We start from the raw sequence: 57,671 nt of genomic DNA, 5'->3' as shown, positions 1-57,671 counted from the left end.
GATTCAGGAGGAGTGGATCTCGGATTCTCCGGGGATTGTAACCTCACTCAGCCTGTCTGTGGAGCTGTTCAGCCAGCCGGGGGATCAGGTGATTCTGCAATCGCCGGTCTACTATCCTTTCTATGATGTGATCCGGATGAATGACCGCAAGGTGGCGGTGAATCCGCTGAAGCTGGAAGCAGGCCGTTATGTCATGGATTACGCCCAGCTGGAAGAGCTGATGGCGGGTGGCGCGAAGCTGCTGCTGCTGTGTAATCCGCATAATCCGGGCGGCAGAGTATGGGAACGGGAGGAATTGCTGCGTCTGGGCGAGCTATGCCTGCGGTACGGGGTTACGGTGATCTCGGATGAGATTCATTGCGATATGATCATGCCCGGACACAAGCATATTCCGTTTGCTTCCCTGTCCCCGGAGCTGTCTGACATTACGCTGACCACACTGGCGGCTACCAAGACCTTCAATCTGCCGGGTCTGCAGACCTCGTATATCGTCACCTCCAGCCCGGAGCTAAAACGGAAGTTCGACTATAAGATTAAGACGCTTAGCCTGCATATGTCGGCCTTCTTCTCGCCGGAGGCTGTGGAAGCGGCATATAACGAAGGGGGAGAATGGCTGGATGAGCTGATTCTGCACATTAACGGCAACGCGGACTACGCCATCTCCTATCTGGCCGGGCATCTTCCGCAGGTGAAGCCGATGCAGCCGGAAGCCACCTATCTGCTATGGATGGACTGCCGGGCCCTCGGGCTCGATGCGGACGGGCTCAAGCAGCTGATGTACCGTGAGGCTAAGGTGGCGTTCAATGAAGGCTCCGTCTTCGGACCGGAAGGCCAAGGCCATCTGCGGATCAATCTCGCCTGCCCACGCTCCGTGCTGGCTGAAGCGCTGGAGCGGTTCGTGAAGGCTGCGGCCGCTTATGTAACCTGATAATCTGTAATGAAGAATCCGTCGCCTGATGAGGCTGGCGGATTCTTTGTTTAAATATAAGAATTTATATGTTTCACACGATACATTATCCTTCTAATTCTCGCTGAAACGGATACCGTCCTCTTAAGGACGGCGTAGCCGTTTCTGCTTGTGTGCAAACCATATTGAGCAACAGGTAACCCCATGTTAAGATGAGCAGTGCGAATAAGCCGAGAGAGCAAAGTGAATATAGGGAGTGGAGAGATAGAGATGAGTAACAGCACAACTAGAATCATCATCGATTGTGACACAGGAATAGACGATGCACTGGCGATATTGTATGCGCTCCGGGCGCCGGGGGTAGTGGTTGAGGGGATTACGACGGTGTTCGGCAACATTGATGTGCAGCAGGCGGCGGATAACACGCTGCGGCTGCTTGAGCTTGCGGCTCCGGGCTATGAAATCCCGGTAGCGCTCGGGGCTTCCCGGGCGTTGGTTCGCGAGCTAACAGGCTTCTCCACTCATGTCCACGGGGAAAATGGCATTGGCGGCGTTCAGCTTCCCCCTTCCCGGCAGGTGCCGGTTCAGGAGACGGCCGCAGAGTTCATTGTGCGGATGGCGGATGAGCATCCGGGAGAGTTGGTGCTGGTGACGCTCGGACGGCTGACGAACCTGTCGCTGGCCCTGGATCTGGACCTGCAGCTGACCTCCAAGCTGAAGAAGGTGGTGGTTATGGGCGGCACGGTCTTTAAGCCGGGCAATGTCACGCCGGTGGCCGAAGCCAATCTGTGGGGCGACCCGGATGCGGCTGACCGTGTATTCACCTCAGGGCTGCCTGTAATGATGATCGGGCTGGATGTGACACTTCAGACGCGGATTACATCCGAGCATGTGGAGCTGCTGAAGCGGCATGGACGGGAAGAGAATAAGGCGGTTATCGACTTCATGGAAGAGTCGCTGGCGTATTATTTTAAATTTTACCGCGAGGCGAACTATCTGATTAACAGCGCTCCGCTGCATGATCCGCTGGCCCTGATGGCTGCCTTGGAGCCGGATCTCGTAACCTGCCGCCGGATGAAGGTCCGTGTAGAGCATCAGGGGGCGTTCACCTCCGGTATGGTCGTAGCAGATTTGCGGGCACAGCCCAAAGAAGGCGAATTCATCGAAGTGGCTGTAGAGGTGGATGCGGAACGGGCGGTTGGTGTCTTTTTGAGCGTATTTATGTAGGTGTAAGGGGAACCCCGGACGGGTGAATCTGCAATGGTTACAATACCTTCATTTGCTATATTTATCTAGTTTGCTAGAATAGTAGGGAATGTAAGGTTGAGAGATTCACAATCTATCTAAGAGAATGGGGAACTTATTCATATGAAGAAGCATTTGGCCAAAATAGTATTATGCGCAGCGATCTCACTAGGCAGCCTTACGGCACTCCCGGCAAGTGCGGTCCATGCGGCGCCTGCGGGTGTGAGTATTATGCTGGACGGTTATCCGCTGCCGTTCCCGGTAGAGCCGGTGATGATGAATGGAACGACTATGGTGCCTTTCCGCGCCATCTCAGAAGCCCTGGGAATTCAGGTGGAATGGAATCAGAAGGCCCGCAAAATCACGGCCACCCGGAAGGACGCAGCTGGCGCTGCTCCAACCGTAGTGGTCCTGACACTCGGCAGCAAAGATGCAGTCGTGAACGGGACAGTGGTGAAGCTTGCGGCAGCGCCGCAGGATATCCGCGGAACGACGATGCTGCCGCTCAAATTCTTCAGCCAGCAGTTCGGGGCGGCAGCCTCCTGGGATCAGGCGTCCAAGACCGTGTCCATCACCTCCCCGAAGCGGGACATGTACACCTTAGGCTTTTACGCACAGAAGGCGTACAGTGAGGTCTCGCTGATTCCGAGCTTTGATGCGGTTGCTTTTGGCTGGGCGCGGATTGACAGGGACGGCCAGTTCACCACCACGGGCAAGGATTTCTGGTGGCCGGAGGCGGCAGGCGAGGTTACGCCGGAATCGATTGTGCAGAATGCCGCAGCGGGTGGGACGGCACCCTACCTGATGGTCTATTCGAGTGACTCGTCGCTGGAGCTGAGCAAGAATCTGGAGGATACGCAGCTCCAGCAGCAGACGATCGCCAGTATTGTTGAACTTGCTTCCAGCAAGGGATTCAAGGGTATCGGACTGGATCTGGAAGGACTGGGACTGACCGGGGATAAGGCGCTGGTGCAGAGCCAATATAACGCTTTTGTCAAAAATCTCTCCACAGCCGCCCGTGCCGCCAGCCTCAAGCTGACCGTCATTCTGCATCCGCTGAACAGCTCCTACAAGGGGTATGACTACAAGACGCTGGGGACACTTGCGGACGATCTGGTTATCATGGCTTATGCCTATGAAGGGGAGACCGGGCCGGAGCCGATGAATAAGGTCGATGAGAGCATCCGGCTGGCGCTTGATCAGGTCAGCAAGGACAAGCTGATTCTCGGGATATCGGTCTACAGTGAGAACGAAGCCTCCGTCAATGCTAAGATCGGTCTGGCTAAGCGTTACGGCCTTAAGGGAATTGCGGTCTGGCGTCTGGGGATCATCGGCCAGCCGGTGCTGAACCGGATGGGCGAAGCTATCGAGCTGTAGCAGGTACATCTATCTTAATGAAGACTGCTGTATGGTGAGCCTATAACCGTGCAGCAGTCTTTTTGCAAAGAACAAATATCAAATGTCACATTAACCTCGCGGGCTAACCTGTATAATTCTATAGTTAACTTTATTGCGAATGTTTGCACATCCAAGGAGGACTATAGAAGATGAGTACGAAATATAAAGCACTGGAACTGGATAAGCCGATGACGTATGAGCTGGAAGGTCTGGAAGTCGGCGTGACCTCGAATTGCAATTTCCGCTGTGATTACTGCTGCGCTTACAATAGAAACGATGGTCAGACACTGGACGGTAAGGAGGTCATCCGCATTCTGGAGGAGCTGCCTAATCTGAAGCGTGTGCGTCTGTCGGGCGGAGAGGTTACACTGAAGTTTCAGGATTGTGTGGAGATCGTTGCCTATTGCACCTCCCGGGGCATTCAGACCCAGCTCAACTCGAACGGCAGCCTGCTGAATGAAGAGCGAATCGCACAGCTGGTCGAGGCAGGTCTGACAACGATACATATCTCTTTCAACTTCACCACCGCCGAGGGCTTCTCGCGTTATTACAACATTCATTCTAGTGTCTATCACAAAATCAGAGAGAACATCACCATGTTCGCCAAAACAAACGTGAATGTCGTCCTGGAGACGCTGCTGTTCAATGAAACGCAGGATCATATGCAGGAAATCAGCGAGCATGTCTATTCTATGGGCGTAAGAACGCATGAAATCCAGAATAGTATTATCATGGGACATACCGGCTGGAAGGCGATTGCCGCCCGGGAACAGCTGAAGAATGCCGTCAATGAGCTGATTGCGCGGAAGCCGGAGGATACCACCCTCTACTTCACCTGTATGGACCGGTTCATGGACGCAATGGGCTTCGAGGAGCAGCCGGGCGTCTATTTCCCGCATTGCATTGAAGGGATGAAGCAGCTTCATCTGCACGGCAACGGCGATATTCTGATCTCCGAGCTGTGCCACCCGGTCATTATCGGCAATATCTATAACGGAACGTCACTGAAGGACTTGTACAGCAACATGCCGGCACCGCTGTCGGACTATCTGGAGAAACGGCCTTGCCCGGCGCTGGACGCTTTGTTCCCGCAAGGAGTATAGCTCATTTACCGGATCTGGCAGCAGAGAGAGTCAGTGCAGCGGTGTATGATGGCATAGTTAACATGGAGGGATGAGAACCATGCTTGGTGCAGTAAGACGCGGATTAATATCATCCAACCGTGTGCTGGAGCGGATCATGCCGCTGCTAACACCCGCAGCCATCGTAGTTGGCGTGCTCAATGAGGTGTCCCTGCTTCCGTTAACGTGGCTGGTGCCTTGGATCTTCGCCGGTATGACGCTGATCGGCAGTTTGAAATCGAATTTCCGGGATCTGCTAGCCGTGCTGGTCAAGCCGCAGAAGCTGATTATTCTGCTGGTTATCCTGCACGTTGTAATGCCGCTGATCGGCTGGCTGGCCGCGATGCTGTTCTTCCCGGGCGATCCTTATACGGTTACAGGTTATGTGCTGCTGTTCGCGATTCCAACCGGGGTGGTCAGTGTAGTCTGGGTATCCATGCATGGCGGGAATATTGCGCTTACGCTGGCGCTGATCCTGATTGATACGCTGTTATCGCCATTGATTGTGCCAGCTACCTTATATGTCCTGATGGGGGCGAGCGTACAGATGGACGCCGGTGAGATGATGCGGGGCCTGCTCTGGATGGTGGTGCTCCCCTCCGTAGCGGGAATGCTGCTGAATCAATTCAGCAAAGGCAAGATCAGTGCTGCCTGCGGGCCGCCGCTGGCCCCGTTCGTCAAGGTGGGCTTGTTCACGGTGGTGTCAATCAACGGTGCCAGCATTGCCCGGTACCTGAAGCATCCGGACGGCAAACTCGTTCTAATTATTGCGGTTACCTTCGTTACGGTTGCGCTCGGCTATGTTATTGGAGCATTCGTCTCGCGCCGCCTCCATTATGACCATGAGAGCTCCGTGGCCGTGCAGTTCAACTCCGGCATGCGTAATCTCAGTGCAGGCGCAGTATTGGCTGTGAGCTACTTCCCGCCAGCCGTGGCGCTGCCTGTGATCTCCGGTATGCTGTTCCAGCAGATTCTGGCTGCCTGCTCCGGCTTGTTCATCCGCAGCAGGGTGAGACGGCGGCAGGTGGCTGATCAGCGGACAGATCGGCCGGGTGCCCCAGCCCCGGCAGACAGCCGCAGCCCGATGTAGAATAGCCCCCGTTATATGAACCCGTTTTTCCTGATCATGCCGCTGTCAGTGGCAGAAAGGAAGAGCGGGTTTTGTAGTGTGTGTGGGATAAAATGTATAATTAATGCCTTGTTTCGACAAAATTCGATGATATTTCTGAAAATACTACAAGAAATATTCATTATTTTCGAGGAAAATCCGATAATTATTGTAATAATGTAACCATTTTGGCGGTTTGGAAGCTATATAAGCAGCATTCAAGAAATAAACGAAAAGCAAAAAGAAGCGGAGGGGAAATTTGGAACTGTAGGAGCGATAGCGTCCGCCTTTGTCAACGGATTTCTACCACGAAGAGCGGATTAAATCTGAGAAATCCGTTGACAACAGCGGCCGAAAGTCCAAATGTTCACCGCAGTGACGACCTAGCTTCGAGTTCAAAACAAAGTGCGCTTTATTAGTGGATTAGAAAAGGGCGGAAGGAAGTAGAAAATCATGAAGATTCGTATGAAGCTATCGGTTATGATGATTGTCGTTACACTTATTTCTACAGCATTAATGGGGATTTTTACGTACACCAAATCTACAGGAACCATCATGAATCTTACTGAATCTTCTATGGAACAGATGAGCACCAATAAAGCGCAGACCATTGCCGCCATGATTGATAAAGAGAAGCGTAGTATGCAGCTGGTAGCCGGGGATAGCGAGATTGTACAGCTTTTGACGCAGGCAGGAAATAACGGACTCAGCGCCGGAAATCCCCTGCAGAATCAAGTGAATGTAAAGCTTCAGGGTCTGGTGAAGGATGCAGGCAACCTGGAGCATATGTTTGTGGTTGATCTGAAGGGAACGGCAGTGGCGGATAGCGATACCAAGCTGGTCGGCGCCAACTTCAGCGACAGAAATTATACGAAGAATGTCTTGAAGACCGGGTTGCCTGTAATCAGCGAGACGCTGAAATCCAAGTCCACAGGGGCTTATATTCTGGCTTTTGTCCATCCGGTGATGAGCGGTGAGAATATGATCGGGTTCGTCGCTTCGGCAGTCCGGGCGGACAGTCTGGTGACTTATCTGGCAGATGCCAAGGTGGCGGGTGCACCTTCCTCTTATGCTTACCTGGTGGATGAAACGGGGAATACGCTGTATCATCCCGACGGGAAGAAAATAGGTTCACTGGTGGAGAACGAATCTATCAAAGCCGTGGTTGAGCGGGTGAAGGCGGGGGAGAGCGTTGCGGATGGCATTGTGGAATATACCTTCAACGGGGCTAAGAAAAAAGCTGCCTACACCGTGCTCCCGGAGACGAAATGGACTCTGGTGCTGACCGGAGATGTGGACGAGGTGCTGCAGCCGGTGAGCGAGATGACGAATTTCATTATGCTGCTCGGCCTGGGAAGCCTGCTGCTCACTCTGCTGATCGGGACTACAGTGGCTACCCGGATCTCCTCACCGATTATCAAGCTCACGGAGCTGGTTAACCGCACGGCGGAGCTGGATCTCAAGTATGATAATCAATATGAATATTTGACTAAAAGTAAAGACGAGACAGGAACCATCGCCAAGGCAATGTTCCATACCCGCGCGGCGCTGCGTGAGATGGCCGGCAGTCTGATTGCCATCTCCTCCAAGGTGCTGGACAATGCCGAGACGCTGGAGAAGCTGTCGAACGAAGTCAGAGAGAATGCGCATGATAACTCAGCCACTACCGAGCAGTTGTCGGCAGGTATGGAGGAGACAGCGGCTTCTACTGAGGAGATGACGGCGGCCATTCACGAGGTTCAGAACTTTGTCAGCATGATCACCAGCAAGGTAAAAGAAGGCTCCGGCTTATCCAGCCAGATTACGGAGCGGGCCCTGGCCCTTCAGCATGATGCGGTGACCTCCACCGGGAACGCGAAGCAGATCTATAGCTCGGTCCGCAGTGAAATGCAGAAGGCTATCGAGCAATCGGGAGCGATCCACGAGATCAACGTGCTGGCAGATACGATTCTCTCGATTACCAGCCAGACCAATCTGCTGGCCCTGAACGCAGCAATTGAAGCTGCACGTGCGGGTGAGGCAGGCCGGGGCTTCGCCGTGGTCGCCGGTGAGATCCGCAAGCTGGCCGAGAAGTCCTCCGAGACGGCGGCCGGCATTCAGGAGGTGGTTAAGAATGTCTATTCCTCCGTAGAGCAGATGAAGGAGCATTCTGAAGCCGTGCTGACGTTCATTGACCGCAATGTGCTGGGCGATTATGAGCGCCTGACCGAGGTCGGCCATCAGTATAACAGTGATGCTTCCACGATTAACGAGCTTATGAGCCAGTTCGAGGAGTCAGCCGATCATCTGAACGAGACCGTCTCCAGCATCGCTATCGCTGTCAATGAAGTGGCGGCTACTGTGAACGAGGGAGCTGTCGGCGTGCAGGATATTGCGGAGAAGACGGCCGATATTGTGGAGAAGACCTTCCATGAAGCCACCATGGCGGATGAGAATACGCAGAGTGCCAAGGAGATGCAGCAACTGGTAGAGAGATTCAAAATCTAAGCCGGTTTCAGCAGATCTTTACCTGGGCTTCATCTGTTTTTAAGCTTGAGGGGGTATAGTACTCACATACCCCCCTTTAATATAACTTTTGGCCCCGCCGGACGCTGGCGGGGCCCCTTTTTTTATTTCTCGCTGAAACGAATGCCATCCTTTAAAAGGACGGCAAGGCCGTTTCCACTTGTGTACACTATTTGCACAGAAGCCGGGGCATCCGGTATGCTATATGTAAGTATAATACTGGAAGGAGGACGCTTCATGAGAAGATTAATGCTCAGCTCTGCGCAGAGTCTATGGACCCACACACAGCGGTTAATGTGCAGAGCGGATAGCTATACTCCGCTGTAACGATTCCCCAGTTCCTCTGTGAATACCTGTCTGATAGACTCTGCTGCCTTGATAAGTTGAACTAACTTAAAAGGAGCGGAGCAAGATGAAATATATTAATGCAGATGTGATATTGCCGCAGCAGCTGCTGCAGGAGATTCAGAAATATATGCAGGGCGGGATGCTCTATATCCCGAAGCCTGAGGGACAGCGCAAGCGGTGGGGGGAGAATTCAGGCGGCAGATCCTACTTAAGTGCCCGGAACCAGTCCATCCGTGAGCATTATGCCAGCGGACTAAGCGTAACCGAACTGGCGGAGCAATTCTGCCTGTCAGCCGACAGCATCAAGAAGATTGTGTATGGAAACAAGCAGAGAGGATAGAGGTCTTAAAGGCACATAAGGTAGCCATTTCTGCTTATGGGGTTCACCCCGGGCTGGCTTTGATTGCACTATGTACACTACATTCCTCTAAAACCCCTCGAAAAGTAGCATCTGCTGCACTCTGTACAGTAGAATTTTGCACAGGCGGCCTTTTGGATCATATATACAGAAATCTAGTGTATAAAATACAATTGCAGCGTCCACTCGCAAGTACTCAAGCTGATCCACCCTAAACAGTGAGGCTGTCCCAAGAAGTCGCGTTATGACTCTTGGAGCAGCCTCTTCTTTTTGTGCAAAAGTCAGGTTATACCTGTCTATTATCTATGTCCGCCGCCTCCGCCAACCCTATAATGAGTGCAGACATCCATATGAGGGGGCAGGAAGATGAAATTAGAAACAGCAGCAAGGGATATAGTACTGCGGGCGCTTAAGGCGTATGAATTAGATTGGACGAAGATCGAATATATTGGACAATCCGATAACGTTACCTTCAAGCTAGAGACGGAAACTGCGGGGAAGCTGCTGCTGCGGCTTCATGGCGCACGGTGCAGCCGGGCAGAAATTCTGTCGGAGCTGGAGTGGCTCAGGCATCTCAGCGGGGCAGCGGAGCTGGTTGTCCCTGTGGGGCTGCCCGATTCAAGCGGCAGTTATATCCTTGAGTCTGGCAATGAAGCTGGCGGTGAAGCGCAGCAGCTTAACTATGTTACCCTGATGCGCTGGATCGAAGGGGAGCATTCAGCGGGCAATCTGCAAGATGAGCAGCTCTACGCTGTAGGGGTGATGCTGGCCGGGATGCATGAAGCGGGCGAACAGTTTGTACCCTCCGCTGAGTTCACCCGGCCGGCTTGGGGAGCGGACAGCTTCCGCAAGGAATGGGATAAGCTGGAGAAGCATCATGAGGCTATGGTCCCGGAAGCTGGGTGGAAGCTCTATCAGGCTGCCGCCGCCAGAATCCCTAGTGAACTCAATGCTATGACGCCGGCCCCCGGAAGCTATGGCCTGATTCACGGTGATCTGCACTTTGGGAACGTGGTATTCGCTGAGGGTCAGCCCCGGGCAATTGATTTCGGCCGCTGCGGCTACGGCTATTACCTCTATGATCTGACCGCGGCTCTGCTGGAGCTGTCCACGGAGCAGCGCAGGAGCCTGATTCGGGGCTACAGCAGCGTCCGTGCGCTGGAACCTGATTATGAACGGAAGCTGGAATGCTTCTTTGTCATGATCATGATCAGTAATTACAGCCATCACATCTCTAATCCGGATGAGCTCCCCGGCTTGTGCGAAGAACAGCCGTATGCGCTGGCTTACCTTAGAGAATATGTGAACGGCGCGAGCTTTTTGTTCAGGAGAATTGAACCCTTCGTGATAGCGTGAGGGCCGTACTTCACTTGCTGTTCCCCGGAAGATGCCGGTGGAGCGGCTTTTTTGTGTGCGCCGGTGCCGCCGCCTAATTCCGCCTTATCCCTATTGAGCCATCCGTCAGACCCTTTGTCCTCTGCCCGGCAATCTGTAAATATGTCCATTGATCCTAGAAAGAGGACATTTTTTGCGCTCCCCCGTGGCGTTACCATAAAGATATCAAAGAGCAGCCAGCTTTGAATCACCGGTAAAAGGGGCGTATACAGATGAAACGATCCATGCAAAAATCAGCATCTATCCTAATGATGGTCATGATGTCGGCCATGGTTGTAACCGCTTGCGGCGGAAACAATGCGAACAGCGGCAGCGGCGGCAATACCGCAAGCGGCGGGAACAGCGGCACCGAAGCGCAGGGCAGCAACAGCAGTGGCAGCAGCGGCGGCAAGAAGACAGAGCTTCTGTTCTGGTCACCGTTCTCCGGCTCGGATGGCCCGTTCATGAAGAAAATCGTGGATAAATACAACAGCTCCCAGGATCAATACAAAGTGAATTTTGTGATCCAGCCGAATGGCGAGTATTACAAGCAGCTTGATGTTGCGCTCAGCACCGGCAAGGAACGGCCGGACCTGATGATCATGCACGTCGATCAGGTGCCGACCTATCAGAGCAAGGACCAGCTCCAGCCTGTCGATGAACTGGCGGCGGCAGCCGGAATCAATCCGGCTGATTTTGCCGAAGCCCCGGTTAAATATGCCACCATCGACAGCAAGCTGTACACGATTCCGCTCGATATTCATCCGGTCGTGATGTATTACAACAAGGATCTGTTTGAGAAAGCAGGGATCACCGCACCTCCGGCAAACCGTGCCGAATTCGACGCCGCCGCAGAGAAGCTGACGGACAAAGCCAAAGGCGTATACGGATATGTAGTCCCTACCCTCTGGCCGCAGCAGTTCATCTTCCCGTCGCTCGTCTGGCAGAACGGCGGAGAGCTGTGGAACGGAACGGATGTAGCCTACAATTCTCCTGAAGCGGTTGAGATGGTACAGTGGCTGCGCGATATGGTCGACAAGGGCATCTCCCCGGCCAACGTACAACAGGACGGCGAGAACACCCTGTTCTTACAGGGAAAGAACGCGATCCAGTTCAACGGCCCATGGATGAAATCACAGTTCGATGAAGCCGGACTGAATTATGGCGTAGCCGTAATGCCGCAGATCGGCAAAGCGAAGCAGGCTATATATGCAGGCTCTCACGGTTTTGTGGTTCCTAAGGCTGTCACTGACAGCAATACGCTGGCCGGCATCGGGGATTTCCTGAAATACGTCTCCGGCAACTCGCTGGACTGGGCTGAATCCGGTCAGGCGGTCGCCTCCAAGACCGTGATGGACAGTGCGGAATTCAAGGCGATGGAGTTCCAGAGCACCGTATCCCAGAGCTTCTCCTCCGTACAGTTTGCACCGAATGTGCTGAACTGGGGCACGATTGTCGAGCCGGTATGGAGCGAGCTGAGCAATGCCATTCTCGGCAAAAAATCACCCCAGCAGGCGATGGATGATGCTGTAGCCAAATCCCGTCAGGCGATGAAATAGCACCCGGAATGAATGGTTCATTTCGGTAAGCAAAGCGGGGAGCGCTGCACAGCTTCCCGCTTTTCCCTATACGAGGAAATGGAGGAATCCCTTTTGAAAAGCACATGGACGTCCCGCTTCACCTCATTTCTGTTCATCCTGCCCTATCTTGCAGCCTTCGGACTGTTTCTGCTGTTTCCGATTCTGTACGGCTTTGTGATCAGCCTGCAGGACTTCGAGCTGCTGTCTGACACGCATCCCTTTGTGGGGCTGCGCAATTATATTACGATTTTCACCCCCGGAACGTATGAGAACAGCATTTTCTTCCGCGGCCTGTGGACCACCTTCCAGTTTGTCCTGTATTCCGTTCCGTTGCTAATCCTTGCGGGGCTGGGGATGGCGATGCTGGTTAATGCGCTGCCGGCGAAGCTCCGGGGGCTGTTCCGGACGTTCTATTTCCTGCCTTACGCACTGTCGGCCTCCGTAATGGCCGTGATCTGGCTGATGATGTTCGATACCAATGCCGGATTCATTAACAGCCTGCTGCAAAAGCTGGGCCTGACCGCTATCCCGTGGCTGACGGACACGCCCTGGGTCTGGATTTCACTGGTGCTCACCACGCTCTGGTGGACGATCGGGTTCAATATGATTATTTTTGTGAATGCGCTCAATGAAGTGCCGGAGGAGTATTACGAGGCGGCTGCCATTGATGGAGCAGGCGCCTGGAACCGGTTCGTGTCGATTACACTGCCTACGATCCGGCCGGTCATGCTGTTCGTGATGATTACCTCGACAATCGCTTCCTTCAACATTTATGCCCAGCCGTTCCTGCTGACGCGCGGAGGGCCGGGAGACACCACCAAGGTGCTGCTGATCAATGTACTGGACCAGGCATTTGCGCGCAAGGACATTGGCTCGGCTTCCGCAATGGCGATTCTGATGGCGCTGCTGATCATGATGGTGTCAATCGTACAGTTCCGTCTTACGAACCGGAAGGAGAACGTCTAAATGGGTAAAGCAAAAAAAACGGGCCTGCTGGTGCTGGCCGTCCTGATTGCGCTGTTCGTGCTGCTGCCGCTGGTCTGGATGCTGTCCACGGCCTTCAAGAATGACTTCGAAGCCCTCTCCGGGCGGATGAACTTCTTCCCGCAGAAGCCCACGCTTGATAATTTCGCTCAGGGGCTGGGTGGGGAGCTGATGAACACCCCTATTCTCCGCTGGATCATCAATTCCTTGTCAGTCGGGATAGCCGGTACAGCCATCGTGCTACTGATTGACTCCATGGCGGCGTTCGCTCTGGCCCGGCTGCCGGATCTGCCGCTGCGCCGCACGCTGCTGTCCATGTTCATCGCCTCGCTGATGATTCCGGGCGTGCTGACCTTTCTGCCGATGTACATGGAGTTCAATGCACTGGGGTTGATCAACACTTATCAGGCGCTGATTCTGCCGGCTACTGCCGGGGCGTTCGGAGTGTTCCTGCTGTACCAGTTCTTTGTCTATTTTCCCAAAGAGATTGAAGAGGCTGCCCGGATCGACGGAGTGAACAAGTGGAAGCTGTATACCCGGATTCTGCTGCCCTCGGCAGTCTCAATTATGATGACGCTGGGTATTTTCACCTTCATGGGAATCTACAATGACTTTGTCTGGCCGCTGTATGCCACCACCTCGCCGGAGATGCGGACGATCACTGCGGGGATTGCTATGATGGCTACAGGAAGCTACACCCAGAGTTACGGCAAGCTGATGGCCATGACTACCATCGCCGCACTCCCGGTGCTGATTATCTTCATCGCCGGACAGAAGTCATTCGTGAAGGCGATTACGAGTTCGGGAGTGAAGTAGAGTCACTGCGGTGAACATTTGGATTTCCGGTGACTGCTGATGCTGTAGAAAAGGTTCGATAACCCTTGGAGGAGTAGAAAATGCTAATAAAGCCAGAAAAACCGCAGAAGGCATGGGCAGGCAGGAAATCACGTAAAATAACCTACACCCTTGCGGCTTTTCTCTTAGTGATACTCGCAGGAGGTGCATATTTGTTGCTGCAGCAAGGGAATAGCGGAACAGATGAGGTCTACAAAGGGCATGGCGGAACGTTCAAGAACACGCTGGCCGAGATGGATACGCCTGATCCGAGCGTGATTTACAGGGAGGGGTATTATTACATGACCTTCACCCATAACGGAACGGATATTATGGTGATGAAGTCACGAACCCTGGATTTCCGCCAGGCAGAGCGGAAGGTGGTGTGGTACCCGCCGGCCGAGACGGCCTACTCGGCGAATCTCTGGGCACCCGAGCTGCAGTATATCCGGGGCAGCTGGTATATCTATTTTGCCGCAGATGACGGAAAGAACGAGAATCACCGGATGTATGTACTGCAGGGGGACAGCGTTGATCCGCTGGGCGATTATACCTTCAAGGGTCAAATAACTGACGATACCAATAAGTGGGCGATCGACGGGCTGGCGATGGAGGTGAATGAGGAGCTGTATTTCGTCTGGTCCGGCTGGGAAGGCGGGGTGAACGCTGCGCAGAATACCTATATCGCGCCGATGAGTGATCCGTTGACAATCAGCGGGCCGAGGGTACTGATTAGTGAACCGCTGCTTCCCTGGGAGCAGGCCGGAGGTCCGCCTTATATCAACGAAGGCCAATCTGTCCTTCATCATGACAACCGTGTCTTCATTGTCTACTCCGGGGCGGGCAGCTGGACCCCATATTATAGTCTGGGCCTGCTGGCGCTGAAGCCCGGCGGCAATCCGCTGGAAGCCGCAGACTGGACTAAGTCGGAGGAGCCGCTGATGGCGATGGATGAAGCCGCCAGAGTGTACGGGCCGGGGCATAATTCATTCACGGTCTCGCCGGATGGCAGCGAGCAGTGGATTGTATATCATGCTACGGCCGGAGCGCAGGACGGCTGGAACAACCGCAAGGCGCGGGCCCAGCCGGTCCGCTGGGACGATGCGGGGCTGCCGGTCTTCGGCAAGCCGCTGCCGTTAAGCGCAGCGCTTGAAGTTCCAGCGGGGACGGGAGTATTCCTGGCGGAGAATGCCATCCGCAGCGGAACCCGGCTGCAGTTCCCGTCCCTGCCGTCCACAGTGGATAGCGCTACCCCGCTGCTGGTGCATTATGTCAATCCGGGGCAAGAGCCGGTTGAGGCGGCTGTAACAGTGAATGGTGGAACACCGTCAATGCTTCAGCTGACGCCGTCCGGGGAAGGGCAGACCGGATATGCCTATGTTCGCTTGCCGTTCGCAGCCGGGATGAATAAGGTAGCTCTGGAGCTGCCGCAGGGGGTAAAGGCTGAACTGCGGGCGGTAGAAATACCGCGTTACGAAGGTGAAGCCCAGACGCTGGAGGAGGCTGCCGAAGCAGAGGATAATCCGTATGCCTCGGGCGGGGCAGCGGCAACCCTCAGCGGTAGGGCTGCGGGGCTGCGCTTCGGCCATATTCATGTTCCATACAGCGGAACCTACACGCTCTCGGTGGCGGTTCTCAATGCTTCACCGGACGCGAAGCTGGAGGCGGAGGTGAACGGAGCCGCGAGGACTGCGCCGCTCCCGGAGACGCAGGAGCGGAACCGGGCGGCAATCATTGAACTGGAGGTACAATTACAGGGCGGGGTTAATGAGATCATTCTTTTTGACAGACAAGGCAGCTTCGGTATAGATTATATGGATATATGGCAGAAACGTGAATGAGCCTGACAGATTCATAGACGGCAAGCAAGGCGGGGGCTTACTTATATGAGAGATACCAGATGCAATACCGGATATAGACGAAATAAACTGATTACGCTTTCAATCCCGCTGCTGGTTCTGCTGCTGGTGCTGGGCGGCTGCGGTGCTGAGGATGCGGCAGAACCTCCGCAGGCTGTTGCCGAGCCGGTAACGCTGGAGTACTGGACCCCGTTCAGCGGAGGAGACAACATCTTCATGACCGAACTGGTAGAGCAGTTCAACAAGGAACACCAGGATATCCGGATCGATCAGATCAACTCCCGGTTGGATGATTATTATTCCCGGCTGCGTACAGCCATTCTGTCCGGTAATGCGCCGGATCTGGCCATTATCCACGCCACCAATCTGCCGCAGTTCGTGCAGAACAGTTATATCGAGCCGCTTGACGGACTGGCTGCGGATACGAGCCTTGACTGGGGCCAGTTCAATGCCAAGATTGCTGAATCCACGGTCTACGGCGGCACGCATTATGCCGTACCTCTGGATACGCATACGCTGGTGCTCTACTACAACAAGAAATATTTAAGAGAGGCCGGGCTGCTGGACGCAGAGGATAAACCGGTGATCAGCCGGGGAGAGCAGGGATTTACCGCATTTCTGCAAAAGCTGAAGCAGTCCGTTCCGTCCGGTGTCGCACCGCTGGCTCTGCCGAGCACCCGGATTGATTCGGTGTGGTTATGGTGGAGCCTGTACAATCAGATGCCGGGCGGCGGTGTCTTCTACAATCCAGAAGGTACGCGGGCGGTCTTTAATAACGAGGCTTCTCTTGCGGCGCTGGAATTCGTGAACAGCCTGTATCAGCAGGAGCTGATCCCTCCGAATATCAATGATGCCTTCAAGCTGTTCTATGACGGTGAGGCGGCTACGCTGATTACCGGGGTGTGGGGGACCGGCGCTTTTGAGAAGGATGAGCAGCTGGAGCTGGGAGTAGTGCCGGTACCGGTCATTTATGACCATCCGGCGGTCTGGGGAGATTCCCATACCCTGGCAATTCCGGCCAAAAGTGAGATGAGCGCGGAGAAGCGCCGGGCAGCGATGATCTTTGCCCGCTGGGCGGTGGAGCATGGGGTGATGTGGGCGGAAGCAGGGCATGTGCCGAGTTCCCGGAAGGTCGTGGAGAGCGGGGCGTATGCTGCGCTGAAATTCCGCAGTGATTATGCCAACACCGCCAATTCCGTAGCCTATTGGCCGAGAAATGTGAAGCAGTGGAGTATTAATGAAGAGATTATCCGGCAGTTTGAGCGGATGATCTATAAGGAGCAAAGTCCGCAGCAGGCTCTGCAGAGAGCGGTGGACAGCATTAATCTTCAGCTGAAGAAATGACGGTAAGGGGATCGAAGGAGAGAATGCGGTTGAAATCATTTCGCGGCTGGTTCAGGAACCTCGCGCTTGCGCGCAAGCTTATTCTTATCAATGTCGTGTTCATCGTATTGCCGCTGGGGCTGATGGGCTATTTCGCCTTTGCCCGCTTTACCGAAACGACGGAGCGCAAGGTGGGCGATTATCAGCTTCAGACGCTGAAGCAGCTTACCCTGAATATCGATACCTATATGAATGAGCTGAACCGGCTGACCGTGATGCCGTACCAATATCCCAAGGTTACCGATTATCTGGCCACGAAGCGCTCCCCCGGAGAACCCTTAACGCTGGATGAGATCAGCGGCTTGAACAGCTTCGTTACCCAGGTGTTCCTGAACGGCCGGGTGGATATTCTGGGCGTCTCGCTATACGGCACCGGAGGTGCCTCTTATGTGGTCATGCCGGAGAGCCAATATGTGACAACCTACAAGCTGGATGAGAATGTAAGCTGGCTGAACAAGTTCAAAGGACATTACGGACAGCCGGTCTATGTTGCCACGCATGACATAAGCGCTAGCGGTGGTAAGGTGTACCAGGCCTTCTCCATTGTGCGGGAGCTGCGCAGCTTCGATGACGGGGTGACCCTCGGCTACATCGTCATAGATGTGGACCCCAAGTTCATCCGCGAGATTCTGTCCAAAGTAAAGCTGGATGCCAGGGAGCAACTGTACATTACGGATGATTCGGGCAATCTGGTGATCGGCAAGGATCACGGAGTGCCGCAGGCTGCGCCTTCCCGCTCACCGGATAAACCCGCCGAAGGGGTAAGCCATGTGAAGTCGGAGGGAGAGGGCCAGCTGATGGCCCGCGTAACTTCCGAAGTGACAGGCTGGACAACGGTAGGTGTCGTTCCTGTATCCAGCCTGATGAAAGATACCGAGGTGCTGCGCACCTACATTATTCTGATTGGTATCCTCTGTGTGGGCCTGGCCCTGCTGCTGTACGTGTTCATCGCCTACCGCATTACCCAGCCGCTGCGCAAGCTGAGCCGGTTGATGCGCAGTGTTGAGCGCGGGGACCTCAGTATGGCTTTTCCGGTAAGCGGCACGGATGAGGTAGGGATGCTGGGCCATTCCTTCAACGGCATGCTGGCCAAGCTCAGCGAGCTGGGGTATCTGCTCTATGAGACGGAGATCCGGGAGAAGGATGCGCAGATTGCCGCGCTGCAGAGCAAGATTAATCCGCATTTTCTGTACAATACACTGGGTTCGATCAGCATGTACGCCGAGCTCGAAGGCAGTCCGGAGATTATTGCCATGTCCAACAATCTCAGCAAGCTGCTGCGGTATAGTCTGAGCGGACGCAAGGAGCATGTGACGCTTCAGGATGAACTGGATCATGTCGGCGGGTATATGACCATCCAGCAGATGCGTTATGAAGAGCGGATTCAGTTCAGCATGAGTATCGAACCTTCGCTGCTGGGCTGCGAGGTCATCCCGCTGATGATCCAGCCGCTGGTGGAGAACGCCATCAACCATGCGCTGGACCAGGGGGTGGGGCGGGGCGTGATTTCACTGACCGCAGGCAGCAGCAATCAGGTGCTTACAATTACGGTTGAGGATGACGGAATCGGTATGAATGCGGAGGCGCTGGAGGCGCTCCGGCAGCATCTGCGGAATACGCAGGAGCTTGGCGGACGCTCGGGTAACGGGCTGCTGAATGTTCACCGCCGGATTGTGCTGCATTACGGGGAGGATTATGGTCTTTCCCTGGAGAGCATGCCGTATCAGGGCTTCAAGGCGGTGCTTAAGCTACCGGTCATTCACCAGCAGGGCAGAGCAGAGGAGGATGACGGAGTTGCCTAGAATACTGATTGTTGACGATGAATCGGTCTTCCGCAAAGGTCTGCGCAAAATGATCACCAGCCTGGACGGTAACTGGGAGGTGGTCGGTGAAGCCGCTGACGGCTATGATGCGCTCGACAAGCTGGCCGAGCTGTCGCCCGAAGTACTGCTCACCGATATCCGCATGCCGCGGATGGACGGCATTCAACTGCAGCAGGTGGCCGGGGGGCGCTTCAAGGATCTGATGACCGTCGTGGTCAGCGGGTATGACGAGTTCGCCTATGTGCAGCAGTCGATGCGCCAGGGAGCGAAGGATTATCTGATGAAGCCGGTCGAACGCCAGGAGCTAAGCCGTGTGCTGGAGAGGCTGGGCCGCGAGCTGGCCGAGCGTAAGGTAACGCCGGTGCTGAAGAATGAGCCGTGGCAGGTGCAGCCTGTGCTGAAGCGGCATGTGGCCGGCCATCTGATCGAGAGTCTGCTGAAAGGCAAGACAGAAGAGAGCGACCTCCAGCTGCTGCGGGAGATGGGTTTTGCCTTCGGGCATCCCTATTTCATCTGTATGGTGATCAAGCTGGATAAGCACTCCGTGGAGAAGGAACGTTACCAGCGGGGCGATGCCTCCCTGTTCCTTCTGTATATCCAGCAGGTTGTGCAGGAAATGTTGAACCGTCATGCCACAGGATTAAGCTTTGTGCTGTCGGATACTGAAGTGGTGGCCTTGCTCAATACGGCGGACCCGCAGCATTCCTTATCGGCACCGGGCAATCTGGGCGACCAGATCCGCAGGCAGATTCGCTCATTGTCCAACCTGACGGTGACAATCGGGGTCAGTAATCCGGCGGAAGGACTGCCGGGAATTCCCAGGGCGTACAATGAGGCCGGAATCGCGCTCCTGTACCGGTTGATTGAGGGCGGTGACAAGCTGCTCGATTATGCCAAAATGAAGAGGCGTCCCCACACAGGAAACGGACCCCTGAAGTGGTCTTGGGAGCTGCTGGAGAAGTCGATTACCGGCGGCAGAGTGACGGGAATTGGCCCAATTGTTGAGCGTATGATTGATGAGCTGTGCAGTACGGCCGAATCACCGGAGAGCATCCACCAGCAGATCTGCAAGCTGCTGCTGTACTACTACGAGCTGGCCGAGGAGCTTAATGTTACCGAATCCTGGCTGGGCTCCAAGGATATCCGCAAAGTTCTGTTCGATGTGTGCAGCCTGTCCTCACGGGAGGAACTGGCTGAGAAATGCCGGGGGCTGCTGCTGGGCCTGACGGGAAGTATTGCGAAATCCAGGGAGACAAAGGATATCGATCCGGTAAGCGCTGCCCAGCGCTATATTTCGCAGCATTATGACCATCCGCTGAGCCTTAAGGAAGTGGCGGATGCGGTTTATTTGAACCCGGCGTATTTCAGCAACCTGTTCAAGCAGAGAACTGGCGTCACCTTTATCGAATTCCTGACGCAGATCCGGATGGAAGAAGCCCGCAAGAAACTGGCCTTCACCGATGAGAAAATCAGCAGAATCGCAGAGGAAACAGGCTTTGGCAACGTGCGCCACTTCAACCGCGTGTTCAAGAACTGCAGCGGTGTTTCTCCTAAAGCATACAGGGACGGCACTCGCAGAGCGCAGGCGGCATCTATGAATAGCCAGGACAGATAACCCGGACCGAAATCCGGACTGAAGTCCGGTTCAGTAGAATAGTACCTTACCATGAGCAGCCCCAGCGTGACGGAAATCCTGCACAAATTGCAACAATCGGAGCTCAACAGGCCCCAGCGTGACGGAAATCCTGCACAACGTGCAACATTCGGCATTGAGCAGCCCCAGCGTGACCGAAATCCTGCACAAGTTGCAACCTTCGGAGCTCAACAGCCCCAGCGTGACCGAAATCCTGCATAAGTTGCAACAATTTGCTGTTGGTAGCTACAATCCGAGACTGGCAAGGTGGTGTGAACTCACTCGTCTGTCTGGCGGAGAATATGTGTCTGGAATTCACAGTGCAGTCGCCCGAATCGCCTCCTCTACTGTAACCAGCTGTTCGCTCCCCAGCTCCATATCCTTCAGCCGCAGCTTCTGCTCCGCGGCTTCGCTCTCTCCGACCATAATCACGTAGCGGACGCCCTTGGCTGAAGCTGCGGCCAGCGTTTTTTTGAGCCTGCGCGTGCCGGTGTCCACGCTCGTGCGGATACCGGCGGACCGCAGCGCAGCGGCAGCAACCAGAGCCTGCGGCAGGTATCCGCCGCCGATCGGAATGATCAACACGCCGGAACGGTCCGCCGTATCTGCCGGGCGCTCGCCCAGCAGCGCCATGATCGACTCCATCCCGAAGGAGATGCCGACGGTAGGATATTCTATATCCTCACGCCCGACAAGCTTGCCGATGATGGCATCATACCGCCCGCCGCCACCCAGACTGGACGAGTAGCCGCCTGTGGCATCGAAGATTTCGTATACAGTCCCCGTGTAGAATGACAACCCGCGTGACAGAAAAGGATCAAAGACGCACACCTCCGCAAGGCCAATCGCGTCAATCAGCTGCTGCAAGGCAAGCACTTCGAGCTCCCCGGACTGCCCGTCGAGCGAATATTTCTCCACCAGTTGTCCGAACTCAAGGTTCCCCAGCTCCAGCAGCTCGGCAATCCGCTGAATCGTATCTGCCGTCAGCGCTTTGTCCGTAAGCTCAGCCAGCACCCCGGCGCTGCCGATCTTGGCCAGCTTGTCGAGGGTCAGCATCACGGAGAGCTGCTCCTGCTGCGGAACACCGACCGCACCCAGAATCTCGCCGAGGAAACGGCGGTTGTTCCACTTCAATACCACCGGGATCTCCAGGCTGCGGAAGACTTCAGCGGCCAACTGCATCAGCTCAGCCTCCGCCTGCGGACCGGCAATGCCGACGACATCGGCGTCACATTGCAGGAATTCGCGCAGGCGGCCTTTTTTGACCGGACCATCCCGGAACACCTTGCCGATCTCATACCGCCGGAAGGGGAATTCAATCCCCGGATTTAAGGCAATCACCTTGGCAAAAGGAATCGTCAAATCGTACCGCAGCCCCACCCTGCGCCCGCCCTGATCTGTAAGCTGGTACATCTCGCGCAGAATCTCATCGCCTCCGGCGTATTTGGAGGTCAGCAGCTCCAGCTCATTGAGCATAGTGGTATCCATCGATTCGAAGCCGTACAGCTCGAAGAGCTTTTGCAGTGTAGTCCGCACCTTCTGGCGGATGGCCTGTTCCCGGCCGAAGTAATCATAGGTTCCTTTAATATTTTGCATAATTAGCAGCTCCCTTGAATGTGAATTCGGTGAAAATAAAAAACGCGCCGGACCCCGTGGTCCCGCGCGCTTATCTATGCCGCAGGGAGGTCAAACGCGAAATGCGTTAGCCCTCCCTGAATGAATTCAGGTGTGCTAACGCTGCTTGTGATGATGAAGCTGATTCGTTATGATGGACAAGCGGTTCATAGGAATCAATTCCCTTCCGGCTGGATTACAGCACATTATAGCGGATGGGGAGCAGCGGCGCAAGAGTAACATTTTTTATCGTGAAGGAGCAATCATAATGAATGACAAAGAGCTGATCACAGCAGCGGAGCATTTTGCGCAGGAGCAATTGGGCCAGGATACCACCGGCCATGACTGGTTCCATGTGAGCCGGGTGCGGAATACGGCCGCCCTGATTGCCGGAATGGAAGGGGCCAATGTGGTGATCTGTACCATAGCCGCCCTGCTGCATGATGTAGCAGACGAGAAGCTGAATCCCTCCAAGGAAGCGGGCCTGCTCAAGGTGAGTGACTGGCTGGACGGACATCTGCCGGATGAAGCGGCGCGTAAGCATATTATGGAGATTATTGCCACGATGTCCTTCAGCGGCGGCGGGGGCGAGCCCATGTCAACGCTGGAAGGGCAGGTGGTCCAGGATGCGGACCGTCTGGATGCGCTTGGAGCTATCGGGATAACGCGGACCATGGTCTTTTCGGGAGCCAAGGGCCGTCCGGTCTATGATCCGCAGCTCCCGCCGCGTGACGAATCGCTGCAGAAGGAATACCGGGACTATTCCAAGGGGACGGCGGTCAATCATTTTTATGAGAAGCTGCTGAAGCTGAAGGATCTGATGAACACCCCGTACGGCAAGCAGCTTGCGGAGGAGCGGCATCAGTTCATGCTCAGTTTTTTGGAGCAATTCTATAAGGAATGGAATCAAGGGGCAGAGTAGCTGTTATAATGAAGGTATGCGCAAGATGGATGGAACGCGGGAGATCCCGCCTGAACCGGAACAATCGGCATAGAAGAGGTAGAATATAATATGAGTGAAGTACAAGTACAGTTTAGTGATTATGGTCTGAATGAGGAGATTCTCCGCGCGCTGGAGGTTCTGAAGTACACGGACCCTACAGAGGTGCAGCGGAAGGTCATTCCTGTAGCGTTGAAGGGACAGGATCTGATCGTCAAGTCCCAGACCGGCAGCGGCAAAACCGCAGCCTTCGCCATCCCGCTCTGCGAGCTGGCCGATTGGGCGGAGAACAAACCCCAGGCGCTGGTGCTGACCCCTACCCGGGAGCTTGCCCAGCAGGTGAGAGAGGATATTACGAACATCGGGCGATTCAAGCGGATCAAGGCGGTAGCGCTGTTCGGCAAGCAGCCGTTCGCCCCGCAGAAGCTGGAGCTGACCCAGAAGACGCATGTCGTTGTAGGCACGCCGGGCCGTGTATTCGACCATATTGAGCGCGGTACGCTGAACCTGAGCCGCATACAATATCTGGTGATCGACGAAGCGGACGAGATGCTCAGTATGGGCTTCATCGAGCAGATCGAGAAGATCATTAAGCAGCTGCCCAAGGAACGGGTAACGATGCTGTTCTCGGCGACACTGCCGGAAGTAATCAAGAATCTGTGCCGGAAGTATATGAAGGACCCGGCGGATATTGAGATTGAAGCCAGCGGAATGACGACAGCATCGATTGAGCATGCACTGATTGAGGTTGTACAAGCTGCCAAGTTCGGGCTGCTCAGCGATCTGCTGACGGTGGAGAACCCGGATAGCTGCATTATTTTTTGCCGGACCCAGGAGCAGGTGAATGCCCTCTTCCGCGGGATGGCTGACCTCGAATATCCGGTGGACAAAATCCACGGCGGCATGGAGCAGGACGAGCGGTTCGAGGTAATGAATGCCTTCAAGCGCGGCCAGTTCCGTTATCTGATCGCCACCGACGTTGCAGCCAGAGGCATTGATATCGAGAACATCACCCATGTCATCAACTACGATATCCCGCTGGAAAAAGAGAGCTACGTCCACCGCACCGGCCGCACCGCGCGCGCAGGCAAAAGCGGCAAAGCAATCACCTTCGTGACGCCGAACGAGCACAAATGGGTCAGGGAAATTGAGGGCTATATCGGCTTCAGCCTGCCCGTCATGAAGGCTCCTTCAGACGATGCTGTGGCCTATGCCAAACCGGCCTTCGACCAGAAGCTGGGCAAACAGCAGGTCCGCAAAGCGGGCAAAACCGAGGTCATGAACCAGGATATCATGAAGCTGTATTTCAATGGCGGCAAGAAAAAGAAGCTCCGCGCGGTGGACTTTGTCGGCACCATTGCAAAGCTTGAGGGTATCACCGCTGAGGACATCGGGATCATCACGATTCAGGATAACGTGACCTACGTCGATATTCTGAACGGTAAGGGACCGCTTGTACTCCAGACAATGAAGGAGACCACGGTCAAGGGCAAGCTGCTGAAATGTCATATTGCCAAGAAATAAGCCGGAGCTGCTGCTATTGCAGCCGGGTATCGAATGCTGTCACACTGGGCAACAAGGCCGGGGTGACAGCGTTTTTTTGAAATAGTGATGTATGATACAATAATATGAACTCTTTTTAAAGGATGGGCTTCTAATGAAGAAAGCAGACAAGTCAGCCTCCTAAATTCAGTTTACACAAACATTTAGGAGGCATAGCCAATGATTTTTAATCTGATTGATAGGGATAACTGGAAGAGACAAGAGATCTTTAATCATTATCTGAACCAGGGTACGACCTTTAGCCTGACAGCAGAAATCGAGATTAGCGTTTTATACCGAATAATAAAACAACAAGAATATAAGCTGTATCCTGCCCTTCTATTCTTGTTGACCCGTGTGGTTAACTCCAATATTGCGTTCAGAATGGGATACAATTGTACGGGGGAATTAGGATATTGGGACAAGGTAGACCCGCTGTATACCATTGCCGACAGTGTCTCGGAATCCTTTTCGGCGATTTGGACGGCGGGCACGAATGATTTCAAAGCGTTCCATGATGCTTATGTTTCTGATGTGGAGAATTATAAGGATTCCGGGAGATTGTTCCCTAAGACGCCTATCCCTGAGCATACCTTTTCTGTATCTATGATTCCGTGGACTTCCTTTACTGGCTTTAACCTGAATATCAGCAATAACGGGAATTACCTTCTGCCCATTATTACCGCAGGTAAATTCACGACCACTGGCGATTCAATATACCTGCCACTGTCGTTGCAAGTCCATCATGCAGTCTGTGACGGCTATCATGCAGGATGGTTCATGAACGAGGTCCAGGCCATGGCAGATCGTGCTGAGGAATGGATTGACGGAGGTTATTCATTTGGCTAAATAACAAGACCATTCTTGAGGAAATTAATTATGCACCACATTTTGATTCAAAATAAAGAAACCTTCCGGTATACGGCTTAAGCCGTATACCGGAAGGTTTTTAATTTGAGTCCGCATCACTAGAAATGTCTACGCATTATACTGCGCCTGATATAACCGGCTATAAGTGCCTCCGGCATTCACCAGCTCCTCGTGGCGGCCTTCCTCGGAGATGCCGTCCTCATTCACCACAATAATGCGGTCGGCATTCTTGATCGTCGTCAGGCGGTGGGCAATAACCAGTGTGGTGCGGCCCACCGACAGGTCGGCCAGCGACTGCTGGATCGCTGCTTCGGTCTCAGTATCGAGTGCCGAGGTAGCCTCATCCAGAATCAGAATCGGCGGATTCTTCAGGAACATCCGGGCGATGGCCAGCCGCTGCTTCTGTCCGCCGGACAGCTTCACGCCGCGTTCGCCGATTACAGTCTCCATCCCATTCGGGAGGCTGTTAATCAGCTCCTCCAGGTGAGCCTGGCGGGCCGCCTGCCAGATGTCCTCCAGCCCCGCATCCAGCCGGCCGTAGGCAATATTCTCGCGGATGGTGCCGGAGAAGAGGAAGACATCCTGCTGCACGATTCCGATCTGCTTGCGCAGCGAGTTCAGCTTCATATCACGGATGTCGATCCCGTCAATGGAGATTGCGCCGCCGGTTACATCGTAGAAGCGGGGGAGCAGGCTGCAGATCGTGGTTTTCCCGGCACCGGAAGGGCCAACGAATGCGATGGTCTCCCCGGCATTTACCTTCAGACTGATCTCCTTCAGCACGGTCCGGTCTGCTTCATACCCGAAGCTGACATTGCTGAAGGAGATATCCCCGCGAAGCGAATCCACCTCTACCGCATCCGGCTTGTCAGCGATATCCGGTTCAGTGTCGATGACTTCAAGATACCGTTTGAATCCGGCAATCCCCTTCGGATAACTCTCAATAACCGCATTGATCTTCTCAATCGGCCGGAAGAAGACATTGGCCAGCAGAATGAAGGCGACGAATTCGCCGATCTCAAGTTGGCCCTGAATGAAGAACCACGCCCCGCAGACCATCACCACAACAGTAATCAGACGGGTCATCATATAGCTGACCGAGAAGCTTTTGGCCATCAGCTTGTACGCCATCAGCTTGGTCTCGCGGAACTTCTGGTTGTCCACAGCAAACAGCTCTTTCTCGAATTCTTCATTGGCAAAAGACTGGACCACGCGGATTCCGCCGACATTATCCTCAATCCGGGCGTTGAAATTCCCGACGTTGCCGAATAAGCGGTGATAAGTGTCCGTCATGTTGCGTCCGAAATAAATAATGACCCAGGCCATAATCGGCACGATGATGAACGTGATTACGGCCAGCTGGAGATTGATATCGGCCATCAGTATAAATGCGCCGACCAGCGTCATGACCGCAATGAACACATCCTCCGGCCCGTGATGCGCGACTTCGCCGATATCGTTGAGATCATTGGTTATTCTGCCGAGCAGATGACCGGTTTTGTTGTTGTCGAAGAAGCGGAAGCTGAGCTTTTGAATATGGTTGAACATTTTTTTGCGCATATCGGTCTCAATATTGATCCCCAGCATATGGCCCCAATAGGTGACAATATAGTTCATTGCCGTGTTCAAGGCGTAGATGGCGAGCAGGGCGACACAGGCAATCAGAATCAGCGACCAGTTCTGGCCCGGCAGCAGGTCATCAATGAATTTATTGACAGCCACCGGAAAAGCAAGCTCCAGCAGTCCCGCACCCACCGCACAGGTGAAGTCAAGGACAAACAGCTTCTTATACGGACGGTAGTAGGAGAAAAAACGACGCAGCATCTCTTGTTCACTCTTTTCTGTAATATGTTATGTATCTGGTTACTGAGAGTGATTCTCAATTAAACCTTCTGCTTAGGATACTAAAGATGGTTACATGTTTTGTCAACGGTGAGAATCGTAATAATTGAAATATACTGCGGAATTGATTGCCGTTTAACCCATACCAAGGACATGATTTATACATATTTTAACAGTATTCAGGCGTAAAGGAGGAGTTAACATGGGCGAAAATGTTGGAGGATACGGCGGAGCATTCACTTCCACTGGCGCAATCCTGGTTCTGTTCATCCTGCTCGTAATTATCTCTAAATCCCTCTGGGTGTAATCCGGGTTCACCTGCTCTGCTGGCCGCTGGTCGTTTGACCGGCGGTTTTTTTAACAATTGGGGCCCCAGCAAAGTACCTGAGCTAAAGCCCTACTTTGCAGGATCATTTTTTGGCCCCGTGAGGCTGCTCCGGCAAGTGATATGATATAATGAAATAATGCGCCTGGGTTGAAGGGCGTAATACATATAGCGGCTATTCCCTGACAAGCTCCGGGCTTGACGGGTGTTTTGCTGCGACCCTGGAGGTACAACATGAAGCCTGGCCGTGAAAATAACATGAGGACAAGCCCGGCCTTGTCCGCATCTGCTGCGGATATCCGCAGCCGCTGGATGCTCGTCACCGGAATCATCTGTGTGGCCGCTGCTCTGCGTGCCCCGTTCACTTCCGTCGGACCTCTGCTGGAGATGATCCGGGATGACTTGGGATTGTCTAATACGCTGGCGGGGGCGATTACGACTTTGCCTTTACTGGCTTTTGCCCTGCTGTCACCGTTCGCGCCCCGGCTTGCCCGCAAGCTGGGACTGCCCAATATCCTGGTGCTGGCCATGCTCACGCTGTCCATGGGAATTCTGGTCCGTTCGGCTTCCGGCACGGTAACCTTCTTCGCAGGTACGGCGATGATCGGTCTGTCGATTGCCGTCTGTAACGTGCTGCTGCCTGGACTGATCAAGGGAAAATTCCCGCACCGCATCGGTCTGATGACCGGAATCTATACCGTGTCCATGAACATCTGTGCAGCGGCTGCTTCGGGGCTGAGTGTTCCCTTGGCCACCCGTGCGGGGCTGGGGTGGAGAGGGACCCTGGCGCTCTGGTTCATGATTGCTGCACTGGCTACGATCTTCTGGATTCCGCAGCTGAAGAGTCTAGGCGCGGGACAGGCAGGCACTGCATCCTCTTCAGCGGCACGGGTCTGGCGCTCCCCGCTCGCCTGGCAGGTTACGCTGTTCATGGGACTGCAATCTCTGCTCTATTATGTGCTGATCGCCTGGTTCTCGGTGATCCTCGGGGAGCGGGGGATGTCTGCCAGCCATGCCGGCTGGATTCTCTCGCTGATGCAGCTGGCCCAGCTGCCGTTCACGTTCTTCGTGCCGCTCTGGGCCGGAAGGATGAAGAGCCAGCGGCTGCCGGTGGTGATTACTTCAGTTCTGTTTATCACTGGCATCCTTGGCGTCTGGCTGGGCAGTACTGCGCTGATGGCGTTATGGGCTATCTGCATAGGGATTGCCGGGGGCTTCGCCTTCGGTCTGGCGATGATGTTCTTCAGCCTGCGCACCCGGACCACACAGGAGGCCAGCGAGCTGTCCGGCATGGCCCAATCGGCGGGCTATCTGCTGGCCGCGATGGGTCCCGCACTGTTCGGCCTGCTGCATGATGCTGCGGGAAGCTGGAATGTACCGCTTGCGCTGCTTGTCTTAGCAAGTGTGCTGCTGTTCGCTGCCGGTATGGGGGCGGGACGCGACAAGTTTGTATAAGATTTTCGCTGAGAAAGTGCATTGTAAGCTGATCTCGGCGTGCTACTATTGTGTTTAAGATCATCTGAGAATGATTATCAATGAAATTAGACACAGGAGTGAAGAGAGAAATGAAGAATTGGGGCCGAAAATTCATTTGGACCGCTGTACTTATCCTGGCAATGTCCGCTATCGCGGCTTGCGGAACGAATAATAAAGCTGCGGACAGCAAGGATGTCCAGACAGGGAATGCGGCTGCTGCCAGCGCAGCTCCTGCGGAGACTGGCGGAGCGGCCGCTTCAGAAGGGGCAACACGGACGGTAACCGGAGAATTCGGGGAGGTAGAGATTCCGGCGAACCCTAAGCGGGTAGCGGGAATCTATGTGGAGGATTACCTGAAGGCGCTCGGCGTCACCCCGGTGGTGCAGTGGTACCATCCCAGCTGGGGCAAGCAGGATTATCTGAATCTGGATGTGCCGGAATTTGATATCAGCGGCAGCATAGAAGCGCTGCTCGATAAGAATCCCGATCTGATTATTACCGATGGCGGTGTAGATGCCGCTAAGTATGAACAGTATTCCCAGATAGCCCCAACCTACCGCCTGCCGGAGAGCGTATTGCAGGATTCAAGACTAATCCTTACAGCAGTCGCAGACGCGCTGGGTATTCCTGAGAAGGGGAAGGCTGTGCTGGCCGAATATGACCAGAAGGTGGCAGAGGGCAAAGCCGCGTTGCAGCAGGCCCTGGGACAGGAGAAGGTGGCTGTGATCCGGCTTAATGTGGCAGACAAAACGGTTGCTCTTTTTGGAATCAAAAACCGCTTTACCGGTGTGCTCTATAATCAATTCGGTTTGACACCTGTTCCTTTGGCCGCTGAGATGACGGAATTCCAGTCGATCATCTCAGAAGAAGTGATCCCGGAGCTTGAGGCGGATCATATCATTGTATTTCCTGACAACGGGGGTTGGGATACTGCAGCTAATCAAGAGGCGATTAAAATACTTGATGGCCCCCTCTGGAAGAACCTGCCTGCGGTAAAGAACGGCAATATCTACCGGATGGAGCGTTCCCACTGGCAATCCGGGGGAATTACCGCCAACCAGATGAAGCTGGATGACCTGCTTAAAGCGATGGTGAAGTAATCCGGCGTGAAGTGATAGTTAGTCTATAAGCAAAAAGAAGGTCTATCCGCAAGGTTGATAGATCTTCTTTTTTGTTTTACACTTGAGTATATGATAATGATTCTCAGTCAGGAGGGGCGGCAGTGACAGAACAGTTGCAGGAACACAGCAAGAGAAGGCTGCTCCACAGCCTGCTGAATATAGAAGTAGTTACACGCTCCCCATCCGGGAAGGATCAGACCGCAGTCTATCAGGAACATACTCTTATCATTGTGTCCGATGGTCAGGGATGGCTCAAGGCAGAGGACAGGCAGTATTCCTTGGAAAAAGGGGCCGGGTTCCTGATCGAAGCCGGATCGCTGAACCGGATTCAGGCCGGGGAGCAGGGGATCAGCTGGTACCAGCTGGAGTTCGCGCTGATTCGGGCAGGGCACGTTAAGCTTGGCACCGGGGATAAGAGCCAGGAGGGACAAGGCGAATACATGCTCCGCCAGGGATATCTGGACTGCCGGCCGTTCTCACAGTGTGCACTGCTGCTGGACTCCATCTATTATAGCTTCCGGCGCCCGGAGGATATCGAATGGTTCGCGGCCCAGACCCGGTTCCAGGAGCTGCTGCTCTTGCTGATGCGGGCGAATGCTCCTGTACAGAAGGCTAAAAATGAGCGTGAGGCCGTGGAGGATTCAATCCGCTATATGGAAGAGCATTGCAGTGAACCGTTATCGGTCGATCAGCTGGCTGAGATTGCCGGGATCGGACGGGCGCGGTATACACAGATCTTCAAAGAGATTACCGGACGGATGCCCCTGGAGCACCTGAACGGGCTGCGTATTGAGCGGGCCCAGCAGCAGCTTCTGCTGACCAGGGACCGGCTGCACGAGGTTGCCCTGGCTGCGGGATACAGCAATGAGTACTATTTCAACCGGCGCTTTAAAAGAACGGTAGGGGTGACTCCCGGACAATATAGAAACCTCCATCAGGAGGGCGTCCGGGTATTTGCCCCTTTTCTGGAGGATTATCTGCTGGCGCTCGGCATTACTCCGGTCGTACAGTATTGCCATGCCAAGTGGGGCAAGCAGGAATACCTCGGGCTGGATCAGGTTCCGGCGTTCGATATCTCAAGCGGAGACTGGCACGGGCTCAGCCGTTACTCGCCGGAGCTGATCATGCTGGATGACGGCTTCCAGCGCTGGCAGCTCGGGGAATGCAGCCGGGTCGCCCCGCTGTTCCGGCTTCCGTTCCACCAGGAAGACTGGCGTGCCACACTCCGCAGCGCAGCGGCCGTCTTCGGGAGAACGGGGCTGGTGCAGGAGGTAATCAGCGGATATGAACAGCAGGCCGGCCAGGCCAGACGGCTGCTCAGCCGCAGCGTCCAGGGGCAGACAGTAGCTTTGCTGCGGATTTCCGCCTGCGGGATTACCCTGTATGGGAGCGAGCATCTGGGCTATGCAGCGGGGGTACTATACGATGATCTGGGACTAGAGCGGCATCCCCTGGTCCGGCAGCTAACCCGCGGACAGAAACGTGTAATTCTCAGCAGTGAAGAGCTGTCCCGCCTGACGGCAGATCACCTGTTCATTACCTTTGACCTCCAGGAGGGCGGAGGCAGGGAACTGCTCGATACCCCGCTCTGGAGAAGCCTGCCTGCGGTGCGCAACCGCTGTGTGTACGAGGTGGATTTCATGGCCTGGATGAATTACGGTGTGTTGTCGCATCAGCGGAAGATCGCGGATGTGCTCAAGGTATTGGCTTGAAGATGATCATCCCTCAGAAATAATATAAAAAGAGCTTGCAATTCCCCGCCAAAGAGAGTATATTCTTAATTACGGTGATTGGATCACTGAATTACATAATATGCGGTCATGGCGGAATTGGCAGACGCGCTGGCTTCAGGTGCCAGTGATAGCAATATCGTGGAGGTTCGAGTCCTCTTGACCGCATCCGCATTACTCAATAGCCCTTCTTCGGAAGGGTTATTTTTTGCGTTTCTGATGTACAATTAATTTTCGACAAGAAAAAGACATATTCCCCTCCCTGACAAGTAAAAATATGTCGTTTTATTGGGAAAATTAGTGAATCATACAAAATACCGTGTTACTATAGTCGTAGATGAAGGATAATATGTAATTATCTGATGCTCAAGTGTGTTATGCAAGAAGAATTGAGGAGGCAGGCGGGTTGGAAGAAGATATACGGGGACTTTTTAAAGAAAGTGATGAAGCATTTACTATTTATCTTGCTGAACAGCGTTTTGCTGTTAACCGTGGTGTGGACTTTTTCAAATCTTATCGTGGTAAAGTTAATTTCATTGATTCAAATGACATGGCTCACGAGAAAATATCAAAAATACAAAAGTGGATTGCCAAACATGTCCCCAACATAGGAGATTTGATAAAAAAATGCTTCCAGTACAAAAATCCCCTTGACATTATTGAAGTAGTTACATCGTTGCACCAGCTGTTTTCTGTTCATGAGCATCAAGCAGCAGGGCCTGACGTTGTTGATCCAATCATCATTCAGGAGGGAAAAGTTCTACCCAAATATCTAAACCAACTTATCGCCTTACATAAAGAAAGTATTTTAAAACCGACGATAATTATATTGTTGAAAGATAATGATTTTGAACGTGCCAAATCATTGCTCGCGAATTGCCCTCACGGGATGAATCTCAAGATGATTCGTAACGAGGGGGATTCCGAGCTGTATAAAGTTATCAATGAAGGTGCGAATTCACTTGAAGAATTTCTAAATGCATTTGCCCAACAATGCTTCAGCACCTGTTCACACACTAAAAGAGGTGTTCTGCTTAATGAGGAATGGGCAGAGAAGTCAATTATCAAACGTTATAGTCCATCCATTCTCAAGATACGTACTAATTTGCTGTTTGACGAAAAAAATGAAATTCAAGCGGAGCTAACAGATATTGTTAATCAAATCACCTCTGCTCAAGGCATCACGACAGAAGAGCGAACGTTGTTGCAGAGCTTCGAGTGCATGACAAAGCTATTCCGGGTATACTGTAATGACTTTGGAGGACAGGATATTAAGGATGCATATGAGCTAGCCAAGGAGCTTCAGAACGAAATTCTTCTAGGCCATGTCTATAGGTACGCCTATTTTTTCCCGGGAATTTCACGAACTCACCAACTAGATCTATTAAGCAAGGCTGGTCAGATATTCTCAGATCACAATATGGAAGATCATTCGATTTATTGCAGGAATAACGCTCTTGTGAAACAATTTGATATGGAACATTTAAATATTCGTGATTTTGGCTATCTTCAAGAAAAAGCACTTCATAATGTGCCCGGCTTGGTTGGAATGTCGCATATTCTAAACAATACAGGGGTTGCCCATCTTGTGAATGGAGACCCGGAGGAAGCAATCCCTTTCTTTAATAAAGGGCTGGACTACGCCGGGAAACCAGGACGGGACGTACAAAAAATGGCTTTGAAGTGCAATATGTTTATTGCTAGAGCAAAATCATTTGAGCTCGTTGAAGAAAATGAGTTAAGAAAATTCTTGAATAAAATATTCGATAGTATGGGTTTTGAAAAGCTTCCGTTTATTTCGGCTAGGCTTGTCATGAATATTATTTCAGTGGCCTTCAAGCAGTCAAATTCAATGGGGAAAGATCTTCTGCATGATTACCATATTTCAGAATTAGCCTGTAAAGGATTTGAATCGAATCAATTAGGTTCAGGTCAGCTTGCTCAACAATTACATTGGCTTGAAGCCAAATATGATGATTTTGATATTTTGGATTATTGCAATATACCGAACACTGTCCTAGAAGTGACGGGTTTACGTAAAAAGCAAATCGAACAGTATGGCCTTAATCCCTTTATTTTCAATACTTGGCTCTGAGATAGGCAATCATCGAGTTGGCCAAAACGAAAGAATGCACATCCGCTGATCTGTTCAGTCGGGTGTGTTCTTCCATGCAGACAAAGAAGGAATCTCCTTCAGATAAAGCACCATAAGAGAAACCATACGCATTATCTTGCTTGACAGTAGGCATGGGATTGATTTCAACAAAATAGGTATTGTTTGGTGTTAATGTGGTGTGAAGCAGCTCTTCCTGAGAGGTTACATCCTGAATGGAGACGCGCGCATCAATACGGAAGAACGTATTAATAGAAAGGGCCTTAGCCATATCCATAAACTGTTGACCTAATTCGGGAGAGATTAGACGGTGGATATCCTGGGTGTACCCGCGTTTAACTTCTTTTTCGTTCTCACCAAAAAACCAGTTCGGATCGTCAGATTCCGGTAGATATACAACGGTAGGCAGCAACTCTATCTGACCGGAAAGCGGATTATATAGGCCGGGAGTTGTTATATCATACCCTGGAATAAACTCCTGGTAGAGTCCGTTATCATTTGTGCCTCTTTCGTAATGGCCGCGTATGACTCCAAAACTGCTGCCAAAGTTTAACGGCCGGTAAATTCCGTTGGGGCTGCTCTGCATTAATTCTTTGGGAACGTTCATTCCTATGCCTTCTGCAATCAGGTTCGATAAGCGCTTGTTTTCACCTGTTACAATGCTTACGGCATCACAAGGGATACAAGGCACAGCTAGAAAGCTGCACATTGCCGGAACAAGGGCCATAGAGGATAATTGACAACTTCCGCAATTAAGATTAAGTACAAAATCAATATGTGGTAACGTACGGCCAATAGCTTTTTCCACAAAGGTACGCACATCCAGAATTAAAGGCAGACAGTATAATCCTTGTACTGCATTCATCCACTTGGATATAACATCGCTTTGCCAGACATGATAATGTTGAAATCCTGGAGCATCCTCCCCTTCAAAGATATAGACGATTGCAATAGTTTTTCCTTTAATTCTGTTCAAATCTTCTTTATAAGTCTCATATTTGTCCATTTTCTGCTCCTGCATTCATTGATTATTATTTAGGTGGGCAGAGAAAGGATAATTACATATTATCCTTCATAAAAGGCAATAAGAGCAGGGTGAACCTGGCATAACCCTGTAGTTCCTATGAATTAATTGAAACACGATTCCGCGGATGTTTAAGACTGAGTATATCATTCTGTTTTTTGGTTGAGACATGTGTATAAATTTGGGTTGTTGTTATTGAACTATGCCCTAATATCTGCTGAATGTAGCGAATATCCACATCTTCCTCCAATAATAGCGTTGCAAAGGAATGCCGAAACATGTGTGGCGTTAGGTGCTGCTGCACCTTGGCCTTTAATGCGAGTTTTTTAATCATGAAGCGGACGGATTGCTCTGAAAGGCGATGGTTAAGTCTATTCACAAAGAGAAATCCGACATTTTCAATTTGCTCGCTAAAAGCCACTTTATATCTATGTAATGCTGAGAGTACGTCAGAATTGCTGATGGTAATCATCCGCTCTTTTGAGCCTTTGCCATAGATCCGGATTTGTTTGTCGGGCAGATTCAGGTTATCCGATTGTAATGAACAAAGCTCGGAAACCCGCATACCTGTTGCGAATAAAAGCTCTAAAACGGCAATATTACGCAAGCAGGTAGCCATCTTATTAGGAGATTTATAATTCATTTCATACTCTTGATACGCTGACTGAAGTATAGTTTTTATTACATCCAGTGGTATGGTTTTGGGCAGGATGTGTGGCTCATGAAATTTCAGATTCATTTTTGAAAAAGGATTGCTTGTAATGAATTCCTCATACTCCATCCAGTTGCAAAAAGCCTTGATACTGGCGATTTTCCGTTTTACGGTTTTGGGTTTGAAAATATTGTGAAGGCTAATCACGTAATTTGACAGATTTATTTTACTTAAACAGCCATCGCTCCCTTTGATATACTGTAATAACTGCGCAATATCAATTCTATATGCCTTCAGTGTTTTGGAATCTAATCTTTTCTGATATTGACAATAATCTAAATAACCTTCAGATAAGTGGACAAAATTCTGCATTGATGAATCCTCCATTTTGTATGTATTGAATCATTATGCCTTCAAATGAAGATATTTGTCGAATATTCTGCGAGTTTTATGAAACGGTATAGCCAGTAAGGATGGCTGAACCGTTTTTTATTATTTAGTAGATTATGATTTTCTTTTGCTGCAGATAAAGTGTGTATGGATTTGGGCTTAGTAGCCTTTGAATCATCTAAATGAGGAGCAGATAAAATGTATGCGAAAAATCGAATGTAGTTTTCTGGGCGAAGGTACATGGGCCTGATTGTATATGAAAAGCCGAATAAGATGTATAGCCGCGAAGAGGGATGGGGCCCCATGCTCCGCAGTCCGTAACACTGGAGAGAAATCCTGCAAGAAGTGCAGGATTCTCTCCAATAGAACCGACCGATGCTGAATCCTGCATGAAATGCAACAAAGCCAGCGTTAACTTGCTATAAACTCCGGAATTTCTTGCAAATAATGCAACAATGTACACTTAGCCCATAACATTTTTAGAAGAATTATGCAAAATGTGCAACAATTCGATCCATACAAGCGGTCCGTGAAAGAATACTCTCAGAATTGGCGAGAGATAGGCGGAGCACCGCCAGGAAAGGAAGAAACACTTCAGAACATATTCGAAAAACGGCTACAAGGTGTAGCCAAAAAGGCATATGGGCTGAATGTGTGTCACCAGAAAGCGATGAGCTACCGGCATCATTCACCCGTTGGGGTGATTTTTATTTTTTCACGGACAAACTGTAACCTTTTCCCTTACTTGAACGAATAAGCAGTAGATGGCTGGGCAGGAGAGGAGGCGTGTGAGACGAACGGGAGCGAAAGTGAGCGAGGAGAAGGCCTTGGGGCAGTGGACCAGGTGACGGCGGATGAGGCGGCGGCTTCTCGGCTGGATGAAGAGGCGGTGCTAATCAGGTTCACAGAAGGGAGCCGGGACGCGTTTGAATGGCTGGTCCGGCAATACCGTGAGCCTGCTGTGCGGTTTGCCTACCACTTGACCGGGGATTATCATAACGCCGAGGATCTGGCGCAGGACTGCTTCGCCTATCTGCTGGTGTACCCGGAGAAATATGATTACCGGGCGTCCTTCAAAACCTATCTGTTTACCATTCTCCGCAACAAGAGCATAGACTCGGTCCGTAAGCGTGCAAGGCAGCAGAGCTTGCCGTATACGGCGGAGAGCAGCAGCGTACATAACCCGGATGAGGGGAATCCTGAACAGCTGGCCATCATCCGGGAAGAGGATGTAGAATGGCGCAGGAGATTGCATCAGATGAAGCCCGATTACGGTCAGGCGGTCTATCTGGTGGATGTGGGACAGATGTCTTATGAACAGGCGGCCGCAGTGATGGGCCGGAATCAAATGAGCTTCAAGGTACTGCTGCACCGGGCGCGCAAGAAGCTGAGGCAGATCTATGAGAAGGAGGAGAGGGATTGTGAAGTCAACGGAACAGGAGCAGTTATTTCTGGATGAGGTCTACCGCAAGGCCCGGCTGCTGGAATACGACAAGCGTGAAGCGCAGAAAGTGCTGTATAACCGCAGAGTGCTGGCCAGACGCAAGATTCTGACAGTCTCATGCTTCACAATCGTTACAGCCGTATTCGCCCTGATGATTTGGATCGGCAAGGTGGACCGGGAGCTTTGTGTTGCGCTGTCGCTCCTTCTGATTACAGCAGGTCTGCTGATCGAGAAGCTTGAATTGCTGTGGAGTCTGGAGAACGACAGTTGAACGGGAGTTGCAGGAAAGGGAGAGAGATGAAATGGAGCTAATCATTAATCATTTGACCAAGACTTACGGAAGCAAGGCAGCCCTGCAGGATATCAGCTTTCGGGTAGGCGAGGGTATTCACGGCCTGCTGGGGCCGAACGGGGCCGGCAAAACTACGCTGATGCGGCTGCTAGCCACTCTGCTGACGCCCAGTTCAGGAACGGTAGAGATAGGCGGGGTACCCTTGCAGGATAAAGCCCGGGTGCGCGAGCTGGTCGGTTATCTGCCGCAGGAGTTCGCCTTCTATCCCGGAATGACCGTCTATGAGGCTATGGATTATCTTGCGCTGCTGTCCGGGATAGGCGGCCGTTCCGGGCGGAAGCGGAGAATAGATGATCTGCTGGAGCAAGTGAACCTTACGGAGCAGCGCCGGACGAAGGTCAAGGCGCTGTCCGGCGGGATGAAGCGGCGGCTGGGCGTGGCCCAGGCCATGGTGCATGAGCCGAAGCTGCTGATTGTCGATGAGCCGACAGCGGGGCTGGACCCCGAGGAGCGCATCCGCTTCCGGCGGCTGCTGGGACGGTTCGCGGAAGGGCGGATTGTCCTCCTGTCCACGCATGTCGTTGAAGATGTGGAGTCCACCTGCGAGCAAATGACTGTACTGCAGAAGGGGAGTCTGCGGTATCACGGCAGAATAGGCGATCTTACCGCCGCTGCGGCCGGACGTGTCTGGATCGCTGAGCTGGACCGGGCGCAGTGGGAGCGGGACCGCGACCGCTTCCCGGTACTGTCGGCCGTGCCGGAGGGCGCAGGCATGCGGGTCCGGGTGCTGGCCGGGGAGCAGCCCTTTGCCGGGGCGCAGCAGACTGCACCGTCCATCGAAGATGCATACCTGCACCTGATGCGCAGGGAGGAATCCTACGTATGATGGCATTGATTGGCAAGGAGATGCGCATGACCCTGCGCAGTCTGGTATTCTATCTGTTTGTAATTGCCAGCGTATTCTTCTATTTCACTTCTTATGCTACGGAGGAGACCTGGGGAGAGCTCGGTCCTCCTGTAATAAATACTCCGCAGAATATGGGGACTGCGGAACAGCCTTATTACGGCTGGGCTACTCCGGGGGATACCCGCAGCTTGGCTGAACAGATGAAAATTCATATGCAGCGGGATCTGAATGCGGGAGCCGGTGAGAAGCTCAGGCTGGGCTTCCCGATGGAAGTAGAGCTGGATGCCGGAGAGAAGGTGGCCTTGACCGCTGCCATCTCACAGCTGGATAAGATCCTGAAGGACCCCGGCCAATATACGATGGATGAGGCTTACCAGATCGCTGAGGCATTGAACAGTAAATTGGGCGGAAACAGCATGTACCAACAAGGACTGGGTGGTTACAGCTATGCTATAACGTCTGTAGACGAAGCAATGAAGGTACAGGATGCACAGCTTGCGGACTACCATGCCAAGGTAGACGCAGGGGAGCTGCTGCCTGGAGCCGCACGCTATTTCAGTGACTATCTGTCGTTGCCGGCAGGGATCTTCCCGGTTTTTCTGTCCGCGTTCCTGCTGCTGCGGGACCGCTCCAGCCGGATGAATGAATTGATCTACAGCCGCAGGGTCTCTCCTTGGGTGTATGTCGGGTCAAAGTTTATCGCCCAAGGAATCATGCTCTCTGTGGTCTACCTCATTCTGGCTGTCATCGGGGGCTGGCAGACGGTGGATACGCTTGGGCTTACAGGTCAGACGGGGCAGGCCATTAGGATCTTTCTCAGCTATACTGCCTGGTGGCTGCTGCCCACCTTGTGGATCTCGGTCGCCTTCGGGATGTTCGGCTCCATGCTGTTCCGCCGGGGCATTGTGCCTATCGCCTTGCAGATCATCTGGTGGTTCGTATCCGTACTGCCGCTTATGGGCTCCTATGGGCTGAATCGGCTGTTCATCCGCTTCAATTCGCCTAATGACTATAATCTGTACCGAGGCTGGGCAGATGAGATTGCCCTTAACCGCAGCTTTTACCTGCTGCTGGCAATTCTTCTGACCGCCGGGGCAGCCTGGCTCTGGGAGCGAAACCGCAGCCGTCTGGATTCTGCCCAGTCACTTGGCAGGAAGAAGACGAAGCGGACTCCGGCGGTGCCCGCACCGGGGGCGCTGAGATGAGCAGGCAGATCATCGCTCCGCTCGCCCGTTACAACCTCAAGCTGACAGTGCATTATTCCTGGTTGCTGTCAGCGGTACTTTTGGCAGCCGTACCGGTATTCATAGACCCTGTATTAATGGACAGGCTCCAGGTTGCGAAGCTGGGTGAACTGCTCGTCAGCCTGCTGGGACTGATAGTCTATCCGCATCTAGGTCTGTTGGAGGATGGCGGCATCCAGGAGGTGCTTTATGCCAAGCGGGTGCGTCATCTTCCGTTATTTCTGTTCCGATGGGTGCTTACCGCCCTCTATATCTTCCTTGCTGTTGCTGCTTTGTTCAGCTGGGTACATGGAAGCGGCGCAGATTTCGAGCTATGGCCGATGGTGGGAGGGACGGCAATTACCGCCATTGTGATGGGGTCAGCCGGTCTGACGGCAACTCTTCTGGCCGGTAATCTCTCGGCTGGATATATTGCCGGATTCTCCTGGTATCTGCTGGATTTCACCACCAAGGGAAGACTGACCGGGCCCTTTTACCTGTTCGGCCTGCTTAAGGAACCATGGGATAACGGCAAGTGGCTGCTTGCCGGTCTATCGCTGACACTGGTAATCTTCTGTGCCTTCTGGCTGCCGCGCAGGAGACTGGACTAACCTATAACCACCGCCTTGACGTCATGCAAGTGACCAGGGCGGTTTTTTTGAAAATATAAGACTTTATAAGTTGCACACGATAAAGTATCCTTCTATTTCTCGCTGAAACGATACCGTCCTTAAAAGGACGGCAAAGCCGTTTCCACTTGTAGAATTTATATGTTTTGGGGTCCCCGCTCTTAACTAACTTATTTGCTCTTGTTTTCGGCTCCTCCAGACCCAATAACGGCCGCTCAGTCCGCAATCAGCAGAATAGGTGTCTTTTTGGCAATATAAGAGACTCCCAGTCCGGCAATCACCCAAATTATTTATTTCATGTACCAAAATACTGCGAAGCCTACCCTGGAAATAACTTTACTTCCCCATTTCCATTTTCTGTGGTGCCGCGCCAGCGGCATGGATGGCTTGTGGGGTTATTTTGTGTGTGAATATGCACCTTTTCCAGCGGCAAGCTTGCCCGGAGTATCTTCATTAGCGGGACTTTAGGTCTGGAGCATAAATTCCGAAAAAAAGGTATAATGTTACTAAATTATGTCCCCCATTTTCTCAGAGGAGGCTCCAGCTTTGTCCGACACACTATTTAAGCACTTGTACATGCGGTCCTCAATAGGATATGCGGCAGTATCCATTACGGATGGAACTATGCTCATGGCCAACCCTGCGCTTTGCGGGATGTTTGGATACACCGAGACCGAACTCAAGGAGCTGCGTTACCAGGATATCGTCTATCCGGGTGAAGGGGATACCCTGGATCACGGGCAGATTATGAATGACTTAATAAGCAGACCCGATATGGCTGTAGATACCGAAAAGCGGTTCGTACATAAGAATGGTGAGATGCTCTGGGTTGCCCTGCATCTTTTTCTGATCATTGATGAACAGAGCGGAAGTCCCTCCCATCTGGTTGCAGAGATGACTGATATCACCGCGCGTAAGCTGGCGGAGAAGAAGATAGAGGAGGACCACCAGCTCTACGAGCTGGTTACGGAACACACCCCGGATATGATTTCATTCGCCGATCCCGACGGGACGCTGCGCTATGTCTCCCCGTCGGTCGAAGCGCTGCTGGGTTATCCGCCCAGCGACATGATCGGCCGCAACAAAACGGATTTTTACCATGAAGCGGATGCGCTGGAAATGACCGGGCCGGGTAAGCTCTACTCTGACAGTGATACCTTCACACGCAGAGTCAGGCATAAGGACGGCCATTATCTTTGGATCCAAAGCTCCTTTCAGGTGGTGCGGAACCGTGAAGGTGAAGTACGGCAGATCCTGACGATTGCCCGTGACATCACCGAGCGGAAGAAGGTTGAAGATATGCTGGCTGCCGCGCAGGAGCTTGGACAAATGGGCTCCTGGGAGTGGAATTCCGTATATGAGCAGCTGATCGTCTCCGGCCAGCTGATGGCCATCTTTGAATTAGGCGGGAATTGCGGAAATCATACCGTGGTCCATTATACTCAGTTGCTTGACTGTGTAGTGCCGGAGGACCTGGATAGATTGCGCGAAGAGCTGCATTATACGCTGAAGTCCGGGGCTAAGGGTGAGGCGATTTTCAGAGTGAAGGGTAGTGAGGATCGTAAATCTCTCTACGCACACTGGGAAGTGATCCTGGATGCCTCCGGCAAGGTTCAGCAGATCCGTGGTATGGTGCAGGATGTGACCGAGCGCGAACGGATGGAGGAGCAGCTGCGTGAGAGCGAGAACCGCTACAAATCACTTTTCGAATACAATCCGTCTGCCATCAGTGCCATGGATCTGCAGGGATACATTCAGTCAATGAATGCCAGTCTGGAGCAGCTGACCGGATACAGCAGAGAGACCCTGATGCATTCCAGTTACAGTGAGATTATTGAAGAGGATGAGCTGGAGCATGTGAATATGCGGTTTCTGGCGGCAGCCGGAGGCAGGGCCCAGACCTTCGATACCCGGGTGATCCGTCACGACGGCGAGCGGGTGGAGGTGGGGATGATTTATGTCCCTATGCTGATTGATCATGAGGTGGTCGGCGTATTTGCCATTACCAGTGATATTACAGAGCCTAAGCGGTATTTGGAGCAGATTGAGAAGCTTAGCTATGAGCATGCGCTGATCCTGAACTCTGTGTCTGAGGGGATTTTTGGCATGAATCTGGAGGGGGAGACCGTATTTATCAATCCCGCTGCCTCTGTCATGCTCGGGTATAATCCGGGGGAGCTGGCCGGCAATATCAAGCTGCATACGATCGCGCAGACCTGGATGGACGGTGAGCTGTATCCCGGGGGACACCGGACGCTGGCGGAGCTGCTCAAGACCAAGCTCTCTTATGAGCAGGAGCAGGAAGGGATTTTCTGGCGTCAGGACGGCTCCAGCTTCCTGGTCAAATACCGGATGACGGCACTATATGATAACGGAGAGCATAAAGGGGCGGTGGTGGTCTTCAGGGATATCACCGAGGAGAAGGCTGTGGAGCGTGCCAAGGAATCTGCGGAGAAGGCTGACCGGGCCAAGTCGGAGTTCCTGGCGATTATGAGCCACGAGCTGCGTACACCGATGAATGGAATTATCGGGATGGCTGATCTTCTGTCTGGAACGGAGCTTACGGAGGAACAGCAGTATTACACCCAGATTATCAATAAAAGCGGCGCCGCGCTCGTACATATTCTTAACGAGGTGCTGGATTTCAGTAAAATTGAATCCGGCATGATGACGCTGGATCTCCAGCCGGTCGATATCCGGCAGGTTGTTCAGAATGTCTGTGAGCTATTCTATCCGCGTATCCAGGAGAAAGGGCTCATTCTGCGCAGCCATATTGAGCCGGATATTCCGGCAGTTGTCATTACCGACGAAACCAGGCTGAGGCAGGTGCTGGTAAATCTCGTCGGCAATGCGGTTAAGTTCACGGAAGAAGGCGAGGTCGGCGTCTCAGTGAAGCTGGAGGCTGCCGGGGAGCCGGGCTCGCTGATTCTGCGGTTCACGGTAACTGATACCGGTATAGGCATTCCGCAGGGCAGCCAGAACCTGTTATTCCAGTCCTTTTCCCAGCTCGACCCTTCGATCAACCGTAAGTACGGCGGGACGGGACTGGGTCTGGCGATCAGCAAGAAGCTGGTCGAGCTGCTGGACGGAGCTATCGGTGTGAACAGCGTCGAAGGAGAGGGCTCGGAATTCTACTTCACCATCGGCGTGATGTATTCGGTGGAGGAGCCGGGCCAAGCGCTGCTGGCAGGAGTTGCTGCCACTCAGGAGTATAAGGGCGGGATCTTCAACCTGGATCATCCCGAGGGCCAGTACGGCCCGTTGTCTATCCTAGTCGCAGAGGATCATCAGGTGAATCAGCAGATCCTGCAGACTTTTCTCAAAAAGCGCGGCTACTCCTCAGACCTGGCAGTGAACGGGGCGCAGGCGGTAGAAGCTGTACGTTCCCGGCATTATGATCTGGTGTTCATGGATATTCAAATGCCGGGTATGGACGGGATTGAGGCAACCCGGCAGATCCGTGAGGCGATGGGGCTGTCCCCGGTGATTATTGCCGCCACGGCCTTTGCCCGCAAGGAAGATGAAGAGATGTGCCTCCGGGCAGGGATGCAGGACTTTATCCCCAAGCCAATCCGTGGGGAAGAGCTGGACAGAGTGCTGAGGGAATGGTCGGGCAGCATCCGCAGGTAGTCTTGTAAGGGTTCAGGCGCTATTCATATTGACAGTTTTCCTTTGTCTGCATTACTATTATATAAATCGTAAACATTACGAATATATAACGGTAATCGAAAGGATCAACAGAGTGAAAATCATGAAGCGCGGAGATTTCCTGCTGATTATCATTGTATTGCTGGCCGCCGGTTCCATCTACGGCTACAAGTGGTTCTCTAACCATAATCATCCGTATAAGCAAGGGGAGCTGGCGGCAGTAATCACAGTGAACGGCAAAGCCTACAAGACTGTGCAGCTGACCAAGGAAGAGCAGATTATTGATATCCGCACCAGGTATGGCCATAACACGCTGAAGGTATACGATTATGGTATTCAAATGACCTATTCCGATGCTCCGCTGACCATTGCGCTGGACATGGGATTCATCTCCCGGCCGAAGCAGCAGATTATCTGCATTCCGGCCCGTCTCCTGGTGGAGATCTCGAACCCGGGGGCTTCGCTGGAGGATGACGATGCGCTGGACGCAGTCATCTAGTTATGGCTGCAGCTCTTTCCAAGCCGCTGCGGCATCGGCGCTTGTGTACACATAAGGTGTGGACGGTGCTGCCACTGCGGTTATGCTCTGTGGAGCGATCTGCAGAGCCTCTACGCCCTCATAGAGCGTCACATGAAGCTTGCCCCGAACCTCAATCCAGGTATCGGCGGGCAGGCTTATTTGTGTTCCAGGCGCAAGGAGAATGCCGAAAGGAGTGGCATCTGCCGTACAACACTGAACCAGGAAGCGGCTGACGGCGTAGCCGGATTGGCCGGACCCCAGCGGCTCACGGTACAGGAAGCCGGATACGGCGATCTCCTTGCCCTCGAACTGCGATTTGTAGAGATTAAGGGCGCCCAGCGTTTCCGAGAAAATCTCAGGGAACACAGGGATGACAGGCTGCCTGTAGAGCTGTCCTGCCAGCTCTGCAAATTCGGCCTCATAGGGGTTGGCCGGCGTGAAGCTTGCCCCGGTGCCGGACTCTACGGCAGTGTAGGACAGGGCAAGGCCCTTCTTGGCTGCTGCGGCGCTGCCGAGTGCCCGGTCGGGCAGCAGGAAGCCGAGCAGCAGCGGAAGCAGGAACAGGCTGTACAGTGCAGAGCTGCCCAAGAGTGAGCGGGGCAGGCGGTGCTCGCAGTCGCAGAGGGCGGAGCTTCGGCCAAGCACAGCTTGGAGCCCGAGGCTGAGCGCCATCAGGGAGAGCGGAACCGGGCATAGCCTGATCCAGCGGGCCAGCTTAGGTGCAACATAATAATGGAGGGCGTCCTGCTGGACCAGATGTCCGATATAGAGGGCGAAGGCGAGCAGAATAACCGCCCTGAGTATATAGTGAAGCCGGATGCTCCCGGAGCTATTCATGCAGATCCTCCTCCAGATATTCGGGATTTCAGGGCAGCTACAGCCAGAATGAAGCGAGCACGGAGCCGGTGAAGACGGCCGCGGCAATGAGGAAGAACAGGTACAGGGCGAATCGGGTCTTGAACAGCGAGAGCAGCATCAGTGCGTTCTTGAAATCGAGCATCGGTCCCAGCACCATGAAGGCGAGCAGCGCTCCTGCCGGGAAGGTATGCAGGAAGGTGGAAGCAACGAAGGCATCGGAGGTGGAGCAGAGCGAGAGTGCGAAGGCCAGCCCCATCATGAACACGTAGGAGCCGAGCGGACGGTCTCCAATCGCGGACAGGCTGCTCTGATTCATGAAGGTCTGGATGCCCGCAGTCAGCAGACAGCCGATGATCAGGAATTTGCCCATCTCAAAAAATTCATCCGACGTATGCACCAGGACCGCTGCCGCCCGGCCTCCGCGTAGTGTGCCATGCTGCTCTTCGCTTCCCTCCCGGCGGATGGACAGGCGCAGCGGCGATCTGCGGACGGTGCCATAAATGATCAGGCCAATACATGCCGCTACGGCAAACGCCAGTCCCATCCGGGTGTAGGCCAGCTCCGGATGGGAGCGGAAGGCCGTCAGGGTGGCCCCGTAGACGACCGGATTGAGGATCGGGCCGGACAGAATGAAGACGATAGCAACATAGAGCGGCATCCCCTTATGCATGAGGCGGCGAACCAGCGGAATCATCCCGCATTCGCAGACGGGGAAGAGGATTCCGAGCAGACAGCCGAAGAGAATTGCCGGAACTGCGCGGCGCGGAATCCAGCGTGAGATCAGCTCGTCCGGCACGAAGACGCGGAGCAGGGAGGAGAGCAGCGCGCCCAGCAGGACAAACGGCAAGGCCTCCAGCAGAATGCCGAGGAATGCAGTTTTGAACGTGTCGACATAGCCGTTGTCCAGCAGGCTCAGATGCCCGGGCAGCCACAGGCTGCCCGCTGTGAGCAGAAAAGCGGCGGAAAAGAGCAGCGGCAATATTTTAATCGGAGTAAGGGTTGTCATGGGTTCATCGGCTCCTTCCCGCACAGGGGCTTAGCTGAATAAGGCCGCCCAGCTGCGGCTGATTGCCTTCTCGTCCAGATTCAGGCCAATGCAGACGATATAAGGCTGGCCCGGGTAGCTTGAAGCCTCCCAGGAGATGCGGTTCCCCGCGAGCTGCACCAGCTGCACGGAATCCCGGCCTGCAAGCCGTACATGGCCCTTGGCCCGGAGCAGACTGTAGCCCCATTGCCGCAAAAATTGCTCCAGCTCCTCCGGCCGGAGGCTTCCGGTCCATGCCGGGGGAACGGTTAACGTCACTGCTGCCACTTGGGAAAAAGAGCCGTCCGTCCCGGATTCAGGCTCATGTACTGCCGTTGCACTGCCGCCGCTGCTGCTGCTGCTGTCCGTATTCATCCGCTGGAGGGTAGCACCGCTGATATTGCCGGGGCCGCGGCGGGGAGCAGAGCCTTTAAATCCGCGTACGGCGATGCCTGTCAACAGCGGAGCAAGATTAATCTGGCTGTAATGGGTGAAGACGATCTCGGATTCCGAATTTTGCTTGTAGACCATCTTCTCAATCTTCCACAGGGTCTCCGGTTCTACCAGATCGCTTTTGTTGACGATGATGAGATCAGCGGTGGTGATCTGCTTGCGCAGGGTTCGGACGAGCTGTTTGTCGGACGAGAAGCGGCTGCTGTACTCAAGTGCATTCTCGGCATCCAGCAGCGTAATGGCGTGGTGCAGCTGCAGCCGGTCTGCCAGCGCCGGAGCCAGCAGCGACTTCACGATCTCATCCGGGTCAGCTACCCCTGTAAGCTCAATGTAGATGATGTCAGGGCGGCGTGCCAGCAGGGCGCCCAGGCTGCGCGGCAGCTCCTCCTTACGGCTGCAGCAGATGCAGCCGTCCAGCAGCTTTTCCACATTTGTGCCGGTACTCTCCTGAAGGATATAGCCGTCCACATCCTTGGCGCCCAGCTCATTCATGATCACCCCCGGGTTCAGCCCTCTCCGCTTGCTCTCCTTCAGCAGACTCAGCAGCAGGGTCGTCTTTCCGCTCCCCAGAAATCCGCTCAGTATAATCACAGGTATCTTCATGGCTCACTCTCCCGCTCCAATAGTACCGTCCCCATAAGAAGGCGGCCAAGCCGCTTCCGCTTGTAATTCCATCTATACGTCAAGCTTATTCAGGAAAGAACACTAATCTAAGCGAGCCGAAATGTTCGGGGACAGCTGTTGACAGCGGAGGGCTGGAGCGTGTAGAATGTGTAAATCGTAATAATTACGATTAAATAGAAGGGAGCTTGATTAAGATGAGAGTAATCGTTACCTTGGCCTGTACGGAGACGGGCGACCGCAACTATACCACCACGAAGAATAAGAGAACGACACCGGAGCGCCTGGAGATGAGAAAATATTGCCCGCGCCTGAAGCGTGTCACGCTGCACCGGGAGACCCGCTAAGCTCTGCAATGTCTTAGTAGCCCATCTGATTTCAAATTACATCTTTTCCAAGCGGGGGTTGTTCTTTAGGGATAAAAAATATAATTTACAAGGAGACTACAATGAACAAAATTCCTGTAACAGTGCTAAGCGGATATCTTGGCTCCGGCAAGACTACACTGCTCAATCATATTCTGCATAACCGTGAGGGCCTGAAGGTGGCCGTTATCGTCAATGATATGAGTGAAGTGAATGTGGATGCGAATCTGGTAAAATCCGGCACCAGCCTCTCCCGCACAGAGGAGAAGCTGGTGGAGATGTCCAATGGCTGCATCTGCTGCACCCTCCGTGATGACCTGCTGCGCGAAGTGAATCATCTCGCCTCGGAGGGGCGTTTTGATTACATACTGATTGAATCCTCCGGCATCAGCGAGCCGGTCCCGGTGGCCCAGACCTTCACTTACCCGAACCCTGAGCTGGATATCGACCTGACCGAGCTGGCCCGGCTGGATACAATGGTGACGGTGGTCGATGCTAACCGCTTCTGGCATGATTTCGCCTCGGGCGACAGTCTGCTGGACCGCAATATGACGGCGGGTGAAGGCGACTTCCGGGATATCGTCGATCTGCTAATCGATCAGATTGAGACCTGTGATGTGCTGCTGCTTAACAAGTGCGATCTGGTGGAGGAGGCGGAGCTGAACAAGCTGGAGGCGGTTCTGCGCAGACTTCAGCCTCGGGCGAAGATCATCCTCACGGTGAACGCACAAGTAGAGCTATCTGAGATTCTGAATACGGGATTATTCGATTTCGAACAGACCAGCCAGTCATCCGGCTGGATCGCTGAGCTTGCCAAGGAGGAACACACCCCGGAGACTGAGGAATACGGCATTACCTCCTTCGTCTACCGCCGGAGAGCGCCGTTCCACCCGCAGCGGCTGAGCTTCTTCTTCAGTAACTGGCCCTCTGAGGTCGTCCGGGCAAAAGGACTGGTCTGGCTGGCGGCCAGCGGTGATCTGGCAGCGACCATCAGCCAGGCGGGGCCGTCCATCCAGTTCGGTCCCGCCGGTTATTGGCTGGCTACCCTGCCGGAGGAGCAGCAGCAGGAGGTGCTGGCTGCGGAACCGGATGTGCTGGCGAAGTGGGACGGGCAGTGGGGAGACCGGCTGAACGAGATCGTCTTCATCGGAGTCCAGATGAACCGTGAGGATATCGAAGCCCGCCTGGACCGCTGCCTGCTGACCGCAGAGGAGATGAAGCAGGACTGGACGGCCTTCAACAACCCGCTTCCTTGGCCCGTCGAGGAGCTGCTTGCGGCGGGGCAGGAATAACTGCTTCTGTAAATGATAATCTAGAAAGCCGGAATCCTTTCTGCGGATTCCGGCTTTGTGCTGTATGGCGATCAGGTGCCGCGCAGGGTAGATGGGGCAAAAGCGAATGTATGCGGAAAGCCGAACAATGGCTTGGATTTAACTACATTAATCAGTACGATTACGATTAATTTGTAGTTTTGGGTTTACAAATCGTAATCATTACGATAATATCAATGGAGTTGAATAATAATCGTAAATATTACGAATAAAACATGCCTAATTTGTTTGTTGAGAGGGGGAGGAACGATGATTTTGTCATCCATCAGGGATGTGGTGTTCGGTTACGGGGATGAGCCGGTCATTGACCGCTTGTCGCTGGATCTGGAGGCTGGACAGTTCATTGGCATTACCGGGCCGAACGGGGCAGCGAAGACAACGCTGCTTAAGCTGATGCTGGGCCTACTGAAGCCCTGGAGCGGAACGGTTACTCTGAACCGGGAAATTACCGGAGGAGGCAAGCTGGAGGTCGGCTATGTGCCACAGCAGGTAGCTTCCTTCAATGCCGGATTTCCGAGCAAGGTGATTGAGCTGGTCCGTTCCGGCTGTTATTCGGGGCTGGGCTTGTTCCGCCGGTTCACTAAGGAGCAGGAGGCGCTTGTAGAGAGCAGCCTGCGGCAGGTGGAGATGTGGGAGTACCGTAACCGGAGAATCGGCGAGCTGTCCGGCGGACAGAAGCAGCGGATCTGCATCGCCCGCGCGCTGGCCCAGCAGCCGCAGGTACTGGTGCTGGATGAGCCGGTAACGGGGATGGATGCTGCCAGCCGCACCGGGTTCTATGAGCTGATGCGGCATTATGTCAGCCGCCATGGCCGGACCGTCATCATGGTTACACACGGCCTGGAAGAGACAAGCTCTTATCTGGATACCGTGATTACGCTGGAACGCAAGGAGCAGGAGGGCTGGACATGTTTGGTTACGAATTCATGCAACGCGCATTTTGGGCAGGAGGCCTGATCGGACTGATCGGACCCTTGCTAGGAGTCTACTTGATGCTTCGCAGGCAGGTGCTGATGGCCGATACATTGTCTCACGTCTCCCTTGCCGGAGTTGCCCTGGGTTCTGTGCTGGGCTGGAATCCGGCTCTGAGCGGCTTCGCTGTAGCTGTAGCAGGAGGGCTGGTTATTGAGCAGCTGCGCCGCTCTTACCGTACCTACAGCGAGCTTCCGGTAGCCATTATTATGACCTCCGGTCTGGCGCTGGCCGTTGTGCTGATGAGCCTGAAGCAGAATCTGACCAAGAGCTTCAGCTCCTATCTGTTCGGCTCCATCGTTGCTGTAAGTGATACCCAGCTTAAGCTGATTGCCCTGGTGGCCGCAGCCGGTCTTCTCTACTTCATCATTCTGCGCCGCCCGCTGTACAGCCTGACCTTCGACGAAGAGACCGCCGCTATCAGCGGTGTCCATACCGAGTGGTTGTCCTTCTCGTTCGCTGTCCTAACCGGCATGACCGTTGCCGCAGCCATGCCGGTGGTGGGTGTGCTGCTTGTATCGGCTCTGATTGTGCTGCCCGCTTCCATTGCGCTGCGGATGGCCTCAGGCTTCACGGCAGCTATAATAATCTCCGTCAGTGTGGGGCTGACCGGTGTGTTCAGCGGGCTTACAGCTTCCTACTATATCAACACGCCTCCAGGAGGCACGATTGCACTTATTTTGCTGGTATTTCTCCTGCTGGCCATTGCCGTGCAGAAGCTGATCAGGCTGCGCAGCCGCAGCCAGTATTCATCTCAAGCTAATGAAGAAAAGGGGTCTCATAACATATGATGAAATTCAAATCCATAGCAAAGTCCAATTCGTCCGCACCGTCCACATTCAGAATCCGTCAGCTTGCAGCCTTGTCCCTGACTGCCATGCTGGTGATCTCCGGCTGCGGCAACAACACTGCGACCAAAGCTGCTTCTACCAATAGTCCGGCGGCAACACCCTCAGCTGCGGCCGCAGCTTCATCTGTACCTCCAGCGGATAAATTGAACATTAAGGTTAGCTTTTACCCGATGTATGAATTCACAAAAAGCATTACCGGTGACCTTGCCGATGTGGAGGTGCTGGTCCCGCCCGGTGTCGAGCCGCATGACTGGGAACCGACTGCGAAGGATATGGCCGATATTTCGGATGCAGATGTGCTTGTCTACAATGGGGCAGGCATGGAAAGCTGGGCGCAGCAGATTGTGGACGGTGCGGCCGGAAGTGATCTCATTACAATAGAGGCAAGTAAAGGACTCCAGATTATTGAAGGAGCAGAGCATGAACACGATCATGAGCACAACCATGAAGAGGAAGCAGCGGGTGAAGCGGACCATGATCATGAGCACGAACATCAGCAGGATGAATCCACGGCTGAAGAAAGTGATCACGATCACTACCATAATGATTCCGCTGCCGGCGGAGCAGAGCACGAACATGAACATGATCATGACCACGAACACGGCCACGACCATGGCGGACTCGATCCCCATGTATGGCTGGACCCTGTGATGGCTATCCGGGAGGTTAAGACCATTGAAGCAGCACTCTCCGCAGCTTTTCCCGGAAATGCAGCAGCCTTCCACGCTAACAGCGATGCTTATATCACCAAGCTGGAGAAGCTGGATCAGGATTTCAGAGCCGGGCTTCAGAACACGAAGCGCAAGGACTTTATTACCCAGCATGCCGCCTTTGGTTATCTGGCACAGCAATATGGCTTGACGCAGGTGCCGATTGCAGGACTGTCGCCGGAGCAGGAGCCGTCTGCTGCACAGATGGCCAAAATCGTGGAGTTCGCCAAGGCGAATAAGGTGACTACGATCTTTTTTGAAACCTTGGTCTCCTCCAGTGTCGCCGATACTATTGCCCAGGAAATAGGAGCCAAGACCGCCGTGCTGAACCCAATTGAAGGATTAACAGAGGAAGACGCTGCCCATAATCAAGATTACCTGAGTCTGATGCGGCAGAATCTTGAAGCGCTGATCCAGGCATTGAACGAATAAGAACGAAGGAGCTGATCTATAGTGGCCAAGAAATCCAAGGTTGTGAAGGAACAGAAGCGGCAGGAGCTGGTGGCGAAGTACGCTGACAAGCGCAGAGAGCTGAAGGCGGCAGGCGATGTGATGGCACTGCAGAAGCTGCCCCGGGATTCCTCAGCCACCCGCCAAAAGAACAGATGCAGCGTGTCCGGCAGACCGCGGGGCTATCTGAGTACATTCAAGATATCCCGGATCGTCTTCCGTGAGCTGGCGCATAAGGGGCAAATTCCGGGCGTTACCAAGTCCAGCTGGTAGGCTGTCAACTTCATAGATGCTATAACGGCAAGACGGCTGATCTCTCTGTGCTACAGGAGCCAGCCGTTTTGCTGTGTCCATAGACTTTGCCGGATCGGACAGAGTGGACTATGATAGGAGGATAGTATTGTCCTACAGAAGGAGGCTTACCTGTGAGCTATACCGATACTTTTATCCGGATTGCAGAAGATTGCCCGGTGGAGACCGGAACCATCCCTGTATCTGATCGTCTGCTCCCGCCTGCACATGTCATCCAGTATCATCTGCTGGCCGGCTCACCTTACCGTTATAACCATGAAGAACTGCTGTACCAGGTGTATGTGCGGCACAAGGCCATTCCCGAAGAAGAGCGTGAATCGCGCCGGGAGGAGATCTGGGCAGCGCTGTTCTCGAAGAATCATCCGTGCCTGCGGGCCTCCATGCTGCCCAAGAAATACGGCTGGGGTGTCCACTACGATGCTGAGGGGAAGATTGCACTCTATGCCAAAGAGTCTCCAGAGTATGATTATTACACTACCGGGGATGAAGCTGGAGTGAAGCTGCTGAATGCCATGCGGAATAAGCGGCGTTAATCTTTAGACCACCCAGGATCATATTCTGAACACAGAAAGAAGGAGCAGCATGACAGAGTACTGGAGTAAAAGATTTGCGCAGGAGGGGATGATCTGGGGGAGTGAGCCAAGCCCGTCGGCAGAATGGGCGAAGCGGAAATTTCAGAAGGCAGGAGTATCCACTGTGCTTGTTCCGGGTGCAGGGTATGGGAGGAATACCAAGGTATTCTCTGCTGATTTTACAGTATACGGGATAGAATTAAGTGAAGCGGCGCTGGAGCTGGGCGAAGCATGGGACCCGGGAAGCAGGTTTATTGCAGGCTCGGCGCTGGAGCCTCAGCTTGGGCAGTCTGTAGATGCTGTCTACTGCTATGATGTTCTGCATTTATTCCTCGAAGGGGACCGCCGAAGGCTAATTGAGGCCAGTCTCAGTCAGGTCAGGACCGGAGGACTGCTCTACTTCACCAGCTTCTCTGATGAAGATCCCCATAACGGCTGCGGAAGAGAGCTGGAGCCGGGCACCTTTGAATACAAAGAGGATAAATACGCCCACTTCTTCAGCGATGCCGATTTGCGGGAGCATTTTGCCGGGACGGAGATTCTGGAGACAGATTCCTTTACCGAATCGCTGCAGAGCCCGCAAGGCGGGACTCATGAATACATACTAAGAACGATCCTTGCGCTTAAAAGGTAGCTGCCTTCTGAGACAGAAACGTCAACATGGCCCCTCCCTGCGGCGAGAAGGACCTTACTGTGAACCTGATGCTGTGTGTGATCCCTCTTCTTCCTGCGGCTTCCTAATTAATGAAGTTAATGCAGCTCGCAGTCTGCGAACAGGATATGCCGGGGAATGCGGAAGAAGTTCTCGGCTTTCTCCTGAAGCGCCAGGGTAGGCAGATGACAATGGTGCAGCCACTTGCGGAAGGTGCCGGGATGGACGCCGATCCAGATGCTGACATCGGTTACAGAGAAATCATAAACCATGCAGAGTCCGGTCAGAATCGCGTTGTGCTGCGGTGAATGGGCGAGCGTTCTTTTCATGAAACGGGATGGGGTCGGCTGGCACACAATCGGACTTTGCCGCAGAAGAGCTTCGTTGAACAGGATATGGGGCGGATAGCCTAAATGGCGGCAGACCTTGTCCAGATTAGTTCTGGAGGGAATACGTCCTTCATATACCCATGCGCTTACGCTGCGTGAGGAGACGGAGAGCTCTTCTGCAAGCCGGGAGAGCTTCATGTCCTTGGCCATCAGGATGGCCAGCAGAACGCGGTTGCGGATTTGGCTGCGTTTGGGGCGGCGAAATCTTTTGACCCGTACGCCTTGTCCAAGATATTTGCGGTTGATCAGAGACCAGGCCTGAATTTTATGTGTTTCTTGCTGATTTTTAGCCATAATACCTCCGGGTGTACTGATTTAATGAAGTGACGGGTCATCTAGTTTAACTGTTATGACTTTACCATTTCATTACGGCATTCGTCCAGAGTGCAAAGCTCCTGTTTTGGTCATGAACCAAGATTGTTTCAGTAATGCTGCGGTTTATGATATATTTTGAGTAATCCATTTCACATTAATCAGGCTGGGAGCGGGATAGATGATCAAGCATATTGTTTTCTTCAAATTAAAGGACCGGTCCCGAGGCAAGGTCGCAGAGACTGTTGCAGTCCTCCGTAATATGGAGGGAAGAATTCCGCAGCTGCTGTCCATTGAAGTCGGGGCCGATCTGATTCACTCGGAGCGTTCGTTCGATATCGCCCTGGTCACGGTTGTGGCCTCGTTGGAAGATCTGCAGGCGTATCAGGTGCATCCGGCCCACAAGGAAGTCATTGCCCATATCAATGAGGTCAAGGAGCTGTCGGTAGCGGTCGATTACGAGATCTGAGACTGCACGTACTTGCAAGGCTGGAACCCATTAAGCACGGAAAGCGGTGAGCGGAATGCGCGAGCTTGAGTATCCGATGGAAGCATTGACGTATCTGATTGTTTTTATGGCGGCATGTGTCGTGATGGTGTTCTGGTTGAAGCGCCGGGGCAGGCGGGGGAAATAACAGCAGTTCATGTTAGGGAAGATCACTAAATACCGCAGGGTGGAGGGTCAGCTGTGTATTATGTCAACCGGAAGCAAATAGAAGTTATTCTTGAACAGATCCCAGATCTTAAGCGAGGCCTAGCACATGCAGCTTCTTCCTGGGACGGCAGTACGCTGCTGGGTCTGGTACAGGAACGGTGCTTACATCTGGCCGTTGAAGTCGTGACGGATGTGGGCAGCTGTCTGATTGACGGGTTCATTATGCGTGATGCCGGAAGCTACGAGGATATTATATCTATTATTCATGAGGAAAAGGTGCTGGGAGACAGCGGGATCTACGAGGATCTGACCTCGCTGGTCGCTTTGCGTAAGCCGCTGGTTCAGGATTATTTCGTATGGGAACGCAAGAAGCTGCACCCCATGACCCTGACGCTCCCGGATATTCTGGAGAAATTCGCCTGTGAGGTGCGCCGGTATCTGGATCAGGAGCTGGGCAGCGGGGTCACGGGCTAGCTGAAGCCGGAGCCGTGTGCAATCAGACAGAAAGGAGGTCCTTTATGGCGAAGAAGAGTCAGGAGAGCGGTTCAACCCGGCGGATGATTATGACGCTGCTGAAGATGAGAGGTCCGCTGACGATCAGCGCTCTTGCTGAAGAGTTGGGAATTACCGAGATGGGTGTCCGCCGGCATGTGCTTCAGCTGGAGCAGGAGTCGCTTGCCAAGACCAAGGTCGTGCGCCAGGCCATGGGACGTCCGATGCATGTATATTCGCTTACCGAGCGGGCGGAGGATCATTTTCCCAAAAGCTATCACAATCTGGCGCTGGAGCTGCTGCGGGAGCTGGACCACGGGAGCGGTGTGGATGCGGTCAATATGCTGTTTGAAGGCCGTAAGCGGCGGATGCTTGCCCAGTACAGCCCTATGATGCAGAGCCGTGAGCTGGAGGAACGGGTTGCGGAGCTGTCAACGATTCAGAATGCCGGGGGCTATATGGCGGAGTGGAGCAAGGAAGAGGACGGCTCGTACACACTGCGGGAGTATAATTGTCCCATCCGTCAGGTAGCTGCCCAGTACCGCAAGGCCTGCCAGTGCGAGCAGCATTTGTTCGAGGAGCTGCTGGAGGCGAAGGTGACCCGCAGTGAGTGTATGGCGGAGGGCGGCCAATGCTGCCGGTATGCTATCACGCCGAATCCCAAGCAGAAAACTTCCGAAATCAAGGGCTGAGCAGTCACAGGACATCCTCTCTATGCTTATGATATAGCAGAAATAGGCGATCGCCCGGGTGGCCGGGCAGAGGCACAATAGAATCCAAAGGAGAGATTGATGATGAAAAAAGATAGCAAAAGCTTGCTCTGGGGCGTACTTGCCGGCAGTATTGTAGGATCGGTGACAGCGCTGCTGTTCGCCCCTAAGCCGGGTAAGGAGCTGCGTAAGGATATTGCCGAAGGCACAACGGAAGCGGTGGATAAGGTTCAGGTGATTGCCGGCCAGGCCAGCGAGAAGACTACAGAAATCTATGGTAAGGCTAAAGAAGCGGTAGTCTCGGTGGCGCATGAGGTGAAGGAATGGAGCAAGTCCGCTAAATGTGCGGTGGAAGAAGCCGATGTAGCCACAGTAAGCGGTATTGCTGAGCAGGCTGTAGAGGTCACAGATGCAGTGGAAGCTGTAAAAGATGAGATCGCTGCTTATGAAGCTGCGGAGCAAGCTGCTGTGGCTGACGCTGAGATCGAAGCTGTGACTGGTACAGATACGGCTGTAGCTGAAGCTATCGAGGATGGCAAGACCGCAGGGAAGCTGTCCTAAGCTTGATGTAAAAGATATGGAGCCGTTTTCCGCTGAACAGGCGGGAGGCGGCTTTTGCGTGTTACGGCAGGCTTCGGGTGGGTCTGTATTATGGCTCCTCTAGCTCCCTACTTGAACTGAACCCGTAAATGGAGTATTATCTGCAATTGGGGCTGAAATCCTGGTACACATTATTCCAGCCTTACATAAGCTACACAAAACGAGTTAAAGGATGCGGTGTGTTCGTGCAGCAGGCAATAGCAATATTAGACTCAGGCGTCGGAGGATTGACCGTTGTCAAGGAAGTGATGCGACAGCTCCCCCGGGAGAAAATCATCTATTTCGGCGATACGGCAAGAGCCCCGTACGGACCCCGTTCCACTGAGGAAGTGAAATTGTTCACTGAACAAATCGTGGACTACTTAATTCAATTTAATCCTAAAATGATCGTCATTGCTTGCAACACAGCAACAGCAGCAGCTCTTGATTATATCTCCGCCAAGGTAGCCATTCCTGTGATCGGAGTCATTCACCCCGGTGCCCGCGCTGCCATCAGCGCCTCCAAGAGCGGACAGGTCGGCGTGATCGGGACTATCGGTACGATTACAAGCGGTGCCTATACGGCGGCACTGAAGCAGCT

At 53.4% G+C, this 57,671-nt stretch carries 52 protein-coding genes and 1 tRNA gene (2 of these 53 only partly in view); 45 read left to right on the top strand and 8 right to left on the bottom strand.

Annotated features, from left to right (window positions below):
* From NST04_RS25895 to NST04_RS25825, 15 genes are all read left to right on the top strand, one after another.
* Nucleotides 1–928, top strand: partial view of a MalY/PatB family protein gene (locus NST04_RS25895; protein ID WP_341186768.1) — the 3' portion only. The gene continues 251 nt to the left of window position 1, outside the view; the window shows 928 of its 1,179 coding nt (coding positions 252–1,179); the start codon falls outside the window, past its left edge; it ends in the stop codon at nt 926–928.
* Between the two features lie 249 nt (nt 929–1,177).
* Entirely contained in the window at nt 1,178–2,134 is a 957-nt protein-coding gene (locus NST04_RS25890; RefSeq protein WP_341186767.1) for a nucleoside hydrolase, read from the top strand.
* Nucleotides 2,135–2,275: 141 nt separating this feature from the next.
* A complete protein-coding gene (locus NST04_RS25885; protein ID WP_341186766.1) occupies nt 2,276–3,529 on the top strand; it encodes a stalk domain-containing protein in 1,254 nt (417 codons plus the stop codon).
* A gap of 170 nt (nt 3,530–3,699) precedes the next feature.
* Nucleotides 3,700–4,653: a radical SAM protein gene (locus tag NST04_RS25880; protein WP_341186765.1), complete on the top strand. Its 954-nt coding sequence runs from the start codon at nt 3,700–3,702 to the stop codon at nt 4,651–4,653.
* A gap of 70 nt (nt 4,654–4,723) precedes the next feature.
* The gene (locus NST04_RS25875; protein WP_341186764.1) at nt 4,724–5,761 is read left to right on the top strand and encodes a bile acid:sodium symporter family protein; all 1,038 of its coding nucleotides are present in this window, start codon (nt 4,724–4,726) and stop codon (nt 5,759–5,761) included.
* A 471-nt stretch (nt 5,762–6,232) separates the two neighbouring features.
* On the top strand, nt 6,233–8,266 hold the full coding sequence (locus NST04_RS25870; protein WP_341186763.1) for a methyl-accepting chemotaxis protein: 2,034 nt from the start codon (nt 6,233–6,235) through the stop codon (nt 8,264–8,266).
* A 430-nt stretch (nt 8,267–8,696) separates the two neighbouring features.
* Entirely contained in the window at nt 8,697–8,972 is a 276-nt protein-coding gene (locus tag NST04_RS25865) for a CD3324 family protein (RefSeq protein WP_341186762.1), read from the top strand.
* 384 nt (nt 8,973–9,356) lie between these two features.
* The gene (locus tag NST04_RS25860) at nt 9,357–10,346 is read left to right on the top strand and encodes a phosphotransferase enzyme family protein (protein WP_341186761.1); all 990 of its coding nucleotides are present in this window, start codon (nt 9,357–9,359) and stop codon (nt 10,344–10,346) included.
* A gap of 251 nt (nt 10,347–10,597) precedes the next feature.
* The gene (locus NST04_RS25855; protein ID WP_341186760.1) at nt 10,598–11,923 is read left to right on the top strand and encodes an ABC transporter substrate-binding protein; all 1,326 of its coding nucleotides are present in this window, start codon (nt 10,598–10,600) and stop codon (nt 11,921–11,923) included.
* Nucleotides 11,924–12,016: 93 nt separating this feature from the next.
* The gene (locus tag NST04_RS25850) at nt 12,017–12,910 is read left to right on the top strand and encodes a carbohydrate ABC transporter permease (RefSeq protein WP_341186759.1); all 894 of its coding nucleotides are present in this window, start codon (nt 12,017–12,019) and stop codon (nt 12,908–12,910) included.
* Nucleotides 12,911–13,744 (top strand): carbohydrate ABC transporter permease, encoded by an 834-nt coding sequence (locus NST04_RS25845; RefSeq protein WP_341186758.1) that lies wholly within the window; start codon nt 12,911–12,913, stop codon nt 13,742–13,744.
* Between the two features lie 191 nt (nt 13,745–13,935).
* Nucleotides 13,936–15,603, top strand: a complete 1,668-nt coding sequence (locus NST04_RS25840) for a family 43 glycosylhydrolase (protein ID WP_341186757.1) — start codon at nt 13,936–13,938, stop codon at nt 15,601–15,603.
* A 45-nt stretch (nt 15,604–15,648) separates the two neighbouring features.
* Nucleotides 15,649–16,965, top strand: coding sequence for an ABC transporter substrate-binding protein (locus NST04_RS25835; RefSeq protein ID WP_341186756.1), 1,317 nt, complete (start codon nt 15,649–15,651; stop codon nt 16,963–16,965).
* A gap of 29 nt (nt 16,966–16,994) precedes the next feature.
* Nucleotides 16,995–18,806: a sensor histidine kinase gene (locus tag NST04_RS25830; RefSeq protein ID WP_341186755.1), complete on the top strand. Its 1,812-nt coding sequence runs from the start codon at nt 16,995–16,997 to the stop codon at nt 18,804–18,806.
* Nucleotides 18,799–20,442, top strand: a complete 1,644-nt coding sequence (locus NST04_RS25825) for a response regulator (protein WP_341186754.1) — start codon at nt 18,799–18,801, stop codon at nt 20,440–20,442. The genes NST04_RS25830 and NST04_RS25825 overlap by 8 nt, the downstream gene beginning before the upstream one ends.
* 333 nt (nt 20,443–20,775) lie before the next feature.
* On the opposite strand, the gene NST04_RS25820 is transcribed toward NST04_RS25825, so the two are convergent.
* Nucleotides 20,776–22,056, bottom strand: a complete 1,281-nt coding sequence (locus NST04_RS25820; protein WP_341186753.1) for a histidine--tRNA ligase — start codon at nt 22,054–22,056, stop codon at nt 20,776–20,778.
* 120 nt (nt 22,057–22,176) lie between these two features.
* Here NST04_RS25820 and NST04_RS25815 point away from each other — a divergent pair, with 120 nt between their 5' ends.
* The 4 genes from NST04_RS25815 to catA all read left to right on the top strand — a co-directional run bounded on the left by NST04_RS25815 (nt 22,177) and on the right by catA (nt 25,405).
* Entirely contained in the window at nt 22,177–22,314 is a 138-nt protein-coding gene (locus NST04_RS25815) for a hypothetical protein (protein WP_341186752.1), read from the top strand.
* Between the two features lie 28 nt (nt 22,315–22,342).
* On the top strand, nt 22,343–22,996 hold the full coding sequence (locus NST04_RS25810; RefSeq protein ID WP_341186751.1) for an HD domain-containing protein: 654 nt from the start codon (nt 22,343–22,345) through the stop codon (nt 22,994–22,996).
* Nucleotides 22,997–23,086: 90 nt separating this feature from the next.
* Nucleotides 23,087–24,538, top strand: coding sequence for a DEAD/DEAH box helicase (locus NST04_RS25805; protein ID WP_341186750.1), 1,452 nt, complete (start codon nt 23,087–23,089; stop codon nt 24,536–24,538).
* Nucleotides 24,539–24,736: 198 nt separating this feature from the next.
* Complete coding sequence (gene catA / locus NST04_RS25800) at nt 24,737–25,405, top strand: type A chloramphenicol O-acetyltransferase (protein ID WP_341186749.1); 669 nt, start codon at nt 24,737–24,739, stop codon at nt 25,403–25,405.
* A gap of 129 nt (nt 25,406–25,534) precedes the next feature.
* Here catA and NST04_RS25795 read toward each other — a convergent pair whose 3' ends face one another.
* Nucleotides 25,535–27,250 (bottom strand): ABC transporter ATP-binding protein, encoded by a 1,716-nt coding sequence (locus NST04_RS25795; protein ID WP_341186748.1) that lies wholly within the window; start codon nt 27,248–27,250, stop codon nt 25,535–25,537.
* Between the two features lie 220 nt (nt 27,251–27,470).
* Here NST04_RS25795 and NST04_RS25790 point away from each other — a divergent pair, with 220 nt between their 5' ends.
* From NST04_RS25790 to NST04_RS25765, 6 genes are all read left to right on the top strand, one after another.
* Nucleotides 27,471–27,575: a YjcZ family sporulation protein gene (locus NST04_RS25790; protein WP_341020399.1), complete on the top strand. Its 105-nt coding sequence runs from the start codon at nt 27,471–27,473 to the stop codon at nt 27,573–27,575.
* 252 nt (nt 27,576–27,827) lie between these two features.
* On the top strand, nt 27,828–29,048 hold the full coding sequence (locus NST04_RS25785; RefSeq protein ID WP_341186747.1) for a CynX/NimT family MFS transporter: 1,221 nt from the start codon (nt 27,828–27,830) through the stop codon (nt 29,046–29,048).
* 110 nt (nt 29,049–29,158) lie between these two features.
* On the top strand, nt 29,159–30,169 hold the full coding sequence (locus NST04_RS25780) for an ABC transporter substrate-binding protein (RefSeq protein WP_341186746.1): 1,011 nt from the start codon (nt 29,159–29,161) through the stop codon (nt 30,167–30,169).
* Nucleotides 30,170–30,291: 122 nt separating this feature from the next.
* Nucleotides 30,292–31,902 (top strand): helix-turn-helix domain-containing protein, encoded by a 1,611-nt coding sequence (locus NST04_RS25775; protein ID WP_341186745.1) that lies wholly within the window; start codon nt 30,292–30,294, stop codon nt 31,900–31,902.
* Nucleotides 31,903–32,004: 102 nt separating this feature from the next.
* A tRNA-Leu gene (locus NST04_RS25770) sits at nt 32,005–32,088 on the top strand.
* 238 nt (nt 32,089–32,326) lie between these two features.
* A complete protein-coding gene (locus NST04_RS25765) occupies nt 32,327–34,015 on the top strand; it encodes a hypothetical protein (protein ID WP_341186744.1) in 1,689 nt (562 codons plus the stop codon).
* Here the strand turns inward: NST04_RS25765 and NST04_RS25760 are convergent.
* Both NST04_RS25760 and NST04_RS25755 read right to left on the bottom strand, forming a co-directional pair.
* Nucleotides 33,999–35,039, bottom strand: a complete 1,041-nt coding sequence (locus tag NST04_RS25760; RefSeq protein WP_341186743.1) for a hypothetical protein — start codon at nt 35,037–35,039, stop codon at nt 33,999–34,001. The genes NST04_RS25765 and NST04_RS25760 overlap by 17 nt on opposite strands.
* Before the next feature lie 115 nt (nt 35,040–35,154).
* Nucleotides 35,155–36,081, bottom strand: coding sequence for a tyrosine-type recombinase/integrase (locus NST04_RS25755; RefSeq protein ID WP_341186742.1), 927 nt, complete (start codon nt 36,079–36,081; stop codon nt 35,155–35,157).
* Between the two features lie 853 nt (nt 36,082–36,934).
* On the opposite strand from NST04_RS25755, the gene NST04_RS25750 reads away from it, so the two are divergent.
* The 7 genes from NST04_RS25750 (at nt 36,935) to NST04_RS25720 (ending at nt 44,741) form a co-directional block, all read left to right on the top strand.
* Entirely contained in the window at nt 36,935–37,558 is a 624-nt protein-coding gene (locus NST04_RS25750) for an RNA polymerase sigma factor (RefSeq protein ID WP_341186741.1), read from the top strand.
* Nucleotides 37,521–37,814, top strand: coding sequence for a hypothetical protein (locus NST04_RS25745; RefSeq protein WP_341186740.1), 294 nt, complete (start codon nt 37,521–37,523; stop codon nt 37,812–37,814). The genes NST04_RS25750 and NST04_RS25745 overlap by 38 nt, the downstream gene beginning before the upstream one ends.
* Nucleotides 37,815–37,845: 31 nt before the next feature.
* A complete protein-coding gene (locus NST04_RS25740; RefSeq protein ID WP_341186739.1) occupies nt 37,846–38,721 on the top strand; it encodes an ABC transporter ATP-binding protein in 876 nt (291 codons plus the stop codon).
* Nucleotides 38,718–39,947 (top strand): ABC transporter permease, encoded by a 1,230-nt coding sequence (locus NST04_RS25735; RefSeq protein WP_341186738.1) that lies wholly within the window; start codon nt 38,718–38,720, stop codon nt 39,945–39,947. Before NST04_RS25740 ends, NST04_RS25735 begins: the two co-directional genes overlap by 4 nt.
* Nucleotides 39,944–40,576 carry a hypothetical protein gene (locus NST04_RS25730; protein WP_341186737.1) on the top strand — a complete coding sequence of 211 codons (633 nt, stop codon included), beginning with the start codon at nt 39,944–39,946 and terminating at the stop codon, nt 40,574–40,576. Before NST04_RS25735 ends, NST04_RS25730 begins: the two co-directional genes overlap by 4 nt.
* Nucleotides 40,577–41,140: 564 nt before the next feature.
* On the top strand, nt 41,141–44,224 hold the full coding sequence (locus NST04_RS25725) for a PAS domain S-box protein (RefSeq protein ID WP_341186736.1): 3,084 nt from the start codon (nt 41,141–41,143) through the stop codon (nt 44,222–44,224).
* A gap of 121 nt (nt 44,225–44,345) precedes the next feature.
* On the top strand, nt 44,346–44,741 hold the full coding sequence (locus NST04_RS25720) for a NusG domain II-containing protein (RefSeq protein WP_341186844.1): 396 nt from the start codon (nt 44,346–44,348) through the stop codon (nt 44,739–44,741).
* Here NST04_RS25720 and NST04_RS25715 read toward each other — a convergent pair whose 3' ends face one another.
* From NST04_RS25715 to NST04_RS25705, 3 genes are read right to left on the bottom strand one after another with little or no spacing between them, the layout of a single operon-like run.
* Nucleotides 44,742–45,599 carry a TIGR03943 family putative permease subunit gene (locus NST04_RS25715; RefSeq protein WP_341186735.1) on the bottom strand — a complete coding sequence of 286 codons (858 nt, stop codon included), beginning with the start codon at nt 45,597–45,599 and terminating at the stop codon, nt 44,742–44,744.
* Nucleotides 45,600–45,636: 37 nt separating this feature from the next.
* The gene (locus NST04_RS25710) at nt 45,637–46,626 is read right to left on the bottom strand and encodes a permease (RefSeq protein WP_341186734.1); all 990 of its coding nucleotides are present in this window, start codon (nt 46,624–46,626) and stop codon (nt 45,637–45,639) included.
* 30 nt (nt 46,627–46,656) lie between these two features.
* Complete coding sequence (locus NST04_RS25705) at nt 46,657–47,700, bottom strand: CobW family GTP-binding protein (RefSeq protein ID WP_341186733.1); 1,044 nt, start codon at nt 47,698–47,700, stop codon at nt 46,657–46,659.
* A 215-nt stretch (nt 47,701–47,915) separates the two neighbouring features.
* On the opposite strand from NST04_RS25705, the gene rpmG reads away from it, so the two are divergent.
* The 8 genes from rpmG to NST04_RS25665 all read left to right on the top strand — a co-directional run bounded on the left by rpmG (nt 47,916) and on the right by NST04_RS25665 (nt 53,915).
* On the top strand, nt 47,916–48,065 hold the full coding sequence (gene rpmG, locus NST04_RS25700; RefSeq protein ID WP_036725285.1) for a 50S ribosomal protein L33: 150 nt from the start codon (nt 47,916–47,918) through the stop codon (nt 48,063–48,065).
* A gap of 101 nt (nt 48,066–48,166) precedes the next feature.
* A complete protein-coding gene (locus NST04_RS25695; RefSeq protein ID WP_341186732.1) occupies nt 48,167–49,375 on the top strand; it encodes a GTP-binding protein in 1,209 nt (402 codons plus the stop codon).
* Between the two features lie 288 nt (nt 49,376–49,663).
* Entirely contained in the window at nt 49,664–50,371 is a 708-nt protein-coding gene (locus tag NST04_RS25690; RefSeq protein ID WP_341186731.1) for a metal ABC transporter ATP-binding protein, read from the top strand.
* Entirely contained in the window at nt 50,317–51,177 is an 861-nt protein-coding gene (locus NST04_RS25685; RefSeq protein ID WP_341186843.1) for a metal ABC transporter permease, read from the top strand. Before NST04_RS25690 ends, NST04_RS25685 begins: the two co-directional genes overlap by 55 nt.
* On the top strand, nt 51,174–52,379 hold the full coding sequence (locus tag NST04_RS25680; protein ID WP_341186730.1) for a metal ABC transporter substrate-binding protein: 1,206 nt from the start codon (nt 51,174–51,176) through the stop codon (nt 52,377–52,379). The genes NST04_RS25685 and NST04_RS25680 overlap by 4 nt, the downstream gene beginning before the upstream one ends.
* 21 nt (nt 52,380–52,400) lie before the next feature.
* Complete coding sequence (rpsN, locus tag NST04_RS25675; RefSeq protein ID WP_076078385.1) at nt 52,401–52,670, top strand: 30S ribosomal protein S14; 270 nt, start codon at nt 52,401–52,403, stop codon at nt 52,668–52,670.
* A 152-nt stretch (nt 52,671–52,822) separates the two neighbouring features.
* Nucleotides 52,823–53,242 carry a DUF6157 family protein gene (locus NST04_RS25670; protein WP_341186729.1) on the top strand — a complete coding sequence of 140 codons (420 nt, stop codon included), beginning with the start codon at nt 52,823–52,825 and terminating at the stop codon, nt 53,240–53,242.
* 49 nt (nt 53,243–53,291) lie between these two features.
* Nucleotides 53,292–53,915 (top strand): class I SAM-dependent methyltransferase, encoded by a 624-nt coding sequence (locus NST04_RS25665; protein ID WP_341186728.1) that lies wholly within the window; start codon nt 53,292–53,294, stop codon nt 53,913–53,915.
* Between the two features lie 116 nt (nt 53,916–54,031).
* Here NST04_RS25665 and NST04_RS25660 read toward each other — a convergent pair whose 3' ends face one another.
* The gene (locus tag NST04_RS25660) at nt 54,032–54,616 is read right to left on the bottom strand and encodes a helix-turn-helix domain-containing protein (RefSeq protein WP_036702276.1); all 585 of its coding nucleotides are present in this window, start codon (nt 54,614–54,616) and stop codon (nt 54,032–54,034) included.
* A 199-nt stretch (nt 54,617–54,815) separates the two neighbouring features.
* Between NST04_RS25660 and NST04_RS25655 the strand changes: the two genes are divergently transcribed.
* The 5 genes from NST04_RS25655 to racE form a co-directional block, all read left to right on the top strand.
* The gene (locus NST04_RS25655) at nt 54,816–55,103 is read left to right on the top strand and encodes a Dabb family protein (protein WP_341186727.1); all 288 of its coding nucleotides are present in this window, start codon (nt 54,816–54,818) and stop codon (nt 55,101–55,103) included.
* A gap of 219 nt (nt 55,104–55,322) precedes the next feature.
* Nucleotides 55,323–55,763 carry a DUF86 domain-containing protein gene (locus NST04_RS25650; protein WP_209991035.1) on the top strand — a complete coding sequence of 147 codons (441 nt, stop codon included), beginning with the start codon at nt 55,323–55,325 and terminating at the stop codon, nt 55,761–55,763.
* Between the two features lie 44 nt (nt 55,764–55,807).
* Nucleotides 55,808–56,473 (top strand): helix-turn-helix transcriptional regulator, encoded by a 666-nt coding sequence (locus tag NST04_RS25645; RefSeq protein WP_341186726.1) that lies wholly within the window; start codon nt 55,808–55,810, stop codon nt 56,471–56,473.
* 99 nt (nt 56,474–56,572) lie between these two features.
* Entirely contained in the window at nt 56,573–57,052 is a 480-nt protein-coding gene (locus NST04_RS25640) for a YtxH domain-containing protein (protein WP_084649125.1), read from the top strand.
* 224 nt (nt 57,053–57,276) lie between these two features.
* Nucleotides 57,277–57,671: the start of a glutamate racemase gene (gene racE / locus NST04_RS25635; protein ID WP_341186725.1), read on the top strand. 412 nt of this gene lie beyond the right edge of the window; the window shows 395 of its 807 coding nt (coding positions 1–395); it begins with the start codon at nt 57,277–57,279; its stop codon lies beyond the right edge, outside the window.

The sequence above is a fragment of the Paenibacillus sp. FSL H7-0756 genome (assembly GCF_038006765.1).
Lineage (GTDB): Bacteria > Bacillota > Bacilli > Paenibacillales > Paenibacillaceae > Paenibacillus_AQ.
Note: the sequence above shows the minus strand (reverse complement) of the source record. Positions and strands in the feature narration are given on the sequence as shown.

Excerpts from the sequence above, each read along its gene's own strand:
- NST04_RS25880 (WP_341186765.1), top strand. The coding sequence starts at position 3,700 with ATGAGTACGAAATATAAAGCACTGGAACTGGATAAGCCGATGACGTAT.
- NST04_RS25640 (WP_084649125.1), top strand. The coding sequence starts at position 56,573 with ATGATGAAAAAAGATAGCAAAAGCTTGCTCTGGGGCGTACTTGCCGGC.
- rpmG (WP_036725285.1), top strand. The coding sequence starts at position 47,916 with ATGAGAGTAATCGTTACCTTGGCCTGTACGGAGACGGGCGACCGCAAC.
- NST04_RS25795 (WP_341186748.1), bottom strand. The coding sequence starts at position 27,250 with ATGCTGCGTCGTTTTTTCTCCTACTACCGTCCGTATAAGAAGCTGTTT.
- NST04_RS25680 (WP_341186730.1), top strand. The coding sequence starts at position 51,174 with ATGATGAAATTCAAATCCATAGCAAAGTCCAATTCGTCCGCACCGTCC.
- NST04_RS25815 (WP_341186752.1), top strand. The coding sequence starts at position 22,177 with ATGAATTCAGGTGTGCTAACGCTGCTTGTGATGATGAAGCTGATTCGT.
- NST04_RS25720 (WP_341186844.1), top strand. The coding sequence starts at position 44,346 with ATGAAGCGCGGAGATTTCCTGCTGATTATCATTGTATTGCTGGCCGCC.
- NST04_RS25785 (WP_341186747.1), top strand. The coding sequence starts at position 27,828 with ATGAAGCCTGGCCGTGAAAATAACATGAGGACAAGCCCGGCCTTGTCC.
- NST04_RS25655 (WP_341186727.1), top strand. The coding sequence starts at position 54,816 with ATGATCAAGCATATTGTTTTCTTCAAATTAAAGGACCGGTCCCGAGGC.
- NST04_RS25665 (WP_341186728.1), top strand. The coding sequence starts at position 53,292 with ATGACAGAGTACTGGAGTAAAAGATTTGCGCAGGAGGGGATGATCTGG.
- NST04_RS25735 (WP_341186738.1), top strand. The coding sequence starts at position 38,718 with ATGATGGCATTGATTGGCAAGGAGATGCGCATGACCCTGCGCAGTCTG.
- NST04_RS25715 (WP_341186735.1), bottom strand. The coding sequence starts at position 45,599 with ATGAATAGCTCCGGGAGCATCCGGCTTCACTATATACTCAGGGCGGTT.
- NST04_RS25875 (WP_341186764.1), top strand. The coding sequence starts at position 4,724 with ATGAGAACCATGCTTGGTGCAGTAAGACGCGGATTAATATCATCCAAC.
- NST04_RS25740 (WP_341186739.1), top strand. The coding sequence starts at position 37,846 with ATGGAGCTAATCATTAATCATTTGACCAAGACTTACGGAAGCAAGGCA.
- NST04_RS25755 (WP_341186742.1), bottom strand. The coding sequence starts at position 36,081 with ATGCAGAATTTTGTCCACTTATCTGAAGGTTATTTAGATTATTGTCAA.
- NST04_RS25690 (WP_341186731.1), top strand. The coding sequence starts at position 49,664 with ATGATTTTGTCATCCATCAGGGATGTGGTGTTCGGTTACGGGGATGAG.
- NST04_RS25835 (WP_341186756.1), top strand. The coding sequence starts at position 15,649 with ATGAGAGATACCAGATGCAATACCGGATATAGACGAAATAAACTGATT.
- NST04_RS25760 (WP_341186743.1), bottom strand. The coding sequence starts at position 35,039 with ATGGACAAATATGAGACTTATAAAGAAGATTTGAACAGAATTAAAGGA.
- NST04_RS25845 (WP_341186758.1), top strand. The coding sequence starts at position 12,911 with ATGGGTAAAGCAAAAAAAACGGGCCTGCTGGTGCTGGCCGTCCTGATT.
- NST04_RS25710 (WP_341186734.1), bottom strand. The coding sequence starts at position 46,626 with ATGACAACCCTTACTCCGATTAAAATATTGCCGCTGCTCTTTTCCGCC.
- NST04_RS25865 (WP_341186762.1), top strand. The coding sequence starts at position 8,697 with ATGAAATATATTAATGCAGATGTGATATTGCCGCAGCAGCTGCTGCAG.
- NST04_RS25780 (WP_341186746.1), top strand. The coding sequence starts at position 29,159 with ATGAAGAATTGGGGCCGAAAATTCATTTGGACCGCTGTACTTATCCTG.
- NST04_RS25645 (WP_341186726.1), top strand. The coding sequence starts at position 55,808 with ATGGCGAAGAAGAGTCAGGAGAGCGGTTCAACCCGGCGGATGATTATG.
- NST04_RS25870 (WP_341186763.1), top strand. The coding sequence starts at position 6,233 with ATGAAGATTCGTATGAAGCTATCGGTTATGATGATTGTCGTTACACTT.
- NST04_RS25855 (WP_341186760.1), top strand. The coding sequence starts at position 10,598 with ATGAAACGATCCATGCAAAAATCAGCATCTATCCTAATGATGGTCATG.
- NST04_RS25790 (WP_341020399.1), top strand. The coding sequence starts at position 27,471 with ATGGGCGAAAATGTTGGAGGATACGGCGGAGCATTCACTTCCACTGGC.
- catA (WP_341186749.1), top strand. The coding sequence starts at position 24,737 with ATGATTTTTAATCTGATTGATAGGGATAACTGGAAGAGACAAGAGATC.
- NST04_RS25705 (WP_341186733.1), bottom strand. The coding sequence starts at position 47,700 with ATGAAGATACCTGTGATTATACTGAGCGGATTTCTGGGGAGCGGAAAG.
- NST04_RS25820 (WP_341186753.1), bottom strand. The coding sequence starts at position 22,056 with ATGCAAAATATTAAAGGAACCTATGATTACTTCGGCCGGGAACAGGCC.
- NST04_RS25810 (WP_341186751.1), top strand. The coding sequence starts at position 22,343 with ATGAATGACAAAGAGCTGATCACAGCAGCGGAGCATTTTGCGCAGGAG.
- NST04_RS25885 (WP_341186766.1), top strand. The coding sequence starts at position 2,276 with ATGAAGAAGCATTTGGCCAAAATAGTATTATGCGCAGCGATCTCACTA.
- NST04_RS25860 (WP_341186761.1), top strand. The coding sequence starts at position 9,357 with ATGAAATTAGAAACAGCAGCAAGGGATATAGTACTGCGGGCGCTTAAG.
- NST04_RS25730 (WP_341186737.1), top strand. The coding sequence starts at position 39,944 with ATGAGCAGGCAGATCATCGCTCCGCTCGCCCGTTACAACCTCAAGCTG.
- NST04_RS25805 (WP_341186750.1), top strand. The coding sequence starts at position 23,087 with ATGAGTGAAGTACAAGTACAGTTTAGTGATTATGGTCTGAATGAGGAG.
- NST04_RS25660 (WP_036702276.1), bottom strand. The coding sequence starts at position 54,616 with ATGGCTAAAAATCAGCAAGAAACACATAAAATTCAGGCCTGGTCTCTG.
- NST04_RS25695 (WP_341186732.1), top strand. The coding sequence starts at position 48,167 with ATGAACAAAATTCCTGTAACAGTGCTAAGCGGATATCTTGGCTCCGGC.
- NST04_RS25890 (WP_341186767.1), top strand. The coding sequence starts at position 1,178 with ATGAGTAACAGCACAACTAGAATCATCATCGATTGTGACACAGGAATA.